Source organism: Rubrivivax albus, assembly GCF_004016515.1.
GTDB classification, from domain to species: domain Bacteria; phylum Pseudomonadota; class Gammaproteobacteria; order Burkholderiales; family Burkholderiaceae_C; genus Rubrivivax; species Rubrivivax albus.
This window is the reverse complement of sequence record NZ_SACT01000009.1, coordinates 1-53974: the sequence shown is the minus strand read 5'-3', so window position 1 is coordinate 53974 and position 53974 is coordinate 1. Positions and strand designations below refer to the sequence as shown.

The following is a 53974-nucleotide window of genomic DNA, read 5'->3' as shown; positions in this document are numbered from 1 at the left end:
GCCAGCGCCGCCGGCGTGCGCAGCGTGATCTCCAGCACCCGCACGCCGCCGGCCAGCAGGGCCTCGGCCATCGGCACCGCATCGGCTTCACGGTGCAGCACGATCACCGGGATCACCGGGCCGTGCACGATCAGGTCGGTCGTCTTCATCGGGGTGTCCTTCACAGCCACGTCACCGCGCCCTCTTCGGCGCTGCGCACGGTGCGGCGCATGCCGCCGAACAGGTCACGGCCCAGGTCATGGGCGTTCGTCAGCGCCGCCTCGGGCGACAGCGGCGCCGGCGTGCGCGCGGCCCATTCGGCCTCGGGCACCAGCGCATCCAGCGTGCCCATCACCGCGTCCAGGCGGATGATGTCACCGTCGCGCAACCGCGCGATCGGCCCGCCGGCCAGGGCCTCGGGGCTGGCGTGGATGGCCACCGGCACCTTGCCCGACGCGCCGCTCATGCGGCCGTCGGTGAGCAGCGCCACGCGGAAACCCTGGTTCTGCAGCACCGCCAGCGGCGGCGTGAGCTTGTGCAACTCGGGCATGCCGTTGGCCGCCGGACCCTGGAAGCGCACCACGGCCACGAAGTCCCGCTGCAGCTGCCCGGCCTCGAAGGCGCGCAGCAGCTCCAGCTGGTCGTCGAAGACGATGGCCGGCGCCTCGACCACGTGCCGGTCCTCCGGCACCGCCGAGACCTTGATCACCGCGCGACCCAGGTTGCCCTGCAGCAGCTTCAGGCCGCCGGTGGCGGAGAACGGCGCGGCCGCGGTGCGCACGATGCCCTCGTCGCCCGGCGCCGCCGGCAGCGCCTGCCAGCGCAGCGCACCACCAGCGTCCAGCGACGGCAGCTGTGTGTAGGCCGCCAGGCCCTCGCGGGCCACCGTCATCACGTCGCCATGCAGCCAGCCGCCCGACAGCAGCTCACGCAGCACGAAGCCGGGGCCGCCGGCGGCCTGGAACTGGTTCACGTCGGCACTGCCGTTGGGGTAGACGCGGGCCAGCAGCGGGACCACCGCGGACAGGTCGGCGAAGTCGGTCCAGTCGATCAGGATGCCCGCGGCACGCGCCACGGCCACCCAGTGGATCAGGTGATTGGTGGAGCCGCCGGTGGCCAGCAGCGCCACCATCGCGTTGACGATGCAGCGCTCGTCCACCAAGCGCCCGATCGGCGTGAACCGCCCGCCATCGCGCCGGATGTCGAGCACGGTGCCCACCGCCGCCTGGGTCAGCGCCGTGCGCAGCCCGTCGTGCGGGTGCACGAAGGCGCTGCCGGGCACGTGCAGGCCCATGGCCTCCAGCAGCATCTGGTTGCTGTTGGCCGTGCCGTAGAAGGTGCAAGTGCCCGGGCCGTGATAGGCGGCACTCTCGGCGGCCAGCAGTTCGTCGCGCCCCACCTGCTTGCTGGCGTACGCTTCGCGCACCTTGGCCTTCTCGCCGTTGGACAGCCCGGTGCTCATCGGCCCGGCCGGCACGAAGACACAGGGCAGATGACCGAAATGCAGCGCACCGATCAACAGCCCGGGGACGATCTTGTCGCACACGCCCAGCAGCAGTGCGCCGTCGAAGACATCGTGCGTCAGCGCCACCGCCGTCGCCATGGCGATGGTGTCGCGCGAGAACAGGCTCAGCTCCATGCCCGGCAGGCCCTGGGTGACGCCGTCGCACATCGCCGGCACGCCCCCGGCCACCTGCACCGTGGCCCCTGCAGCGCGCGCGGCCTCGCGGATCTGCGCCGGATAGCCCTCGTAGGGCTGGTGAGCCGAAAGCATGTCGTTGTAGGCGGTCACGATGCCCAGATGCGGTGCACGTTCAGCCACGATGCGCAGCTTGTCGGTGCCTGGCAGGGCCGCGAAGGCGTGCGCCACGTTGGCACAGCCCATGCGATCGGACCCGCGCGGACGCGCCGCCAGCCGGTCCAGACGTTCGAGGTACGCCTGGCGAAGGCCGGCACTGCGGCTGCGGATCCTGTCGGTGACCGCCTGCACGGCTGGGTGGCGGGCGGGCGTCGGCGCTTGGCTCACGTGTTCGGCTCCGGATGTAACCTGTGAATTCATTATCGAGTAACTCGGTTACATGGTCAACCGGGCCGCTGCATCACCCGCCGGACATCGAGGCGCTCCTCCGCGACCTCCGGCAACGATTCGGACCGCGCCGGGCGCTCTGGGTCTTCGGCTATGCGTCCCTGATCTGGCGGCCGGAGTTCGACGCCGAGGAATGCCGCCCAGCGCGGGTCCAGGGCTGGCACCGCGCCCTGCGGATGCGCTCGCACATCAACCGCGGCACGCCCGAGCGTCCCGGGCTCGTCTTCGCCCTGCTCTCCGGCGGTGCCTGCCGCGGCGAGGTGCACCGGCTGCCCACGGGCAATGCCGAGGCCGAACTTCACCGCCTCTGGTCCCGCGAGATGCCCACCGGGGTCTACACGCCCCGGTGGCTGCCTTGCCATACACCGACGGGCATGGTGCCGGCGCTGGCCTTCACGCTTAGCCGGCGCCACCAGGCCTGCCTGGCACCGCTGGACGATGTGGCGATGCTGGACGTGCTGCGCCACGCCCGCGGGCGCTACGGCACGACGCTGGACTACCTGCTGCAGACGGCCGAGGCCCTGCGCACGCGGGGCATCCGTGACCGCGAGATCGAGCGGCTGGTGGCGCTGGCGGGGCGGCATCGGCTGCTGCCGCCGACCGAGGCATCCTGAGCCGGCGTGCTCAGTGCGCGGCGCTGGAGCCTTCCTGGGCCATCGCGGCCCGCAGCGCGGCGAGGTCGGCCTCGGTGTCGACATCGACCAGCACGCCAGGGTCGTCGAGGTCGACCGCCGCTGCCGGGTAGCGCGCCATCAGCCGGCGCGCCCCCGCCTCGCCTTCGAGGGCGACGAGTTCGGAGAACAGTTCGGCCGCGAAGGCCTGCGGGTAGCCTGCCCGACCCTGGTGCTGCGCGTAGGCCACCGGGTGCTCGGCCAGCGCGCGGCCGACGGCGATGATCGACGCAGCCTGCACCAGCGGCATGTCGCCAGGCAGCGTCACCCAGCCCGGGGCTGCGCCGTGCGCAGCCACACCGGCAGCGATGGAATGACCCAGGCCACGCGCCGCTTCGTCCACGTCGAGCACGACCAGGTCGCGCGTGGCCACCCAGGGACTCACCAGCGGCACCAGCGCGGGCGTCAGCACCACGCACAGCGGCCAGCCGGTGGCCATGGCCTGGTGGATGGTGTGGCCCAGCACGCTGCGGGCACCGAGCATCTGGGTCAGCTTCTGCCCGGCGGCACCGAAGCGTCGACTGGGACCGGCTGCCAGGATGACGATGCTGGGTGAGGCTGTCATGACCATGCCGCTTGTGAAGGCGAGCATCGTCTCGCTTGGCACCACGGCACAGTCGGAGCTTCACTTACGTTCTTGCCCCTAAGGGATGCACCGGGCTTCCTATACTGCCGTGATGGACATCGCCGACCTGCGAAAGAGCTACGAGCGCGACGCGCTCGACGAACACGCGGCCCACGCCGACCCGCTGCGCCAGTTCGAGCACTGGCTGCAGCAGGCGTTGAACGCGCAGTTGCCCGAGCCCAACGCGATGACGCTGGCCACGGTAGGTGCCGACGGCCGGCCGTCGACGAGGGTGGTGCTGATCAAGGGCTGTGATGCGCGCGGCATCGTCTGGTACACCAATTACCACAGCCGCAAGGGCCGCGAACTGGCAGCCCATCCCTTCGCCGCGCTGCAGTTCCACTGGGTCGAACTCGAGCGCGTGGTGCGCATCGAGGGCGCCGTGGAGCGTACCAGCGAGGCCGAGTCCGACGCCTACTACGCCAGCCGCCCGCTGGACTCGCGCATCGGCGCCTGGGCCTCGCCGCAGAGCGAGGTGATCCCGTCGCGCGCCACCCTGGTGGCCAACGCGGCCCAGGTCTCCGCGCGCCACCTGCTGAACCCGCCCCGTCCGCCGCACTGGGGCGGTTTCCGGCTGGTGCCCGACCGCTGGGAGTTCTGGCAGGGCCGCAAGAGCCGTCTGCACGACCGGCTGCGCTACCGGAAGGAAGGCAGCGACGGCGCCTGGATCATGGAGCGCCTGGCGCCGTGACGCGCTGCGCGGCCAGCCGGTCCAGGCCGGCCAGGAAGCGGTCGAAGTCGATGGGCTTGGTCCAGTAGTCGTCGAAGCCCTGGTCCTGCGCGGCGCGGATGTCCTCCGGCAAGGCGCCAGCCGACAGCGCGACGATCCTGCAGGCGGCGGTGCGCGGCTCGGCGCGCAGGCGCGCGGCCACGGCGCTGCCATGCATGTCGGGCAGGTGCAGGTCCAGCAGCACCACGTCCGGTGGGTCGGCGGCCGCGGCGGCCAGGCCGCTCTGCCCGTCGGTCGCGCAGGCCAGGCGCATGCCTGGCCGCAGGGCCACCAGTTCCTGCACCAGCAGCATGTTGACGGGGTTGTCCTCGATGCACAGCAGTGACAGCGTTCCGCTCGCCTCGGGAGGAGACGATGGTGTCGAGGCTGCCAACGGAATCTCGACCAGCAGCGCGCTGTCGGTGGGGTCGCTGTTCAGCCAGCCGACCTTGGCCCCGAGTCGTGTCAACGCCTGGCGGACGAGGTCCAGGCCGACCAGCGGATCGCCGTCGCTGCCGTCGCGAGGCCCCTGCACGGGGGCGTCGAAGAGCAGCTCGCGCTGCTGCGCATCGAGCTGCGGGCCCGCGTCGCTGAACACGAGCTGCGCCCAAGGCGGTGCAAGCGCCACGGTCAAGGCCACGTGACCGCCTCGCTCGTTGCGCCGCACCGCATGCGCGGCCAGGTGGCGCAGGGCCTGACCGAGCCGGCGACGGTCCGTCGCCACCTGAACGGGTGGCAGCACCGCCGGCAGCTGCAAGGCCACGCCACGCAGACGGGCCAGCGGCTCCACCGCCTCGCGCAGCGCCGCCACGACCGCGTCCAGCGCAACCGGTGCCGTCACCGGCGGCTCGACATCGGCGTCCAGTGCAGCCAGCTCGAACACGTCGTCGATCATCGACAGCAGTTCGGCACCCGCGGCATCGATGCGCGCCAGCCGCTCGCGCTGTCGCGGGCTCAGCGGGTCCAGCGCATCCTGCGCCATCAACTGCGCAAAGCCGAGCACCGCGTTCAAGGGCGTGCGCAGGCGGTGGCTCATCATGGCCATGAAGGCCGACTTCTCGCGGCTGTCGCGTGCGACGCGCGCCGCCTCCTGGCGCAGCGCCTCCTGGCGGACCTGCTCGGTCACGTCCAGGTGCATGCCCATCGCCACGCGCTGCCCGCCCAGGTCGAGGCGGCGAGTCCACGCGCGGACCCAGCGTTCGACACCGTCGTCCCCGCGCGTGAGCACCGTCATCAGCGTCTCCGGCGCCCAGGCGGCCACGTCGGCGTCGAGCGTGCGCCTGGCCTCGTCACGGCTGGCCGGCTGCACGTAGGTGTCGAGCCATTCGTCCATCGTCGGCGGCAGCAGCGCCGGGTCGCGGCCGTACAGGCGGTACATCTGCGCGTCCCACACCACCGCGTCGCCACCGGCGTTGCGCTGCCAAAAGCCCACGCCCATGGCCTGGGCCACCAGGCGCGTCTGGGCCGCCAGCGCTTCGGCGCGTGCACGTTCCGCGTCTTCGCCGGTCAGGTCGAGCGAGACCCCCATCAATGCCGTGACCCGCCCTTCCCCGTCACGCAGGGCGACCCGCCGGGTGAGCAAAGTCTTCCAGCCACCGTCTGCGGTGCGATAACGCGCGACCGCGTCGACGATGCGCCGACTCGCCATCGCGGCTTCGGCAGCCTGCACGATGGCCGGGCGGTCCTGCGGATGGATGCTGTCGCGGATGTCGGCCAGTGCAATGCCCGCCGGGTCCGGCGTCATGCCGACCACCTGGAAGCCCACCGCATTGAAAAACACGCGTTGCGCCGCCAGGTCAATGGTCCACACCGACACCCCGGCCATCGAGAGTGCGCGCTGCAGGAACTGGCGGGACTGTTCGCCCTGCTGCAGCCGACGGCCCACACCCGTGTCGTCGATCATCACGCCCACCAGCCGCACGGCCTGCCCCGTGGGGGAGCTTTGGACAGCAAAGATCGAGTGCATCAGGCGGACGTCGCCATCGGGGCGGACGAACCTGAAGTACACCTCCCCGGGCGCCTGCTGCGACGACAACGCGCGGAAGTGCGCATCCAGCGCCTCGCGGTCGTCCGAGTGCACATGGGCCAGGAAGCGTGGCCAAGCGGGTGCGCCGGCGGCGGCGTCGAACCCTGTCATCGCGAACAAGCCGTCGTCCCAGTGCGCGCCATCGCCTTCCAGGTCGCGCGAGAACAGGCCGATGCGGCCGCTGCCCTGCAGCAGCTGCAGCGGATCCTGCCCGGCTTCGGTGCGCTCGCCCGCCAACGCCTCAGCCCGCCTTCAGCCGGTGGCGGAAGCTGCGCTCGAACTTCTGCACCTTCGGCGCGACGACGAAGGCACAGTAGCCCTGCCCCGGGTGGTTGGCGAAGTAGCGCTGGTGATAGGCCTCGGCGGGCCAGTAGTTGCGCTCCGGCGCCACCTCGGTGACGACACGCCCGCCGTGCGCGGCGTTGGCCTCGGCGAGCACGTCCTCGATCACCGGGCGCTGGGTCTCGTCGTGCCAGTAGATGCCCGAGCGGTATTGCGGCCCCACGTCGTTGCCCTGCCGGTCCTTGGTCGTCGGGTCGTGCACCACGAAGAAGATCTCCAGGATCTCGCGCAGACCGATGCGCTCGGGGTCGAAGTCCACCCGGACGACCTCGGCGTGGCCGGTGTCGCCTTCGCAGACCTGCTGGTAGCTCGGGCGGTCGACATGACCGTTGCAGTAGCCCGATTCCACCGCCGTGACGCCGTCCACCCGCTCGTAGACCGCCTCGACGCACCAGAAGCAGCCGCCTGCCAGCGTGATCCGTTCGCTCGCCATCTTGCCTCCTTACACTAGCCGACCATTATCGACACCGACCCGGGCCGGCAGCGTGAACGACCTCATCGTGACATTCGGACTGGAAGGCTGGAAACCGCTGGTGTCCGCCCTGCTGCTCCCGCCGCTGCCGCTGCTGCTGCTCGTCCTGGTGGGCGCGCGGCTGATGTTCCGCCGTCGCCTGCTGGCCTGGAGCCTGGTGCTCGTGGGCTGCAGCGCCCTGCTCCTGCTGTCGATGCCCGCCTTCGGCAAGTGGATGCGCGCCACCGTGCACCCGGTGCCACCGGCACTGAGCGACGAGCGCCTGGCCGACCTGCTGCGCGAGCCCATGCCCACGGCCATCGTCGTGCTGGGCGGCGGCAAGCGCGAGCTGTCGCCGGAGTACGGTGTCTCCAACCTCAGCCTGCTGGGCCTGGAGCGCCTGCGCTACGGCGTGTGGCTGGCGCGTCGCACCAAGTGGCCGATGCTGTATTCCGGCGGTCTGGGCCATGGCGGCCGGCCCGGCGCCACCGAAGCCGAGATCGCGGCGCGGATCGCCGAGCGCGAATTCGGCCTGCCCTTCCGCTGGCTGGAGGACCGCTCCCGCGACACCACCGAAAACGCGCTGCTGTCGGTGCCCATCCTGCGCGAGCAGGGCATCCAGCGCATCGTGCTCGTCACCCACGACTTCCACATGCGCCGAGCCCTGCGGGGCTTCGAACGTGCCGCCGCCCGCGAAGGGGTTGCGCTGACCGTGGTGCCCGGGCCGGTGGGCATGACGCCGGTCTACGAATGGGAAGCCAGCGACTTCCTGCCGGGCCGCCAGGGTTGGTTCGACAGCCACCTGCTGCTGCACGAGATGCTGGGCTACGCGCTCGGGGCCTGAGCTACGGCAGTCGCCGCCACGTGCTGCGAGCCAGATGGCCGGCGCCGGGTGCACACTAGCCCGCGGTCAGCGCACCGGCAGCACCAGCGGCTGACGGCGTGCTTCCTCCTGCGCGCGCCGCTCGGCCGCCTCGGCCGCGGCCGCCGCACGGGCCTGCGCCGCCCGCAGGTCGGCCACCCGCTGGGCGTGTTCCTTGGCGTTGGACAGCCTGAAGGCATCCATCTGCAGCGCGTCGACCTGCAGGCCCAGTTCGGCGAAGCGCTCGTTGAGACGCCACCCGGCGTTGACATCGCCGCCCATGGCCGCCACGACCTCGTTGGCAAAGAGGTCGGCACTGCCGACCACGCTGTCCACGGCGATCGCCCGTTCGGCCTGCTGTTCTGCGGCTGACAGCAGCATGCCGGCCCCAGGCACCGCCGCGGCCAGGATCTTGCCGACGACGAAGGCGGTGGCCACGTTGGCGGAGTCGCGTGCCTTGCCCAGGGCCTTCTCGCTGGCCTGGAAGTAGGTGCCGAATGCCGCCAGCCAGCGGAACTCGTCGCGGGCGCGCGCCTCGAGCATGGCGTTTGCCGGGATCTTCACGCGCACCGCGCCATTGCGTTCGAAACGGTCTGGCTCGTGGTCGAAGCCGGTGGCCGTGACACTGCCGGCGCAGCCGGTCTGGGTGTCCACCTCCAGCGTGCGGCCATCCTTCAGCGTCACCGTCATCGGCTTGCCGGCCTTGGCCTCCTCGCGGGCCTGCAGCATCACGTCCCAGAACGGTTGTTCGGAGTTCGACAGTGGCGAGGACCCGCGCAGGATGGCCCCGAAATCGAAGCGCGTGCCGCCCTGCGGCAGCTGGCGGCCGTTCACGGCGACCACCACGTCGCCTACGTGCAGGTCGTCCGGTGCACCTTCGTCGAGCCAGGCCACGCGCCACTGCTCGTCCATGCCGGTGACCTCGGTGTACAGCGAGAGATCATCACTGTCGAGCCGGCGACCCACTGTGCCTAGGGACCAGAGCACGAAAGGCTCGATCTCGGTGGTGGCGTCGCACAGCACCTCGGCGCTCCAGGCCACCTGGATGGCCGCGGCACGGAACTGCACCTCGCGCTCGTAGCGGGTCTTGAACACCACGCGCTTGAAGTCCTTGGGGTCGTAGCTGGCGGTCTGCTGCGCCTGCGCCGGCAACAGCCACGCCGCCAGGATCACCGCCGCCAGCGCCCGCATCAGAACACCAGCGCCACGATGAACAGCCCCACCATCATGAACGCCAGCACCACCTTGGCGATCATGCCCAGCATCATGCCCAGCCAGGTGGCCGTGCCCACCTTCAGCGCCTGCCCGTGGTCGCGGCGTGCGATGTACTCGCCGACGGCCGCCCCCACCAGCGGCATGAACAGCACGCCCACCAGGCCCATGAAAAGCCCGACGACCGTGCCCAAGGCGGCGCCGATCAGCGCTTCGGTGCTGGCCCCGACCCGCCTGGCGCCCATCAGCCCGGCCACGTAGTCCAGAACCCAGGCCAGGGCCGCCAGCACGGCCACGAGGGTCAGCGTGACGCCACCCACGCGCGTGAAGTCGTCGATCCACGCGCCCAGCGCGATGCCGGCGAGCACGAGTGCGGTGCCCGGCAGCGCGGGCAGGATGGTGCCGGCGAGGCCGGCGAGGATGAGCGCTGCGCTGAGCAGCCAGAGCCAGACCGAAGGGTCCACGGGTCTCCGAACGGCGGTGACGGGTCAGTACCGAGGATACGGCCAGAATCGCGTGTTTCAAGATGACACGCCCCGACGAACCGCCACGGACTGCACTGCGCGCGCACGTGGGCTACATGCGCCTGTGGTGGTCGCGCCTGGCCGGCGTGGGCGCCGGCCAGATGCTGATGGTGGCCGTGGGCTGGCAGATCTACGACCTCAACGGCTCCGCCTGGGACCTGGGCCTGGTGGGTCTGCTGCAGTTCCTGCCAGCGCTGCTGCTGGCCCTGCCCGCCGGGCAGCTGATCGACCGTTGGCACCGGGGCCGCATCCTGGCCGCCTGCATGGCGGTGCTGGGGGCGGCGGCCGTGCTGCTGGCCGTGGCCAGCCACGGTGGCTGGGTCACGCGCGACGGTCTGCTGGCACTGTCGGTGCTGCTGGGCGCGGTGCGGGCCTTCCAGCTGCCGGCCACGCAGGCGCTGACGCCGCTCCTGGTGCCGTCTGCGCTGCTGTCGCGCGCGCTGGCCTTCAGCTCTGGCGGCCTGCAGGGCGCGGTCATCGCCGGGCCAGCGCTGGGCGGCCTGGTCTACGGCGCCGGGCCTGCGGTGGTGTACGCGCTGTGCGCCATGCTGTTCGCGCTGGCCACCGGCCTGACGCTGGCCATCCGGTACGGACACGCGCCGCCGCCGCACGAACCCGTCAGCGCGGCCACGCTGTTGGCCGGCGTGCGCTTCGTGGTCGCGCACAAGGTGGTGCTGGGTGCCATCTCGCTGGACCTGTTCGCGGTGCTGCTCGGCGGCGCCACCGCCCTGCTGCCGATGTTCGCGAAGGACGTGCTGCAGGTCGGCCCCACCGGTCTGGGCCTGCTGCGCGCCGCACCCGCGGTCGGTGCGCTGGCGATGTCGCTGTGGCTGGCGCGGCGGCCCATCGTGCGACGGGCCGGCGCGCAACTGCTGGGCGCCGTGGCCCTCTACGGTGCGGCGCAACTGGCCTTCGGCCTGTCGCCGTGGTTCTGGCTGTCGATGGCCGCACTGGCCGTCTCCGGCGCAGCGGACATGGTCAGCGTCATCGTGCGCCAGACGTTGGTGCAGCTCGAAACGCCGGATGCGATGCGCGGGCGCGTGAGCGCGGTCAATGCGCTGTTCATCGGCGCGTCGAACCAGCTCGGCGAGTTCCGCGCCGGCGCCACCGCGGCCCTCATCGGCGCGGTGGGCTCGGTGATCGTCGGCGGCCTTGGCACGCTGGCCGTGGCCGCGCTGTGGCGCCGGTGGTTCCCGGCGCTGGCGGCCCGCGACGCGCTGGACGCTGGCCGCCGCTGAACGCGGTTTACTTGGCCAGCCGCGCCGCGACCTCAGCGATGCGCTGGCCGAAGGCCTTGGCCGTGGCCAGATCGCCGGCCACCATCTCGTCAGGCGAGGCGTCCGACGGTGTGGCCGTCATCAGGCCGGAGTAGCTGGCCAAATAGTTGATGTCGTCGCGCGTGGCGGCCTTGCTGTTGCTGGGCATCAGGCCGGTGCCCACCCACAGCATGCTGTGCTGCTGGCTCAGCGTGAACAGGTAGTGCAGCGTGGAGAGCTTGTCGCCGTTCATCGACGCGGAATTGGTGAAGCCCGCCGCCAGCTTGTTCTTCCACTGCTGCGTGAACCAGGGCTTGCTGCTGGCGTCGGCGAACTTCTTGAACTGCCAGCTCACGGTGCCCATGTAGGTGGGCGAGCCGAAGACGATGGCGTCGGCCGCGGCCAGCTGCTCCCAGCCCCCCTCGGGCAGGTTGCCTTCGGCGTCGATGGCCAGCAGCGCACCGCCGCTGCCTTCGGCCACCGCCTGGGCGACCTTCGTGGTGTGGCCGTAGCCGCTGTGGTAGACGATGACGATTTTCCTAATGGTGTCCTTCTGGATTTGGTCGGGTTCAGGGGTGGAGATCGAAGACGAGCACGTCCGCGTCACGGCCGTGCTTCAGGGTCAGCGTGGTTTCGCCGTCCAGCGTCAGCGCATCGCCGGCTGTCAATGCGTGGCCATTGGCTTCGAGGCTGCCGCGCACGAGGTGCACGTAGACCGGCCTGCCGGGCTGCAGTGGCAGCGCCACGGATTCGTCACCGTCGAACAGGCCGGCGTACAGGCGGGCGTCGGCGTGGATCGTGACCGCACCCGTGGCTGCGGCCTGCGCCGGCGGCGCCGCCACCAGGGCCAGCTTGCCGCGCTTGGCCTCGGCACCGAAGGTCTTCTGTTCGTAACCGGGGGCGATGCCGGTGCGGTCGGGGATGATCCAGATTTGCAGGAAATGCGTGGTCTGGCCAGCGTGGTTGAACTCACTGTGGCGCACGCCGGTGCCGGCGCTCATGCGCTGCACCTCACCAGGCAGGATGGCGCCGTCGTTGCCCATGCTGTCGCGGTGCGCCAGCGCGCCGTCGAGCACGTAGCTGACGATCTCCATGTCGCGGTGGCCGTGGGTGCCGAAGCCGGTGCCCGGGGCGATGCGGTCCTCGTTGATGACACGCAGGTTGCCCACGCCCATGTGGGCCGGGTCGAAGTAGTCCGCGAAGGAGAAGCTGTGGAAGCTTTTCAGCCAGCCGTGGTCGGCATAGCCGCGGTCGGAGGATTTGCGCAACGTGATCATGGGTGCAATGGTGCGGGCGTCGCCGTGCACCGCCATCGGCAAGGCCTTCACGACGCTGTTCAATCGATTTGAAGGCGACAATGACGTGGAGACAGACGCCATGCCCCATCGCCGCAACGCCCTGACCCCCGAAGCCCTGGCCATGGTCGACGCCATTGCCCGCACCGGCAGCTTTGCCGCGGCCGCGCGCGAGATGGGCAAGGTGCCCTCGGCGCTGACCTACAGCGTGCGCCAGCTGGAGGATGCGCTGGACGTGCTGCTGTTCGACCGCAGCTCGCGCCAGGCCCAGCTCACGCCCGCCGGCACCGAACTGCTGGTCGAGGGGCGGCGCCTGCTGCAGGAGATGGACGCGGTGGCCAACCGCGTGCGGCGTGTGGCCGGTGGCTGGGAGACCGAGCTGTCGATCAGCTTGGACGACATCGTCTCGCCAACCACGATGTTCGAGCTCATCGAGACCTTCAGCGGCCTGTGCACCGGCGACGGCGAGGCCGGTTCCGGCGGCGGCACACGGCTGCGCCTGCGCAACGACGTGCTGGCGGGCACCTGGGAGGCATTGGTGCACGGCCAGGCCGACCTGGCCATCGGCGTGGCCGGCGACTTCGCCAATCCCGGCGGCATCCAGCTCGAGCCGTTGGGGCACGTGGATTTCGTCTTCTGCGTCGCCCCCCACCATCCGCTGGCGGGTGCGCCCGACCCGCTGACGCCCGATTGCCTCCTGCAGCACCGTGCCGTTGCCGTGGCCGACACCGCCCAGCGCCTGACGCCAGTGACGGTGAACCTGCTGCCCGGCCAGGACGTGCTGACCGTGCCCAGCCTTCGCCTGAAGCTCGAGGCCCTGCTACGCGGTCTGGGCTGTGGCTACCTGCCCGAGCCGCTGGTGCGCCCGCACCTGGACGCCGGCCATCTGGTGGCAAAGCGCGGCCCGCGCGGCGACCGGCCGGTGGCGCTGCACTACGCCTGGCGCGGCGACCGCAGCGGCCTCGGCCTGGGCCGCGCGCTGCGGTGGTGGCTGGACCAGCTGGCCAAGCCAAAGACGCGCGAGGCGCTTCTGCATCGGCAGGCGGGCCGGCTGCCGGGCTGAAGGTCGCAGGCCGACCGTGCCGGTGATCGGCCGCTTTGCCCCGTCGCCCACCGGGCCGCTGCACGCCGGGTCGCTGGTGGCGGCGCTGGCCAGCTGGCTGGACGCGCGGACACAGGACGGCCGCTGGCTGGTGCGCATCGAGGACGTGGACCGGCCGCGCTGCCCGCCAGGCATGGACCAGGTCATCCTCGGACAGCTGGCCGCCTGCGGTCTGCACCCGGACGAGCCCGTGCTGTGGCAGTCCACGCGGGACAGCGCGTATGCGCAGGCGCTGCAGCAGCTGGCCGAGGCGGGCGCCGCCTACCCCTGTGCCTGCACCCGGGCCGACATCGACCGTGCGCTGGCCGCGCAGGGGGTGGTACATGAGCGCTTCGCCGAGCGTGTCTACCCCGGCACCTGCCGTCCCGAGCGTGGCGGGCTGCGGGGCCGCCCGGCGCGTGCCTGGCGGCTGCAGGTGCCACCGGGCACCGTGCACTGGCACGACCGCCGGCTCGGCGCGCAGGCGCAGGACGTGGCCAGCGAGGTCGGCGACTTCGTGCTGCGGCGCGCCGACGGCCTGTGGGCCTACCAGCTGGCGGTGGTGGTGGACGACGCACACCAGGGCATCACGCATGTGGTGCGCGGCGGGGATCTGGCCGACAACACGGCGCGCCAGATCGTGCTGCAGCGTGCGCTGGGTCTGCCCACACCGACCTACCTGCACACGCCGCTGGTGCTGGCTGCGGATGGGCACAAGCTCAGCAAGCAGAACGGCGCGGCGCCGCTCGACCTGGCAGCGCCGGTGCAGGCGTTGCAGGCTGCGGGCCGCGTGCTCGGGTTGCCGCCCCTGGACGCCGACAGCCCGGCCCGCTGGCTGGCCCAGGCCGTGCCCGCCTGGGCTGGCATCATCCGGGCTCTTTCAACACGGAGCGACAGCCCATGATCACCACCGCCAGCGGCCTGCAGTACGAAGACACCACGCCCGGCACCGGCGCCGAGGCCCAGGCCGGCCAGCGCGTGCGCGTGCACTACACCGGCTGGCTGCACGACCCGGCGGCCGACAACGGCCGCGGCCGCAAGTTCGATTCCAGCAAGGACCGCAACGACCCCTTCGTCTTCCCGCTCGGTGCCGGCCACGTGATCGGCGGCTGGGACGAGGGCGTGCAGGGCATGAAGGTGGGCGGCACGCGCACGCTGCTGATCCCGCCGCAGCTGGGCTACGGCGCCCGCGGCGCCGGCGGCGTGATCCCGCCGAACGCGACGCTGGTCTTCGAGGTGGAACTGCTGGCGGTCTGATCCGTCGGCGGAACGAGCCGCCATGCTCGAGGCCGTGGCCGCGCTGCTGGCCTTCCAACTGCTGGGGGAGGCGCTGGCCCACGTGACCGGCCTGCCGGTGCCCGGGCCGGTCATCGGCATGGCGCTGCTGTTCCTGGCCTGGCCCTGGCTTCAACGCCTGCACGAGCGGCTGGGTGCGGTGGCCGACACGCTGCTGGCCAACTTCGGCCTGCTCTTCGTGCCGGCAGGTGTGGGCGTGATGCTGCACATCGGCCTCATCGCGCTGTGGTGGGCCCCGCTGCTGGCAGGCATCGTGGTCAGCAGCGCGGTGACGATGGTCAGCGCCGCCTGGCTCTTCCAGTGGCTGCGCCGGAGGGGCGGCGCATGACCTCGTTGTGGGTCTACCTCGGCGCCAGCCCGCTGCTGTGGCTGCTGCTCACGGTGGGCGTGTACGTGCTCGCGCTGCGCCTGCAGCGTGCCGCCGGCGGCACGCCGTGGCTCAACCCGGTGCTGACCTCGGTGGCCGTGCTGGTGGGCGTGCTGACGCTCACCGACACGCCCTACTCCGTCTACTTCGACGGTGCCCAGTTCGTGCACTTCCTGCTCGGCACGGCCACCGTGGCGCTGGCGATTCCGCTGCGCCGCCAATGGGCCGAGGTCAAGGCCACGCTCACGCCGGCGGTGCTGACGCTGCTGGCCGGCAACCTGATGGGCGCGCTGCTGGCCATGGCCATCGTCAAGCTCTGGGGCGCGCCGGCCGCGCTGGTGGCCTCGATCGCGCCCAAGGGCGTCACCGCCCCGGTGGCGATGGCGGTGGCCGAGCGGGTGGGCGGCTTACCCTCGCTGACGGCGGTGCTGGTGATCGCGAGCGGCATCCTGGGGGCGACCATGGCCACGCCGCTGCTGAACGCCGCGCGCATCACCGACTGGGCCGCGCGTGGCCTGGCCGTGGGCATCACGGCGCACGGCATCGGCACCGCGCGGGCGTTCCAGGTGAACATGGTGGCCGGCACCTTCGCCGGGGTGGCGATGGCCGCCTCGACCGTCGTGACCTCGCTGCTCGTGCCACTGCTGGTGCCGCTGTTCGCCTGAGCGGGGGCCGCCAAACCCGGGGCGACCGCCCGGCCGCCCGCCTGGACGACCACCGGGCCGGCCCATGCGGGCCGCGAAACGCTCCGGCGCCGGGCGCTTGGGCTCCAGCCCCGCCACCACCGCAGGCGGTATGTCCTGCGTGGTGAACTGCTCGATGCGGCGCACCATGCCCACGTCGCGGCGCTCGGCCAGCGTCACCGCCAGCCCGCTGCGCCCGGCACGGCCGGTGCGGCCGATGCGGTGCACGTAGTCCTCGGCCTTCATCGGCAGGCCGTAGTTGATGACGTGGCTGATGGTGGGCACGTCGATGCCGCGCGCGGCGACGTCGGTGGCCACCAGCACGCGCAGGTCGCGGGTGCGCAGGCCGTGCAGCACGCGGTTGCGCCGGCCTTGCGGCATGCCGCCGTGCAGCGCTGCGACGCGGTGGCCGAACTGCGCCAGCCGGTCGGCCAGCCAGTCGGCGTCACGCTGGGTGCTGGTGAAGACCACGGCCTGGTCGATGGCGCTGTCGGCCAGCAGGTGCTCCAGCAGGGCGTCCTTGTGCGCGCCGTCGTCGGCCCAGTGCAGGCGCTGCTCGATGTCGGCGTGGGTGTCGGTGTGCGACGCGACGTCGACGCGCTGCGGCTCGCGCAGCAGGCTCTGCGCCAGACGGCCGACGTGGCCGCCGAAGGTGGCGCTGTACATCAGCGTCTGGCGCTGCGCCGGCAGGGCCTGGGCGATGTGCTGGATGTCCTCGATGAAGCCCATGTCCAGCATGCGGTCGGCCTCGTCGAGGACCAGGATCTCCACGTTGGCCAGCACGGCATTGCCGCTGGCCATGTGGTCCATCAGGCGGCCCGGTGTGGCGATCAGCAGGTCCAGCGGGCCGCGCAGCGCCTTGAGCTGCGCGCCGTAGGGCACACCGCCCACCACCGTGGCCACGCGCAGGCCCTGGATGTGACGGCCATAGGTGACTGCGGCGCGCGCCACCTGCTGCACCAGTTCACGCGTCGGGGCCAGCACCAGCACGCGCGGGCCATGGACCAGCTTGCGGTCGCGCTTGGTGCCGTGGCGGTCCTGCTCCAGGCGCGCGGCCAGCACGCGGGTCAGCGCCGGCAGCACGAAGCTGGCGGTCTTGCCACTGCCGGTGCTGGACGAGACCATCAGGTCCTGCCCGGCCAGCGCAGGCGGGATGGCCTGCTGCTGCACGGTGGTGGCGGTGTCGTAGCCGGCGTCGGCCAGCGCGCGCGCCAGGCGCGGGTCGAGGTTCAGGGATTCGAAGCTCATGGTTCTTTGCTCAAGGGTTCAGCGTCGGCATGCCTGCAGGCACGCACGGCCGCACATGGCACCAGCCCGATGCACAACATGGCATCTGGCCCGGCACCCAGGGGGTGGGGTCGCTGAACGCTCGAAGACGAGAACTCGCGGCGACGGCATCGCCGCCGACGGCCGCTGAAGAACTCGCGGCCGGCACGCCCGAAGCCGTCAAAGCGGCGAGCGTGGTCAGAGGGGATGAACGGAAGCGCAAGAGTGTATCAGGGTTGACCCGGATCTGCACACAGGCGCTACACTGGTCAGCGGTCGGCAGTTCACCCAGGCGTTGCCGCGCGGGTCCCCCGTGAGCTAAACCTGCCCCTGAGAACCGCGCTTTGCCCGATGGTCCCCATCGCGTGCACCGCGCCGGAAGTCGGCAACCCCCGGCAGACCGCCCGGTCCCAGGTGCATGCATTGATGGAGAGCCGTCCATGCCGTCCGAACCCCTGCCCCTCGCGATCCCCGACCTGTCGTCGTTCGCGCGCGCCCTCAGCCATGCGCTGCAGGCTCACCTGGCCACCAAGCCAGAGCCACCCAGCCACGTCGAGACCCTGAACCTCGTGGCCCGCGCATTGGGTCAGCGCAACCACCAGAGCCTGCGGGCATCGCTGCGCACGCCCGCAGCGTCACGCCAGACGGCGGAAGCGCCCGCGGCATTGAGCGACAACGCCCGCAAGACCCTGACCCAGTTCGACGCCGAGGGCCGGCTGGTGCGCTGGCCCACCAAGTACACGGTGCAGCGGCTGGCGATGTGGATCCTGTGGACACGCTTCGAGGCCAAGCGGCCCTACACCGAGCGCGAGGTCAACGCCATCCTGAAGGAGGCCAATGCCTTCGGCGACCACGTGACGCTCCGCCGGGAGCTCATCAACCACCGGCTGCTGGCGCGCAAGGCCGACTGCTCGGAATACCGAAAGCTGCCGGCCCGCGCCGACGACGAGGTGCGCGCGCTGCTGCACGCCTGGCGCCAGCAGCGCTGAAGCACCGCCGCCGGTCAGACCGCCAGCAGGTGCGTGCGGTAGTGGATCAGTTCGTCGATCGACTCGTGGATGTCGGCCAGCGCGGTGTGGGCCTGGGCCTTCTTGAAGCCTTCCAGCGCCGCCGGCTTCCAGCGCCGCGCCAGTTCCTTGAGCGTGCTGACGTCGAGGTTGCGGTAGTGGAAGAAGGCCTCGAGCGCGGGCATGTCCTTGGCCAGGAAGCGCCGATCCTGGCAGATCGAGTTGCCGCACATCGGGCTCTTGCCCTTGGGCACGTAGCGCTGCAGGAAGGCGATGGTGTCGTGCTCGGCCTGGGCTTCGTCCACGGTGGAGGCCTTCACGCGGTCGATCAGCCCGCTCCTGCCGTGCGTGCCCTTGTTCCAGGCGTCCATGCCGTCGAGCACCGCATCGCTCTGGTGGATGGCGAACACCGGCCCTTCGACGCGCACCGTGAGCTGCGGATCGGTGACGATAACGGCGACCTCGATGATGCGGTCGTTGACCGTGTCCAGCCCCGTCATCTCGAGGTCGATCCACACGAGGTTGTGTTCGCTGGGGGCGAGCGCGGTGTCGGTCATGGGCTTGGCTTGGCCTGCAGGCAAAGGCGGGATTCTCGCCCAAGCCTACACTGACGGTTTTGCCGCCCCCAGATGAACGCCAACGACCTGTCGCTCGCCTTTGCCGCCGCCGTGCTGGCCTCGCTGGCCGTGCGGCTGTGGCTGCTGACGCGCCAGATGCGGCACGTGGCGGCGCACCGGGCGCAGGTGCCCGCCGCCTTCGTGGGGCGCGTGAGCACCGAGGCGCACCACAAGGCCGCCGACTACACGCTGGCCAAAGGTCGCCTCGCGGTGCTGTCCACCGTGGTCGGTCACGCGGTGCTGCTGGGCTGGACACTGCTGGGCGGTCTGGATGCGCTCAATCACGGCCTGCTGCCGTTGCAGCCCCTGCTCGGCCCGCTGGGCGTGCAACTGGCGCTGCTGGTGGCCTTCACCGTCATCGGCGCGCTGATCGACCTGCCGCTGGAATGGGTGGCCACCTTCCGCGTCGAGCAGCGCTTCGGCTTCAACCGCCAGACCCCGGGCCTGTGGTGGAAGGACCGCCTCAAGGGCGCCGCCGTGGGCGCCGTCGTCGGCCTCCCGCTGGCCGCCCTGGTGCTGTGGCTGATGGCCGCCAGCGGTGGCCTGTGGTGGCTCTGGGCCTGGGTGGCCTGGGTCGCGTTCAACGGCCTGCTGCTGGTGCTGTGGCCCACCGTGATCGCACCGCTGTTCAACCGCTTCGAACCCTTGGCCGACGAAGGCCTGGCGCAACGCGTGCAGGCGCTGATGCAGCGCTGCGGTTTCGCCGCCCGTGGCCTCTTCGTGATGGACGGCAGCCGGCGCTCGGCCCATGCCAACGCGTATTTCACCGGCCTGGGCGCGGCCAAGCGCGTCGTGTTCTACGACACGCTGCTCGCCCGCCTGACGCCCGGTGAGGTGGAGGCTGTGCTCGCCCACGAACTCGGCCACTTCAAGCGCCGCCATGTGCTGCAGCGCATGGTCATGATCTTCGGCGCCAGCCTGGCCGGCCTCGCGTTGCTGGGCTGGCTGGCAGGCCAGGCCGGCTTCTACCTCGGCTTGGGCGTGCAGCCCAACGTCGGCACGCCCAACGACGCGCTGGCGCTGATACTGTTCATGCTGGCCCTGCCGCCCTTCACGTTCTTCCTCGCCCCGCTGGGGGCGGCCGTCTCGCGCCGCCACGAGTTCGAGGCCGACGCCTTCGCCTGCGCGCAGGCCGACGGGCGCGACCTGGCGCGTGCGCTGGTCAAGCTGCACGAGGACAATGCGGCCACGCTGACGCCCGACCCCTGGTACGTGCGCTTCCACTATTCCCACCCACCGGCGGCCGAGCGGCTGGCTGCGCTGCCCGCCCCATGAGCACCACCGCCCTGCCCGATGCCGAGGTCGACACCCGCCTGGCCGACCTGCCCGGCTGGCGGCGTGTGGACGGCGCGCTGCACAAGCGCTTCGACTTCCCCGACTACCACCGCACGATGGCGTTCGTGAATGCGGTGGCGTGGATCGCCCACCAGGACGACCACCATCCCGACCTGTCTGTGCACTACGGCCATTGCGTGGTGTGCTGGTCGACGCATTCGGCCGGCGGCATCACCGCGCGCGACTTCGCCAGCGCGGCGAAGGTCGACGCGCTGCTGGCCAACCGCGCGCCTTGACCGCAGCGCAGCAGACCGGGCTGGTGGTGGCGGCACACGGCCGCCACCTGATCGTCGAGAGCGCCGACGGCAGCCATCGCCTGTGCCATCTTCGTGGCAAGAAGACCGAAGCCGTGGTCGGCGACCGCGTGCGCTGGGCCATCAGTGGCGACGAGGGCGTGGTCGAGGCGCTGGAGCCGCGCCGCAACCTGCTGTGGCGCCAGGACGAGTGGCGCAGCAAGGCCTTTGCCGCCAACCTCGACCGCATCCTGGTGCTGGTGGCGGGCGAACCGATGTTCTCCGAGTCGCAGCTGACGCGTGCCCTGGTGGCCGCGGCGCACGCGGGCATCGACACCGTCATCGGCCTGAACAAGACCGACCTGCCGGCGGCGGACACGGCACGCGAGCGCCTGGCACCCTACCGCGCCATGGGCGTGCCGGTGGTCGAACTCGCGCTCAAGGCGCGCCCGGCGGAATCGCTGGCCGCGCTGCAGCCCTTGCTGGCGAGCAGGACCACCCTGGTGCTCGGTCCCAGCGGTGCAGGCAAGAGCACGCTGATCAACCGCGCCGTGCCCGGCGCCGACGCCCAGGTGGGCGAGATCTCCCAGGCCCTGGGCACCGGTCGGCACACCACCACCAGCACACGCTGGTACTGGCTGACCGGGCGCAACGGCGCGCTGATCGATTCACCCGGCTTCCAGGCCTTCGGCCTGCACCACGTGCCAGCCACCGATCTGGCGTCGCTGATGCCGGACCTGGCACCCCACCTGGGTGGCTGCCGCTTCTACAACTGCACGCATCGCCACGAGCCCGGCTGTGCCCTCAGGGCGGCGGCCGAGCGCGGCGTGATCGCGCCGTCGCGCTGGCGGCTGTATGGTGAACTGTTCGACGAACTCAGCGCGCCACAACGCTACTGAGCCTCGCGACGGTCAGGCCACCAGCGCTGCCACCGACAGCAGCGCCAGCAGCAGCAACCACAGCAGCACCGAGCGCCACACCAGGCCCACCACCGACTGCATGTGCCCCAGTTGCGGCGGCATGCCCGGCGTGGCGCCTTCGGCGCTGGCCAGATCGTCCTCGACGCCACTGGTGAAGGTCTTGGAACGGTCCGGCGTCACGCCGGGCGCCGCCGTGCCGCCCAGTTGCACACCCACGGCACCCGCCGCAGCCGCCAGGATGATGCCCTCGTTGGCGTGACGCCAGAGCACCGCATCGCGCCGCCAGCCGGCCACCGCCTCCTCGAAATTGCCGACGATGGCGAAGCCGAAGGCCGTCATGCGGGCCGGCACGTGGTCGATGCGGCTGAAGGCGCGCTGCGCCACCGCGAGCAGGCCCTCGTTGGCGGGGGCGTCCATCGCGCGGTGCCGGTAGCCCCAGTAGCGGCTGGCGAACTCGGCCATGCGGTAGAAGACCGCGCCCGCCGGGCCGAGGCCCAGCGCGGCCAGCAGCACGAACCAGAAGAACACGCCGAAGACATGCCGGTGCGCCGCCAGCAGCGCGTGCTCGATCACGTGGCGCAGCAGATCGGTGCGCGGCAGCTCGCTGGCGTCCAGGTGCCGCCACTCGGCCAGCAGCCGGCGCGCCTCGACCTCGTCACCCCGCGTGAGCGCCTCGCGGATGTCGGTGAAGAAGTGGCTGAACTGGCGGAACCCCAGCGTGAGGTACAGCAGCGCGGCCATCAGCAGCAGCCCGGCCACGGCCGACCAGTGGTTGACCCACCACCAGCCCACGGCCACAGCCACGGTCGGCGTGAACACGCCGATCGTCCACACCACCCAGGCGTGGTGCGGCTTGCCGGCATCGAAGGTGCGGCCCGTCCAGCCCACCCAGGCCACCAGGGCGTGGTGGATCGGGTTGTCGCGCGGCAGCGGCTTGACCTGCTCGATCAGGAGCGCGAACAGGACCGCAAAGAAGCTCATTGGTGCAAATGATAGCGAGCGGGCCGGCGGGCCTGGTGCCCCACCCCGGCGCCGCCGTTCAACGCACCAGGAAGGCGTAGAGGTTGCGCAACATGGCAGCCGTGGCGCCCCAGATGAAGTACTCGCCGCCAGGGCCCTGCCAGGGCATCGACAGGAAGCGGCGGCGGATGCCTTCCATCTCCCACTCGTGCCGTCGGTGGTGGGCCGGGTTCATCAGGAAGGACAGCGGCACCTCGAAGGCCTCGTCGACCTCGAACGGATCGGGCTGCAGGTCGAAGGGCGGCCGCACCAGGGCCACCACCGGCGTCACGACATAGCTCGTCACCGTCGTGTAGGTCGGCAGGTGCCCGAGGACCTCGACCTGGGCAGGCACCAGGCCCACCTCCTCCTGCGCTTCGCGCAACGCGGTGGCGGCAGGGTCGGCATCCTCCGGCTCGGCGCGCCCGCCCGGGAAGCTGATCTGGCCTGCGTGGTCGCGCAGGTGCGCGGTGCGTCGCGTCAGCAGCACGTGCAGCCCGTCGTCGCGAGCCACCAGCGGCATGAGCACCGACGCCGCCATCGGATCCCTGGCGCCGAGGCGCCCGCCATCGCCAGGCCATTCCGGCGTCCACAGCGGCGCGTCGGGCAGACGCGCCCGCAGGAACTCGGTGGCCAGGCGTTCGGCTGGCACTGGCGGCAGATGGGCATCGGTGCCCGCCACCGGGACGGCCTTCGGATCGACGATGCGCGGCACCGTGCTCATGGGCAACTCGATCGACCATGCAAAAGGCCGCCCTGCCGGGCGGCCTTCATATGCGACATGGGCGCCAGGCCCACCGTCAGGCCAGCTTCTCCTTGATGCGGGCCGACTTGCCGCTGCGCTCGCGCAGGTAGTACAGCTTGGCGCGGCGCACGTCGCCGCGGCGCTTGACCTCGATCTTGGCGATCAGCGGGCTGTAGAGCTGGAAGGTGCGCTCCACGCCTTCGCCGCTGGAGATCTTGCGCACGATGAAGCTGCTGTTCAGGCCGCGGTTGCGCTTGGCGATGACGACGCCTTCGTAGGCCTGCACGCGCTTGCGGGTGCCTTCGACGACGTTGACGCTGACGATCACGGTGTCGCCGGGGGCGAAGGCTGGGATGGTCTTGTTCAGGCGAGCAATCTCTTCCTGCTCGAGGGTGGCGATCAGATCCAAGGGGTTCTCCATCACGATCATGGCCACCCGGGTTGAATCGGTTTTGGTGGGTGCCAGAGGATCGAAAAGCCTTCCATTATAGCCCGAGAGTGGTCAGGAAGCGCTCATCCTCCCGGCTCAGCCGTCCTGCGGCGCGTGCAGCCTCGATCAGGTCGGGCCGGCGGCGGGCTGTCAGCGCCAGCGACTGCTCGCGCCGCCAGCGTGCGATGCGCGCGTGGTGGCCGGACAGCAGAACCTCCGGCACACCATCGCTTGCCCCGTCGGCGCGCGGCAATTGCACCGGCCGACTGTAGGCCGGGCCTTCGAGCAGGCCATCGGAAAAGCTGTCCTGCTCGTGCGAGGGGGCCGACAGCACGCCGGGCTGCAGCCGAGCCACCGCGTCCAGCAGCACCAGCGCCGCCAGTTCGCCGCCGGAGATCACGTAGTCGCCGAGGCTGATCTGGTGCGTGACGTGCCGGTCCAGCACGCGCTGGTCGATGCCCTCGTATCGGCCGCACAGCAAAACGGCGCCGTCGCCCGCGGCGAACTGGTGCACCTGTGCCTGGTCCAGGCGCTGGCCGGCTGGCGTGAAGTGCACCACCGCGGGTGGCGCACCCCGCTCCGCCCGGACAGCCGCCAGCGCCGCTTCCAGCGGCTCGGCCAGCATCACCATGCCCGGGCCGCCGCCGAAGGGGCGGTCGTCGACACGACGGTAGGCATCGACGGCGAAGTCCCGCAGCGGCCACAGCCGGACGTCGACCTGCCGTGTCTCGAACGCGCGCCGCGTGACCCCCTGCGTCAGGTGCGGGGCGAACAGTTCCGGGAAGATCGTGACGATGTCGAAGCGCATGCGGCCGTCAGAAGCGTCGGGCGCGGCGAACGGGCTTGGTTCAGACCGGCTCGCGGTCCCAGCCCGGGTCCCAGTCGACGTCGATGCGGCGTGCCGCGGTGTCGACGGCATCGACATAGGCCTCGACGAAAGGCACCATGCATTCGCCCTGACCGTCGTGGGCCGGCCGGATCACCAGCACGCAGTGCGGGCCTGTCTCGAGCAGGTGATCGACGCTGCCGAGTTCAGCGCCGGCGCGGTTGACCACGCGGCAGCCGATCAGGTCCACCCAATAGAACTCGCCGTCCTCCGGCGTTGGGAAGCTGGCTCGGGAGACCAGGACGCGTGCACCCTTCAGGGCTTCGGCGGCATCACGGTCGTCCAATTCCTGGGCGGTGGCGACGACGTGGTCCCCCTGCTCGCGCGCCGAGACGATGCGCAGCAACGTCGGCAGCACCGTGGGTGCGCCGGGCTTGCGGGTCGCCGGAGGCTCGATGAACCAGCGTTTGGTGGAGAACAGCGCCTGCGGGTCGGCGGCGAAAGGCAACACCTTGATCGCCCCCTTGATGCCCCAGGCGCCAGCGACGCGGCCGACTTCGACCGCGTCGTCGGGACGCTCCGGTGGCGGCGCCGACACACTCGACGCGACGGTCACCGCAGCGCCCGGGTGCAGTTAGCGGTCAGGCCGCGGCCGGTGCGGCCGCCTTCTGGGCCTCGCCGACCAGGCGGGCCACGGTGGGCGACAGTTGGGCGCCCACGCTGGCCCAATGGCTGACGCGGTCCTGCGCCACACGCAGCTTCTCGGCCGCGCCCGAGGCCACGGGGTTGTAGAAACCCACGCGCTCGATGAAACGGCCGTCGCGACGCTCGCGCGAGTCGGCGACGACGATGTTGTAGAACGGGCGCTTCTTGGAACCGCCACGGGCCAGTCGGATCACGACCATGGATATCCTCGCTATTGCCTGAGGCCCGAGGCGCACCTTCCGGGGCGGCGCCAGGCCGGCTGGACTGCCAAGCGCAGGGACACGTGCTGCGCGGCAGGCCGGAACATTCGGCCACGTAGATACGCCCCGGTGTCCTCCGGGGCCGCTGCCGAAAACCGCGCATTATAGACTCCGCGGTCTCACGTTCGACAAGGCCTCCCGTGCGCATCCGCCCCAGCCAGCCGGCCGACCTGCCGGCCATCACCGCCATCTACGCCCACCACGTGCTGCATGGCACCGGCACCTTCGAGCTGGAACCACCGGACGAGGCGGAGATGGCGCGGCGCATTGCCGACGTCACCGGCAAGGGCCTGCCCTGGCTGGTGGCCGAGGCCCAGCCCGCTGGTGACGTGCTGGGCTACGCCTATGCCAACCACTTCCGCCCGCGCCGCGCCTACCGCTTCTGCGTGGAGGACTCGATCTACCTGGCCCCGCGTGCCCAGGGTCAGCGCATCGGCCGCCTGCTGCTGGCCGAACTGATGGCGCGCTGCGAGGCCCTGGGGGCCCGCCAGATGCTGGCCGTGATCGGCGATGCCGCCAATGCCGGCTCGATCGGCGTGCACCGTGCGCTGGGTTTCGAGCACACCGGCGTGCTGAAGGCCTCGGGCTGGAAGTTCGACCGCTGGCTGGACGTGATCCTGATGCAGAAGGCCCTGGGCCCTGGCGACAGCTGCGACCCGGTCGACACGGTGCTGGCCTGATGCGCTCGAAGACCATCGCCGTGTGGCTGGCGCTGCTGGGTGGCACGCTGGGCCTGCACCGGCTTTACCTGAAGGGGCTGGGCAACATCCCGGCCTGGCTGCACCTGCTGCCGACGAGCCTGGGCGTCTTCGGCCTGGAGCGCTTCATGGTCCTGGGCCAGGACGACCACCTGGCCTGGCTGCTGATGCCGCTGCTGGGCCTGATGATCGCCCAGGCCATGCTGCACGCCATCGTCTACGGGCTCACCCCGGACGAACGGTGGGCCGAGCGTTTCGCGCAACCCGTGCAGGCCAGCGGCTGGGGCGCCGTGCTGGGCGTGATCGCGGCGTTGCTGATCGGCGCCACCGTGCTGATGAGCAGCATCGCCTTCGGCGTGCAGAAGCTTTTCGAGTGGGAGCTCGAGCCAGCGCCGGCCACGGCGGCCGTTCAGGGCGCCAGTCGCGACACCGCCTGAGCCGCAGCGGTGGCGCGCCAGGGCGCCAGCGGACCCAGGCCGGGGATGACCAGCTCAGCCGCCAGTTCCGCCAGCGGTTCCAGCACGAAGGCGCGCAGGTGCAGGCGCGGATGCGGCAGGGTCAGTGCCGGCGTCTGCAGCACGGTATCGCCGTGCAGCAGCAGGTCCAGGTCCAGCGTGCGCGGCGCGTTGCGGTACGGCCGGGTGCGCCCGTGAGCGGCCTCGATGGCCTGCAACGCTGCCAGCAACGCGCCGGGTGACAGGCTGGTGTCCAGCGCGGCCACGGCGTTGACGTAGTCCGGCCCGCTCGACTCGATCGGGGCGCTTCGCCACAGCGAGGACCGCGCCACCAGCACCGATTGCGGCAGTGCCGCCAGAGCGTCGAAGGCCGCCGACAGCGTGGCCGGCGCGTCGCCCAGGTTGGCCCCCAGGCCCACCCAGGCACGCACCGGCAGGCTCAAGCGGCGCCCTCGGGGCCACCGCCGGTGGCCGGCGCACTGCCCTCCCCGGCGCCACCGCCAGGCTTGCGACGCCGGCGGCGGCGCTTGCGGGCCGGCGCGGCGGGCGCGTCGTTGTCTTCAGCTTCGGCCGAGTCGTCGCGCGGTGCCGGCGCGCCGCCCTCACCACGCACGGCCGACTTCGGCCCCTGCACGCGCCGCGGCCCGCGCTGGTGCGCCTCGCGGGCGGCGGCGATCATGGCCTCGCGGTCGTCGTCGCCGCCAAGTGCGAAGTCCTCCCACCACTCGGCCAGGTCGGTCCCGATCTCGCCGGCATCGCCCCGCAGCTTCAGGAAGTCGTAGCCGGCGCGGTAGCGTGGCGAGTCCACCAGCGAATAGGGCCCGTTGCCGAACCGGCGTTCGAAGCGCGGCTGCATCATCCAGATCTCGCGCATGTCCGCGGCCAGCTTGCCGCGGCCGGAGATGTCGCCGATGCGGGCGTCGAACACCGCGTCGATGGCCTGCTGCAGCGCCGGCATCGGCGGCTCGCCGCCGGCCTTCAGCGACGTCCAGCGCCCCTGCACCTCGTGCCACAGCAGGCAGGCGAGCAGGAAGCTCGGCGCCACCGGCTTGCCGGCGGCGACGCGGCGGTCGGTGTCGGCCAGTGCCAACTGCACGAAACGGTCGCCCTGCCCGCCCGCCTCGGCCTGGGCCAGCACCAGGTCCAGGATCGGGAACACGCCGTGCGGCAGGCGGTGTTCGCGCAGTTGCGTCAGGCTGGCCTGGGCGTGCCCGGTCTGCAGCAGCTTGACCATCTCGTCGAACAAACGCGAGATCGGGACGTTGGCCAGCAGCGCCGCATGCGGCGCGATCGCCTGGCGCGTGGCCGGGTCGAGCCCGAAACCCAGTTTGGCCGCGAAACGCACGGTGCGCACGATGCGCACGGGGTCCTCGCGGAACCGCGTGGGCGGGTCGCCGATCAGGCGCAGCACCTTGGCGCGCACGTCGGCCAGGCCGCCGTGGTAGTCGACCACGGTCTGCGTCAGCGGGTCGTAGTACATCGCATTGATCGTGAAGTCGCGGCGCGCCGCGTCCTCGATCTGCGGGCCCCAGACGTTGTCGCGGAGCACGCGGCCGGTGGCGTCCACGGCATGGCTCTTGCCGCTGAGCTCGGCCTTGGAGGTCTTCTCGTTGCCGGCGACGGCGTCGGCGGCGGCGGGGTCCAGCAGCGCCCGGAAGGTCGACACCTCGATCACCTCGTGCTCCCGGCCACGGCCGAAGATCACGTGCACCAGGCGGAAGCGCCGGCCAATGATGAAGGCGCGGCGGAACAGCGCCTTGACCTGCTCCGGCGTGGCGTCGGTGGCGACGTCGAAGTCCTTCGGCCGCAGGCCCACCAGCAGGTCGCGCACGGCGCCGCCGACGATGTAGGCTTCGTGCCCGGCCTCCTTGAGGGTGCGCACCACGCGCACGGCGTTGTCGTCCAGCAGCTTGGGGTCGATGCCGTGTTCGGCCGCCGGGATGTCCCGGCGCTGGCCCAGGGGCGGACCCGCGGGCACGGGGGGCGGTGCCGGGGACTTGCCCAGCAGCTTGCCGATGAGTTTCTTGATCATGTCTTGAAGAGGTGCAGGACCGGCCAGCCGCGCTCTGCGGCAATCGCCGCCAGGGCCGGCACCGGGTTGGTGGCCACGGGATGGCTGACGTGCTCGAGCAGCGGCAGGTCGTTGGTCGAATCGCTGTAGAACGTGCAGCGCTCGAAATCGGACAGCTGTTGGCCCAACGCGGCCAGCCATGCGTCCACACGCGCGATCTTGCCATCCCGGAACGCCGGCGTGCCGCGGATCGCGCCGGTCACCTGGCCTGCGCCGTCGCGCGCGAGTTCGGTGGCGATCAGGTGCTCGATGCCGAACAGGCCGGCGATTGGCCGCGTCACGAACTCGTTGGTGGCGGTGACGATGGCGATCAGGTCACCGGCATCCCTGTGCCGCTGCACCAGGGCCAGGGCCGCCGGATGCAGCGCCGGCCGTGCCACGTCGGCCAGGAAGCGTTCGGTGACATCGGCCAGTTCGGCCGTGCCGCGCCGGCGCCAGGGCGCGGTGGCGAAGTCCACGTAGGCGTCCATGTCCAACCGGCCGGCCAGGTAGTCGGCGTAGAAGCGGTCGTTGGCGCGGCGATGGGCCTCGCCGTCGGCCCAGCCGATGCGCACCAGGTATTCGCCGAAGGCATGGTCGGAGTCGGTGGGCAGCAGGGTGCCGTCGAGGTCGAACAGGGTCAGGTGGCGGGGCATCGGGTGGCGGTTCTGGGATGCTGGCACGTCACAGCGGCAGGTTCTCGTCGAGCATCTGGCGCACCAGCGGCACGGTGACGTGGCGCGAACGCGCCAGCGCGAATCGGTCCAGGTGGTCGAGCAGCTGCATCAGGTGGCGCAGGTCGCGGGTGAAGCGGGCCATCACGTAGTCCATGACCTCGTCGGCCAGGAAGATGCCGCGCCGGTCGGCCTCGCGGCGCAGCACCGCGCGCACCTGGGCCTCGCCCAAGGGCTGCACGGCGAAGGTGGGGCCCCAGCCCAGGCGGGTGCGCAGGTCCTCGCGCAGCGGCAGGTCCACCGGCGGCAGGCGGCCGGCAGCCGCGATCTGCACGCCGGCCGTGGCCGCGTCGACGAACCAGCGGAAGGCATCCGCCTGCGCCGCGTCGTCCAGTGTCTCGGCGTCGTCGATCAGCGCCAGCGTGGCATCGGCCGGCAGAACACGGCCAGGCTCGAAGTCACAGGCCAGCTGGCCGGCTCGCCGCACGCCGCCGGCCAGCGCCTGCAGCAGATGGCTCTTGCCGCATCCCGGTGGCCCCCAGAGATAGACCGGCGCACCGGGCATCTGCAGGCCACGCAGGTGGGCCAACACCGCGACATTGTCGCCGACCAGGAAGTCGTCGAAGGTCGGTGCGGCACGGCCACCGAGCGGCAGGGGCAGCTGGATCGGGGAGGCGGCCATCGTCAGTGCAGGGCGGCCGGTGGCGACTGCCGCCACCGGGCCAGCTGCCGGCGCAGCGCAGGCGCGTCATCGGCATCCGGGTGGGCGTGCAGGTACACGGCCAGGTCATCGCATGCACGATCCAGCCGGCCGAACTGGCCGTCGATGAGGGCACGGTCTCGGCGCTCCAGCGGGTCGTCGGGCAGCAGGGCCACCAGGCGCTCCTGCACGGACAGCAGCTGCGGCAGGTCGTGCGCCGCCTGGTGGATGGCCTTGAGGTTGCGCAGCATGCGCGCCAGGATGTCGCGTGGCGTGGCTGCCTGCAGGAACAGGCCCAGCGGCGGCTCGTCCTCGGCAGGCAGCGCCATGCGCCGACGCCAGGGCTGCAGGCGTTCCTCGAGTTCGTCGCGGGACAGTGACCGGCCGCTGAACGGGTCCATCACCACCTCGCCCTGTGGCAGGTGCAGCTTGACCAGGAAGTGCCCGGGAAAGGACACGCCGCCGGCCGCCAGGCCGGCGTGCGCGGCCAGTTCCATGTAGAGCACCGCCAGCGTGATCGGGATGCCGCGCCGTCGCGCCAGGACCTGCGAGAGGTCGGAGTTCGCCGGGTCCTCGTAGTGGTTCAGGTTGCCGGCGAACCCGAGCTCCTGGAAGAAGTAGCGGTTCAGCATCTGCAGCCGCTGCAGCGCGCCGGCATCGGCCGGGAGGCGCCGGCGCAGCGCGTCACCCAGCGCGTCGACCTCGGCCAGCACGGCCTGGGTGTCCAGCGATGGCTGGGCGTGCTGGGCAATGGCCGCCGCAGCCTCCAGCAACGGCAGGCCATCGTCGTGCGCCACCAGCGCCGCGAAGTACTGCAGCGGTGTCGGTGGCGTGGTCAGGTCCAGCTTGACGGCCATGACTCACCCGCGGCGCAGGAAGGCTGCCAGGCGCAGGCCCGACAGGTGAAGCTGCACGAAGTACACCAGTGCCACCCCGCCCAGCACGGCGGCGATGACGCCCGCGCGTTGGCCGGCGTGGGCCTGCAGCGCGATCCAGTCGATCCGCTGCGCGGCCACGGCGAGCAGCCCGCCGAGCACGGCGCTGGCTGCCCCGACGCGCAGCGCGAAGCCGCCCCAGCCGGGCGCCGGCGTGTACAGCCCGCGACGGCGCAGCAGCACCAGCAGCGTGGCCGCGTTGAACAGCGCCGCGACACCGATAGACAAGGCCAGGCCCGCATGCCCCAGCCAGGGCACGAAGACGAGGTTCATGGCCTGCGTGAGCACCAAGGCCACCACCGCCACCTTCATCGGTGTCTTGACGTCCTCGCGCGCATAGAAGCCGGGCGCCAGGATCTTCAGGCCGATCAGGCCCAGCAGGCCGAAACCGTAGCCCTGCAACGCCATCACCGTCATCGCCACGTCGCGCGCCGAGAAGGCGCCATAGTGGAACAGCACCGCGATCAGCGCCTCGGGGAACACCAGCAGCGCGATCGCACAGGGCAGCGCCAGCACCAGCACCAGGCGCAGGCCCCAGTCGAGCAGGCCGGAATAGGCCTCGGCATCGCTGCCCGCTCGAGCGGCCGACAACTGCGGCAGCAGCACCACGCCCAGCGCCACGCCGAGCAGCGCGGTCGGGAACTCCATCAGGCGGTCGGCATAGGTCAGCCACGACACAGCGCCGACGCCGACATGGGAAGCGATCTGCGTGTTGATCACCAGCGACACCTGGGCCACCGACACGCCCAGCAGCGCCGGCGCCATCTGCCGCAGCACGCGTACCACGCCCGGGTGGCGCCACGCCGCCGCGATACGCCCCGGCAGCAGCGACACCCGCGGCAGCAGTCCCAGCCGGGCCAGTGCCGGCACCTGCACCGCCAGTTGCAGCAGACCACCGGCCATCACGCCCGCCGCCAGCGCCAGGATCGGGTCCCAGTCCCGGCGTTCGAAGGCCGGCGCGCCCCACCAGGCCGCCGCGATGAAGCACAGGTTCAGCAGCACCGGCGTCGCCGCGGGCACCGCAAAACGCTTCCAGGTGTTGAGGATGCCGGCGGCCAGCGCCACCAGGGACATGAAGCCGATGTACGGGAACATCAGCCGCGTCAGCAGTACGGCGGTGTCGAAGCGCTCCAGGCCCGAACCGATGAGCCAGACCAGCACCGGCGCGCCGGCAACACCCACCACGCACAGCCCCACCAGCGCCCAGGCCAGCAGGGTGGCCACGGCATCGACCAGGGCCTTGGTGGCCGCATCGCCCTCCTGGGTGCGCGTGGCGGCCAGCACCGGCACGAACGCCTGCGAGAATGCCCCTTCCGCGAAGAGCCGGCGGAACAGGTTGGGCAGGCGGAACGCCACATTGAAAGCATCGGTGGCGGCGCTGGCGCCGAAGGTGGCGGCCACCAGCTGTTCCCGCACCAGGCCCGTCACGCGCGAGGCAAGCGTCAGCAGCGAGACGATGGAGGCGGACTTCAGCAGGTTCATCGGAAGCGCGGCATTCTAGCGGGCCGCCCGGCCGTCATTGCACGGTCTGCTTCCGCATGCTATACTCGATGGTCTTTGCACCTAACGCACCTTACGAAGGTTCAACCCCTACAGCATGGCCACCTCGTCCAAAGCCAAGAAGAAGACTGTCCGCCTCGCCTCCGGCCGCAAGCGCGCGCGCCAGGACGTCAAGCTGAACGCGCACAACTCTTCCTTGCGCTCGCACTTCCGCACCGTCATCAAGAACGTGCAGAAGGCGGTGGCCGGCGGTGATGCCGACAAGGCGACCGACCTGTTCAAGCATGCGCAGAAGGTCATCGACTCGGTGGCCGACAAGGGCATCTTCCACAAGAACAAGGCCGCCCGCCACAAGAGCCGCCTGGCGGCCAAGGTGAAGGCGCTGGCGACCGCTGCCGCCTGACGCGGCTCGCCGCAGGCGCGCTGCCTGCACGCAAGAAGGGCCTGCACAGCAGGCCCTTTTGTCATTCGGGCATACGCCAGGGAGTCCGATCGTCGGCAGGCTCAATCGGCCGGCGCCGCGCCGTCGACGACGGTCAGGCCATTGTCACGGGCGAAGTTCATCACGAAGTCCCAGGCCATGGGTTCGATGCCGCGCAGGGCCTCGTCGACGATCACGCACTTCACGCCGCCCACCACGCGCGGAAAGCAGTACGGCGAATAGCCAATGTGCGCGCCGGGCCCTCCGGCCCCGCCGCCCGGCCTGAACGAGGACATGGCACCGGCCAGGCGTTCGGCCCAATCGCTGGGCCTGAACGGGCGACCGTCCTGCGTGACGCCTCGAATGGTGTATTGGCCGGTGCTGCTCATCGGAACCCGCGATTGTGCCCCGGTTCTGCTGCGTTGCAGCATCCACCCGGCTGCAGGCGCCTAGAATCATCGGCCTCCGACCCTGCGCAAGGACCTTGCCGATGACTGCACCGGACTCGACGACGCGGCCGATGCCCCACGTGCTCAACACCTATGGCCGGCTGCCGATCGCGCTCAGCCATGGCCAGGGCTGCCGCGTCTGGGACACCAACGGCAAGCGCTACCTGGACGGCCTGGGCGGCATCGCCGTCAACACGCTCGGCCACGCCCACCCCAAGCTGGTGCCGGCGCTGCAGGACCAGATCGGCAAGCTGATCCACTGCTCCAACTACTACGAGGTACCACTGCAGGAGCAGCTGGGCGCCAAGCTGTGCGCGCTGTCCGGGCTGTCGGGCGCCTTCTTCTGCAGCACCGGGCTGGAGGCGAACGAAGCCGCGCTGAAGCTGGCGCGCAAGTTCGGCCACGACAAGGGCATCGAGCGCCCGGAGATCATCGTCTACGAGGCAGCCTTCCACGGCCGTTCGATCGCCACGCTGTCGGCCACCGGCAACCCGAAGGTGCAGGCCGGCTTCGGCCCGCTGGTGGAAGGCTTCGTGCGTGTGCCGCTGAACGACCTGGCAGCGGTGGAGAAGGCCGCCCGCGACAACCCCAACGTGGTGGCCGTGTTCCTGGAGACCATCCAGGGCGAAGGCGGCATCCACCCGGCCCGCTGGGACTACCTGCAAGGCCTGCGCGCGCTGTGCGACCGCCAGGACTGGCTGCTGATGCTCGACGAGGTGCAGTGCGGCATCGGCCGCACCGGCAAGTGGTTCGCGCACCAGTGGGCCGGCGTGAAGCCCGACGTGATGCCGCTGGCCAAGGGCCTGGGCTCGGGCGTGCCGATCGGTGCCGTGGTCTGCGGTCCGAAGGCAGTGAACATCTTCGGGCCCGGCAACCACGGCACCACCTTTGGCGGCAACCCGCTGTCCATGCGTGCCGGCGTCGAGACACTGCGCATCATGGAGGAAGATGGCCTCCTGGAGAACGCAGCGGTCATCGGCGCGCGGCTGTCCGACGGCTTGAAGCGCGGCCTGGAAGGCGTCTCCGGCGTGAAGGAAGTGCGCGGCGCCGGCCTGATGATCGGCATCGAGCTCGACCGCCCCTGCGGCGCGATCCTGCAGCGCGCCGCCGACGCTGGCCTGATGCTCAGCGTCACCGCCGACCGCGTCGTGCGCCTGGTGCCGCCGCTGATCCTCAGCGCCGACGAGGCCGATCAGATCGTGCAGATCCTGGTACCGGTGATCCGGGACTTCCTTTCAGAATGAGTACCCCCCAGCTCGCTCCGTTCGCAGCCCCCCACGGGGGCGCGTCGGCCCCTTCGGGCGGCCGTGCGGAGCCGACATGAAACCCGGCGACACGCTGATGAAGCACTACCTGCAGTTCAAGGACTTCCGCGCCGAGGAATACGCCTACCTGCTTGAGCGCACGCGCATCATCAAGACGCGCTTCAAGAACTACGAGAAGTACCAGCCGCTGGTGGACCGCACGCTGGCGATGATCTTCGAGAAGGCCAGCACGCGCACCCGCGTCAGCTTCGAGGCCGGCATGTACCAGATGGGCGGCTCGGTGGTGCACCTGACCACCGGCGACAGCCAGCTCGGCCGCGCCGAGCCCATCGAGGACAGCGCGCGCGTCATCAGCCGCATGGTCGACCTGGTGATGATCCGCACCTACGAGCAGGCCAAGCTCGAGGCCTTCGCGGCGCATTCACGCGTGCCGGTGATCAACGGCCTGACCAACGAATACCACCCCTGCCAGATTCTGGCCGACATCTTCACCTTCATCGAGCACCGGGGATCCATCCAGGGCAAGGTGGTGGCATGGGTCGGCGACGGCAACAACATGGCCAACACCTGGCTGCAGGCGGCCGACATCCTGGGCTTCACGCTGCACGTGAGCACGCCCGGCGGCTACGAGATCGACCCGGCGGTCGCCGGCGTCCAGAACCCCGGCTGCCTGAAGCTTTTCAAGAGCCCGGCCGCCGCCTGCGCCGGCGCGCACCTGGTGACCACGGACGTCTGGACCAGCATGGGCTACGAGGCCGAGAACGAAGCCCGCCGCGCCGCCTTTGCCGACTGGTGCGTCGACGTGCAGATGATGCAGCTGGCGCAGCCCGACGCGCTGTTCATGCACTGCCTTCCCGCCCACCGTGGCGAGGAAGTGGCCGCCGAGGTCATCGACGGCCCGCAGAGCGTGGTCTGGGACGAGGCGGAGAACCGCATGCACGTGCAGAAGGCCCTGATGGAATACCTGCTGATCGGCCGCGTGGGCTGAGCCCGGACGCAGAACAGTCCCTGCGGACTGTTCTGCGCCTGGCGAAGCGACCGAGCTCTGCGAGGTCGTGGGAGCCCCCTCCAGAACAGTCCCTGCCGACTGCTCCGCGCCGGGCGAAGCGACCGAGCTCATCGCGGTCGTGGGAAGCCACGACGCCCCGCCGAGTGGGGCCTACCGAGCCCCCAAGCTGCGGTCCAGTTCGAACACCGACGGTGCCTCTGGCCCCAGGCGCTGTACAAGCTCGTCGCGCAGCCGGGTCGCCAGGTCGGTGGCCTCCGGCGACGCGGTCGCCACGAAGGGCGGCAGGCCCAGCAGGGCCTCGGCCACCTGGCGCCGGTGGTGCCCGATGCGGCGCATGGCCGCCCCTTCCGCCGTCAGCGCGCGCCCCTCCTCACGCCGGCCCTGCATCGCCACGGCACGACCCAGCACGATCAGCACGTCCTCGGTCGGTGCCCGGTGCAGGTTCTCGCCGACCCGGGCCACCCGCAGTGCCTCGCGCAGGTGGCGCTCCGCCGATGCCGGCTGCCCATCCGCCAGCGCGATGCGGCCGAGCATCAGGTGCGAGCGCACGAGGTCGCCATGGTCGGCCGGCAGCACCTCGCGCCGGATCGACAGCGAAAGCTCGGTCATCTGCCGGGCTTCCGTCAACCGCCCCTGGTGCATCAGCGCCAGACCGTGCCAGTCCAGGGAACCCGCCGTCCAGCGGTGTCGTTCACCGGCGTGCCTGCGGTCGGTGGCCAGCGATTCCGCCGTGAGCCGGGCCGCCTCGTCGATCTGTCCACGCTCGATCAGCAGGCCCGCCAGCAGCCGCTGCGCACCGGCCAGCAAGGGATGCCCCCGATCGCCATAGGCGGCCAGCAGACGCTGCAGCGCCTCGCGGGCCGCCGCCTCCGCGGCTTCGATGGCACCCCGTTCGTAGTGCACCAGGGCCACGTGCCGCAGCAGCTCGCCAAGCCGGACATCGGGCGCCTTCATGCGCCGCCGCATGGCCACGGTCTCTTCGTACAGGGTCAGGGCCTCGTCGAGTTGACCGGTCGAGTACAGGTTGTAGGCCAGGTAGAAAATGGCGTTGGCCAGGCCCTCGCTGTCGCGGCCGCCGTCGAGCCCGCGCAGCGTGGCCAGCGCGCGGCGGAACACCGGCTCGGCGTCGGCGTGTCGGCGCAGCGCGTTGTACGAGGCACCCAGCAGCACCTGCGCGTCGGCCTGCTCGGCCGGTGTGCCGACCTCCCGCCACATGGTCTCGGCCTGCAGCGCCCAGTCCAGCGAGGCATCGAGCTCGCCTTGGTCGTGCGTGATGTCCGACAGCGACGACAGCACGCGGGCCACCTCACGGTGCGGGCCGGTGTGCTGCGACCGCAGCAGCTGCAGCGCCGACTGGTGCATCTGCAGCGCCTGCTCGTAAGCGCTCCAGCTGTGGTACGCCCGCCCCAGCGCACTGCGCAGCCGGCCGGCCACCTCGGGATCGGCCTGCAGTTCGGCCTCGATGCGCCCGGCTGCCTTGTCCAGCAGGTCGCGCACGGTGACGTCCCGCGCGGCGCCCTCTTCCGCCTGCGTGCTCTCCAGCAGCGTGGCCGTGAAGTCGGCCGTGCGCTGGGCGCTGCGCTCGGCGGCCAGGGCACGGTTGCGCTCGTCGGCCAGCCGCCAGGTGAAAGCCGCCGTCCCGCCCACGGCCAGCACGATGGCGACCGCGGACACCGGCACGCTCACCGGGTGCCGGCGCAGGAACTTGCTGCCGCGGTACATCAGCGTGTCGCGCCGCGCCTGCACGGGCCGGTGCGCCAGGAAGCGCTCGATGTCCTGCGCCAGCGCCTGCGCGCTCTCGTAGCGTCGCTCCGGCTCCTTGCGCAGCGCCATCAGCACGATGTTGTCCAGGTCGCCCTGCAACTCGCGCGCCAGGCGCTCGGGCGACAGCCGCCCGCCGCGCTCACCCTGTGCCTGCAGGCGGCGGCTGCTGCCGTCGGAGACAGCATCGCTGGGCCGCGGCGGCTCGGTCTCCACGATGGCACGGGCCAGCGCCGCCGGGTTGCCCGGCGTGTCGGCATGCGGCAGGCGCCCGGTCAGCAGGTCGTAGAGCAGCACGCCCAGGGCATAGACGTCGGTGGCCGTCGTCACCGGCCCGCCGGTCACCTGCTCCGGGGCCGCGTGGCTGGGCGTCAGCAGGCGCTCGCCGCTGCGCGTGACGCCCTCGGCGTCGAGCAGCCGCGCAATGCCGAAGTCCAGCAGCTTGGGGACGCCGCTGCCATCGACGAGGATGTTGCTCGGCTTCAGGTCGCGGTGCACGACGAGGTTGCGGTGCGCGTGGTCCACGGCACGACAAACCTGCGCGAACAGGCGCAGGCGTGCCGCGGTGCCCAGGCCCTGGTGCTGGCACCAGGCGTCGATGGGTTCGCCGTCGACGAACTCCATCACCAGGTAGGGCGCGCCGTCGGCGGTGGTGCCACCGTCGAGCAGGCGCGCGATATGCGGGTGCGTCAGCCGGGCCAGGATCTGACGCTCTGCCGCCAGGCGGGCCCGCGAGTCGTCGCCGACCAGCGCGGGGTTCAGCAACTTGACCGCCGCCACCTGTTCGTACTGGTCGTCGGCACGCTCGGCAAGGTAGACCGCGCCCATGCCACCGTCGGCCAGATGCGCGGTGATGCGCCACGGGCCCAGGCGCTCCCCGACGAGGCCGCGCCGACCCTCGGCCACCCACTGTGCCGCGGCTTGCGCCACGGCGGCGGGCACGGGGTCCTGACCCTTGGATGCATCCGTGGCGGCGTCCGCCTGGAGCAGGCTGCGCAGGGCATCGGCCAGCGCCGCGTCCGTGCCGCAGGCCTTCGCGATGTATTCGGCGCGCGCCGGCTCCGCCAGGTCCACGGCCTCGGCGAACAACGCCTGCAGCCGGCGCCAGCGGGTTTCGTCCATCGTCACGGTGGTGGGTTGGTGCGGCAGCCGGGCAGCCGGCCTTCACCCCGGACCATAGACCATGGCGCCGAGGCTCCACCCGCTCGGGCGCGGTTCAGGCCCAACCCGCGCGGACCTGGCGCGGGCCAGTGCCACGGGAGACCCGCAGGACGGCGCGGCGGCGTGCTCAGTACGTCGCGCGCCCGCCGGTGATGTCGAACACGGCGCCGGTGCTGAAGCTGCAGTCGTCACTGCACAGCCAGGCCACCATGGCGGCGATCTCCTCGGGCATCAGGAAGCGGCCCATCGGGATCTTGCCCAGCATGTAGTCGATGTGCTGCTGGGTCATCTGCTCGAACATCGCGGTCTTGGCCACCGCCGGCGTGATGGCGTTGACCAGCACGCCCGACGTGGCCAGTTCCTTGGCCAGCGACTTGGTCAGCGCGATCAGGCCCGCCTTGCTGGCGCTGTAGTGGCTGGCGTTGGGGTTGCCTTCCTTGCCGGCGACGGACGCAATGTTGACGATGCGCCCACGGCCCGCGGCCTTCATGCGCGGGGCCACATGGCGGCAGGTCAGGTACGGCGCGATCAGGTTCACCTCGATCACGCGCCGCCACACCACCGGGTCGAGCTCCCAGGTGGTGGCGTTGCCGCCGGTGATGCCGGCGTTGTTGACCAGGATGTCGATGGCCGGCAGCGCCGCGGTGGCCGCGGCCACGGCCGCATCGTCGGTCAACTCCACGACACGCCCGCTGACGGTGCCCGACTTGCCGAGCTCGGCACACGCGGCGTCCAGCTTCGCCGCATCGATGTCCCAGATCACCACCTGCGCGCCGCTGGCCAGCAGGCGTTCGCAGGTGGCGTAGCCGATGCCCTGGGCACCGCCGGTGATCACGGCCACGCGGCCGGTCAGGTCGTAGGTGTTCACTGCAACCCCCTCAGCGCCGTCGGGTGCGCGGCGTGGTCGTCGATGTACTGGCGGATGATGGTGGCAAAGTCCGGCTCGGGCCGCAGGCCCAGGGCCGCCGCACGCTCGGCGGTGGCGCCGCGGGACCAGCCGGCCACGATGCCGGCGATGCGCTCGTCGCGCTCGAAACGCACGCGGGCGCGCACGGCCGGGCCGGCCACCGCCTCCAGCGCGTCGAGCATCTGGCGCACGGTGACGTTCACCGCCGGCAGGTTCAGCGCCAGGCGGCCGCCGAAGGCCTCGCGGGACGCCTCGTAGACGGTGATCAGGCCATCCACCGTGGCGCGCACCGAGGTCAGCGGATGCGACACCGTGTCGTCCACCGGGCAGATGGCTTCTTCCCCTGCCAGCGGCTCGCGGATGATGCCGCTGAAGAACGAACTGGCGGCGCCGTTGGGCCGCCCCGGGCGCACCGCCACCGTCATCAGCCGCGCGCTGCGGCCATCGACGAAGCCCTTGCGCGTCCAGTCGGCGATCAGGTGCTCGCACACCAGCTTGTGTGTGCCATAGCTGGTCTGCGGGGCCGGCAACGTGGTGTCGGTCACCAGCGCCGGCAAGGGCACCGACGCGTCGGGCCCGAAGACCGCCACCGAGCTGCTGAACACCAGCCGCGCCGGCGCATGCCCGGCCTCGACACGGGCGCGCAGCGCGTCCAGCAGCGCCCGCGTGGTGTCGAGGTTGCTGCGCAGGCCGAGGTCGAAATCCGCCTCGCATTCGCCGGACACGGCCGAGGCCAGGTGGAACACGCCGTCGAAGGCCTCGTCCTTCAGCGCGCCGACCTGAGACAACAGCGGCCCCGTGCGCACCTCGACGCGTACATCGGCGGCCAGATCCGCCGGCGGGGCTGCCTGGTCGGCGATCACGATGCGTTCGATCGCCCGACCCTGAAGCTCGCCGCGTGCCAGCAGCGCGCGCACCAGGCGCGCACCGACGAATCCGGCACCGCCGGTGACCATCAGCTTCATCTCATCACCTTCATGCCTTGACGCGCCTGCCCGCCTTGACTGGTGCCGGCGCACGCAGGCTGACCGGCGGCGCCGCCAGCGATGGCAGCCTGCGACGCGATGCCAGCACGAGGTCGATGTCCTCGGCCGCACCGTCGATCAGCACCAGGATCGCCTTCTCCGCCTTAGCCGGCTGGCGCGCGATCACCGCATCGAGCACGGCGCGGTGCAGCGGCAGCGATTCGCGCGTGCCGTCGGGCTTGCTGGTGGAGATCTCGAAGCTGGTTCGCAGCAGCGCCCCGATGGCCTTGCTCATCTGCACCATCATGCGGTTGCGGCAGGCGCGCAGCAGGCCCTGGTGGAAGCGCAGGTCGTGCGTGACGTAGTCGCCGCCTTCCTCGATGGCCTGCTTCATGCCGGCATAGGCGTCCTCGATGGCAGCGATGTCGGCGGCCGTGGCACGCTCGGCTGCCAGGCGCACCGCCGCGGGTTCCACCACGCGGCGCAGTTCCTGCAGGTCGCGCAGGAACTCCTTGGACAGGCCGGCCTTGCTCTGCCAGGCCACGAGGTCCGGGTCGAACCAGTTCCACTGCTCGGCCGGCAGCACGCGTGTGCCCACCTTGGGCCCGGTGCTGAGCATGCCCTTGGCCACCAGCGACTTGATGGCCTCACGCACCACGGTGCGGCTGACGCCGAAGGCCTCGCACAGCTGCGGCTCCGGCGGGATGCTGCTGCCCACGGGGTGGCGGCCGGCGACGATGGCCTCGCCCAGCGCGTGCAGCGTGTGGCCATGGACGTTGCGCACCGGGGGCTTCACGGCGCCCCCCGCACGAAGGCCGTGACCAGCGGATCGGGCCCCACCTGGCGGCTCCAGTGGCCATGCAACGCGGCGTCGAATGTCGCGCCCTCGGGCAGCGTGTCGGCGGAAAAGAAGTGCTCGCCGGGCCCGAAGACGCGGCTGCTGCCGTCCTGCAGGCCGATCTCCATCCGACCGCGCAGGATGAACACCCACTGCGGCGTGCCGGTGCAGTGGAAGCTGCTGCGGAAACCCACGGGGCTCTCGCGCAGCTGCAGGCCGCCGCCGGGCATCAGGGCCGACAGCCGCGCCTGCGGCGTGCCCTCGTCCAGCGGCACGTCCTGCTCGCGGAAGCGTGCCCGACCGTCGGTGTCGGTGAAGAGGATGACCTGGGTGAATGTCGCCATGGTCGCCATCATGCCCGGTGCATCGGGCTCACAGCGTGGCCGTCACGCCGCCGTCCACGTACAGGATGTGCCCGTTCACGAAACGACTGGCGTCGCTGGCCAGGAAGACCACGGCCGGGGCCAGGTCCTCCACCTCGCCCCAGCGGCGGCTGGGCGTGCGGCCGATGAGCCAGCGGTTGAAGGCCTCGTCGGCCGCCAGGGGCGCGGTCAGCTCGGTGCGGAAGTAGCCCGGGCCGATGCCGTTGACGTTGATGCCCAGCGGCCCGAGGTCGATGGCCATGCCCTTGGTCAGCATCTTCACCGCACCCTTGCTGGCGGTGTAGGCCGCCGTGCCCGGCCGCCCCAGCTCGCTCATCACCGAGCAGGTGTTGATGATGCGCCCGGCCCCGCGCGCCACCATGCGGCGGGCCACGATCTGGCCGACAACGAACAGGCTGTCCACGTTCAGGCGCAGGATGGCCTGCCAGTCGGCCGCGGGCTGCTCGTGGAAGGCCCCGCGGCGCGTCATGCCGGCGTTGTTGACCAGCACGTGGATGGGGCCTATCCGGGCCTCGATGTCGGCCACGGCCGCTTCCACCGCCGCGGCATCGGTGACGTCGAAGGCGCGCGCGTGCGCCTGCAGCCCTTCGGCCGCCAGCGTCGCACGCGCTGTTTCGAGCCGCGCGGCGTCGCGTGCGTTGAGCACCACGGTGGCGCCCGCCTGGGCCAGGCCGCGCGCCAGCGCCAGGCCGATGCCGGTGGACGAGCCGGTGACCAGGGCCACGCGGCCGTCGAGGCGGAAGGTGTCGGCGTTGATCATGAAGGGTTCTCCAGGGCCTGCAGTGCCTGCAGTGCCTGCTCGACCAGCCGGGGTGGCGCCAGGGCGATGTCCAGCCGGATCGGGGCTTCGTCGTCGCCCGGCGGCTCCAGCGTGTCAAGCTGGCTCTCCAGCAGCGACGGCGGCATGTAGTGCCCGCTGCGGCTGCCCAGCCGCTGCGCCAGCAACGCGCGGTCGCCATGCAGGAACACAAAGCGCAGGTCCGGCGCGCCGGCACGCAGCAGGTCGCGGTAGATGCGCTTGAGCGCCGAGCAAGAGGCCACCACGCCACTGGCCTCGGCGGTCGGGTTGTTGAGTTGTTCGGCCACGGCCTGCAGCCAGCCGTGGCGGTCGGCGTCGGTCAGCGGAACGCCAGCGGCCATCTTGGCCACGTTGCGGTCGGAATGCAGCGCGTCGCCTTCGACGAAGTTCACGCCCAGCCGCTCCGCGAGCAGCCGGCCCACCGTGCTCTTGCCGCAGCCGCTGACCCCCATCACCACCACCCGTGGCGCGCCGCGCACGGCATCACCCCAGGCGCGCGCCACCGGCGCGGTCGAAGACGTGGGCCTTGGCGCCGTCCAGTGCCAGGTGCACGGTGTCGCCGGCGCGTGCCTCGGTGCGCCCGTGCATCACCACGGTCATGTCCTGCCCGCCCACGCGCAGCAGCAGTTCGGTCTCCGCACCCGTGGGCTCCACCACCACCACCTCCGCAGCAATGCCGTCCGTGGCCAGCGCCAGGTCGGTCGGCCGGATGCCGTAGTGCACGTCCTGCCCTTCCCGGCCCACACCAGCCGGCAGCGGCCAGCGGGCGCCCAGTGCCTCCACCATGCCGCTGCGCACCGTGCCGTCGAACACGTTCATCGCCGGGCTGCCGATGAACTGGGCGACGAAGAGGTTGCCCGGGCGGTCGAAGAGTTCCAGCGGGGTGCCGATCTGCTCGACGATGCCGTCGTGCATGACGACGATGCGGTCGGCCATCGTCATCGCCTCGATCTGGTCGTGGGTGACATAGACCGTGGTCGTCTTCAGCCGCTGGTGCAGGGCCTTGATCTCGGCGCGCATGGCCACGCGCAGCTTGGCGTCGAGGTTGCTCAGCGGCTCGTCGAACAGGAAGACCTTGGGCTTGCGCACGATGGCACGCCCCATGGCCACGCGCTGGCGCTGCCCCCCGGAGAGCTCGCGCGGGTAGCGGTCGAGCAGCTTGTCCAGGTTGAGGATGCGCGCCGCGTCGTCCACGCGCCGCGCGATGTCGGCCGGGTCGGCCTTGCGCAGGCGCAGGCTGAAGCCCATGTTCTCGCGTACCGTCATGTGCGGGTACAGCGCATAGCTCTGGAAGACCATCGCGATGTCGCGGTCCTTGGACTCCAGGTCGTTGACCACGGTGTCGTCGATCAGGATCTCGCCGCCGGAGATCTCCTCCAGGCCCGCGAGCATGCGCAGCAGCGTGCTCTTGCCGCAGCCCGACGGCCCCACGAGCACGACGAACTCGCCATCGGTGATCTGGAACTCGATGCCGTGGATGACCTTGACCCGGCCGTAGCTCTTCTGGATGTCGCGGAAAGTGACGCTTGCCATCAGCTTTTCACGGCGCCTGCGGTGAGGCCCGAGACCATGTAGCGCTTGAACGCGTAGTAGATCGCCGCCGGTGGCAGCGCGTAGACGAAGCCGGTGGCCATCAGCAACTCCCACGGCGAGTCGTCGGCCGCCAGGAAGTTGCCGAGCGCCACGGCCAGCGTGAGATCCGTTTCCTTGCTCAACAGCAGGAAGCCGTAGAGGTATTCGTTCCAGGCCAGCAGCAGCGCATAGGTGCCCACCGCCACCAGGGACGGCACCATCAGCGGCACGTAGACCAGGCGGAACAGCTGCAGCGGCGACGCGCCGTCGATGCGCGCCGCCTCGTCCAGTTCCCAGGGCAGCTTGTCGCTGGCCTGCTTGAGCACCCAGATGCAGTACGGCGAGGCGATGGTCACCATCGCCAGCACCATGGACCACTTGCTGTTGAGCAGGCCGTAGTTGGCCATGGTCTTGTACATGGGCACGGCCAGGAAGGCCGCCGGGATGAAGTAGGTGAACAGCGCCAGGTTCATCACCGTACGCCCGCCGGGCACGCGCAGCCGGCTGATGGCGAAGGCGGCGCAGGTGGCGATGATCAGCGTGAGCACACCGACCCCCACGGCGATCAGCAGCGAGTTGCCCAGCTGAAGCCAGAAGTGGTTCAGGTAGAAGTGCTGCTGCTGGAACACCGTGGTGAAGTTCTGCATCGTCGGGTGATCGGGCCACAGCCTGCCGCTGGTGGCGGTGTCACGCGGCGAGATCGCGAACAGGAACAGGTGGTAGACCGGGATCAGCGTCCACAGCAGCACCGGGATGCCCACCAGCAGCAGCTGGGCTTCCCGGCTCGCCTTGCGCCAGCTGAACTTCATGGCGTTCTCCGCGCGGCCGCGCTCACTTGCTCAGCCGTTTCATCATCACGTAGACCAGCGGCAGCACCAGCGGCAGCGCCACCACGATGGACGCCATGGCCAGTTCCACCTGGTCCAGCCGCAGGTAGCGAATGCCTAGCGTCGCAAGCACGTGCGTCAGGTCGGCCGGGCCACCGCCGGTGAGCAGGTAGACGCTGTTGAAGTCGCCCAGCGTCCAGATCATCGACAGGATGGTGGAGGTGAGGTAGAGCCCCTTCATCGCCGGCCAGGTGATGAAGCGGAACTTCTGCCAGCGCGAGGCGCCGTCGACGCTGGCCGCCTCGTACTGTTCGGTCGGGATCGCCAACCGGCCGGCCACCAGGATCAGCGTCCAGAAGGGCAGCGACTTCCAGATGTGCATCAGCATCGACAGGCTGAAGGCCAGCGTTGGGTCGTTCAGCCAGTTCGGACCATCCAGCGCCGTCAGCTTGAAATAGAGCGTGTTGATCACGCCCCACTCCGGGTTCAGCATGAACCGCACCGACAGGATGGTCGGGATCGAAGGCGCGGCCCAGGGCAGGATGAAGACCAGCGCGACGATCTTGATCCACCACCGGGACTGCACGAAGAAGCCGGACAGGCCCAGCGCGATCATCATCTTCAGGTTGACCGCCACGACGAGAAATACCACCGTGTTGACCACGGTGCGAAAGAACACCGGGTCACCCGCCAGTTGCACGTAGTTCTGCGGGTCTCGCGCCAGCCACAGGCCGTAGCCCACGGGGTAGAGCACGAAGACCAGGAAGATCAGCACGTACGGCGTCACCAGGATGCGGCCCCAGCGATGCCAGGTGTTCGCGGCACGCGGCTTCTTGGGCAGCGGGGCGACAGCGGAGGTGCTCATGCGCAGTTCAGGAGGAGGCCAAGCATGCGGCGGCTCGCCCACCCTGCCAGCCACCAGGGCCGGCAGGGCGGCGCAAGCACCGCTCAGCGCGCCTTGGTCAGTTGCCGGCCACCGTCTTGATGCGGGCGATCATCTCGTCCACGGCACGTTCGGTGGGCCACTTCTCGCTGACCACCCGGTTGACCGCCTTGGCCCAGACGTTCTCGTTGTTCAGCGTCGTGAACTTGTAGTTCTTCGTGAACTCGAACGGCGTCGTGCCCGCCATGAACTGGTTGTAGACCGCCAGCCGCTGCGGGTCGGCCTTCCAGAACGGGCTTTGCTGGCTGGTCTTGAGCACCGGGAACCAGCGGCCCTTCGCGCCTTCGACATAAGGCGTCAGGTTCTTCTCGTCGAGCAGGAAGCTGACGAACTTGCGCGCGCCGTCCTTGTTCTTGGCCGCCTTGAAGATGACACCCGTCTTGACCGCGGCGCGGTAGATCATCTTGCTGCCGTCGGGCTTGCTGGGGAAGCCGGCGGTGGCGATGCGGTTCTCGTAGTTGTCCTTGGCCGTGGCGCGCTGTTCCGGCGTCAGGTTGGGGTTCGTCGAGTCGTCGAGCCACTTGGTCGCGATCGAGATCGTCGCGTTGTGCGTCAGCACGATGGTCTTGTTGTGGAAGGCGACGTTGTTGTCCGGGTCCTTCCAGGCCGTGGACGACGGCGGCGTGCAGCCCCGGGTGTAGGCACCGGCGTAGTCGTTGACGGTGTTGATCAGGCCCTGGCGCACCGCCGGGTCATCGACCAGCAGCTTGCCGGAATCACTGACCAGCGTCACGTTGTGCGCGTCCATGAAGGTCAGGAACGAGTAGAACGAATCGCTCGAGTCCACGCCCATCGGAAAGCCGGTGCCGAAGACGCGCTTGCCGGTCTTCTGGCGGTACGCGGTCTGCACCTTGTCGCACCAGAAGTCCCAGTAGCCCTTCCAGTCCTTGGGGATGTCGCTGTCCTTGAAGCCCGCCTCGGCCAGCATGTCCTTCCAGTACTGGATGTGCATGGTCTGCTGCTTGATCGGGTAGGCGTAGTACGACCGCTTGCCCGTGGTGGCGTCGAGCAGGAAGGTGGTGGACAGGGCACGCGGCTCGAAGCGGTCCCGGATCGGGTCGATGATCCCGGCGATGTCCTCGAGTTTGCCCTCGGAGGCCCACTTGGCCGTGACCTGGAAGTCGAACACGTCGCTATACGCCACGTCCGGCGGGTTGCCCGCGTCCAGCGCGGCCACCGACTTCGGGATGCCTTCCTGCGGCGCGTAGAGCGACAGGTCGACCTTGATGGTCGGGTACCTGGCCTCGAACTTCTTCACCGCCTCGAGGAAGGCGTCGTCCTCGCCCTTGTAAAAGCCCTTTGCCCACCAGACGGTGAGCTTCTCCTGGGCGGCCGCCTGGCCGCTGGCGATCAATCCGGCGCCGGCGAGCGCGGCGAGCAGCAACTTGGTCTTCATGCGGTTCGTCTCCTTGCGTGACAGGGCCTCGGATGGGCCTGTGGTCTTATCGTATGATGATTGAACCAATGCAGTTCCCGGGGTTTCCCTGATCGTCGGCGCACCGGCCGCTGTCGATGCTCAGCGGCACTCCGGCACGGGCGTGCGCACGGCCTGGCCGGCGAAGTGCAGCCGCAGGTTGTCGGCCGCCAGGTCCGCCATGGCCTGGCGCGTGGCGTTCGTGGCGCTGCCGATGTGCGGTGCCAGCACCACGTGCGGCATCGCCCGCAGGCGTTCGGGCACGTTCGGTTCGTCGGCGAAGACGTCCAGCGCCGCACCGGCGATCACGCCACCCTCCAGCGCCTCGATCAACGCCACCTCGTCGACCACCGAGCCGCGGGCCACGTTGACGAGGATGCCCTCACCGCGACCCTTGCCCAGCGCGCGCAGCACCTCGGCGTTCACCAGGTGGCGCGTCCCTGCGCCTCCAGGGGTGATCAGCACCAGGAAATCGCTGCACGCGGCGAGCGCCGTCACATCGGGCACGAAGGCCCAGGGCAGCGCCGGCTTGGCGGACCGCGCGGTGTAGGCGATGTCCATGCCGAACGCCACCGCCCGCTGGGCGATGGCCTGGCCGATGCGCCCCATGCCGACGATGCCCAGGCGCGCACCGGACATCTTGCGCGCCAGGGGCATGGCGCCTCGGGCAGCCCAGTCTCCGCTACGCACCCAGCGGTCGGCTGCGGGCAACTGCCGTGATGCGCACAGCATCAGGCCGAGCGCCAGGTCGGCCACGTCGTCGTTGAGCACGTCGGGCGTGTGCGTCACCATCACGCCGCGCGCCTTGGCCGCCGCCACGTCCACGCCGTCGTAGCCCACGCCCATCACCGAGATCGTCTCCAGCGCCGGCAGGCGGGCGATCAGGTCGCCCGGGACGCGCGAATCGCCACTGGCCGCGATGGCACGGATCTGCGGCGCCACGGCGGCAAAGGCCGCCGGGTCGGCCTCGTGCAGGCGGTCGAGCACGACGAAGGCCGCCTCGATCTGGGGCATCAACATCGGCGACAACTTGGCAGCGGTGAGCAGGTGCGGGCGCGAGGGGTCGGACATCGGGGATTCCACGGTGAGGTCTTCAATCGTCATACCATAGTATTGAAGACGCCCCGGTCACACCCGGGAAAGCCAGCACCCGAGAGAACCCCCGATGAGCGAACCCACCCGCCGCAGGAAGCGTGCCGAAGAACTCCGCAGCTACCACTGGTTCGGCCGCCAGGACCGCGATGGCTTCGCCTACCGCAGCTGGCTCAAGGGCAAGGGCATCCCGCACGACCAGTTCGAGGGCCGGCCGGTCATCGGCATCTGCAACACCTTCAGCGAACTCACGCCCTGCAACAGCCACTTTCGGACCATCGCCGAGCAGGTGAAGATCGGCGTGCACGAGGCCGGCGGCTTCCCGTTGGAGTTCCCGGTGATGTCGCTGGGCGAGGTGCTGCTGCGCCCTACGGCCATGCTCTACCGGAACCTGGCCAGCATGGACACCGAGGAGAGCATCCGTGGCAACCCGCTGGACGGCGTGGTGCTGCTCTTCGGCTGCGACAAGACCACGCCGGCGCTGTTGATGGGCGCGGCCAGTGTCGACCTGCCCACCATCGGCGTCAGCGGCGGGCCCATGCTCAACGGCAAGTGGCGCGGGCAGGAACTGGGCTCGGGCACCGGTGTGTGGAGCATGAGCGAGCAGGTGCGCGCGGGCACGCTGAAGCTGGCCGACTTCTTCGAGGCCGAGAGCTGCATGCACCGCAGCCACGGCCACTGCATGACCATGGGCACGGCCAGCACCATGGCCAGCATGGTGGAAGCGCTGGGCGTGGGCCTGACCGGCAACGCCGCCTACCCAGCGGTGGACGGCCGTCGCAACGTGCTGGCACGCATGGCCGGCCGGCGCATCGTGGACATGGTGCACGAGGACATGAACCTGTCCAAGGTGCTCACGCGCGAGGCCTTCGAGAACGCCATCCGCACGCTGGCGGCCATCGGCGGCAGCACCAATGCGGTCATCCACCTGATCGCCATCGCAGGCCGCCTGGGCGTGCCGCTGACGGTGGACGACTTCGAGCGTCTGGGCAGCGAACTGCCCTGCCTGGTGAATCTGCAGCCCAGCGGCGAGCACCTGATGGAGGACTTCTGCTACGCCGGCGGCCTGCCCGCGGTGATGAAGCAGATCGAGCACCTGCTGCACCGCGACGTCATCACCGTCACCGGCCAGACCATGGGCGAGAACATCGCCAGCGCCGAGGTCTACGACCCGCGCGTGATCAAGCCCTTCGACCAGCCGTTCAAGGACAAGGCCGGCATCGCCGTGCTGCGCGGCAACCTGGCGCCGCGCGGCGCGGTGATCAAGCCCAGTGCCGCCACGCCCGAACTGATGGTGCACACCGGCCGCGCCGTGGTATTCGAAGACAGCGACGATTTCCACCAGCGCATCGACGACGACAACCTCGACGTCGACGAGACCTGCATCCTGGTCCTGAAGAACTGCGGCCCCAAGGGCTACCCCGGCATGGCCGAGGTGGGCAACATGCCGCTGCCGCCCAAGGTGCTGAAGAAGGGCATCACCGACATGGTGCGCATCAGCGACGCGCGCATGAGCGGCACCGCGTACGGCACCGTGGTGCTGCACACCGCCCCGGAGGCCGCCGCAGGCGGCCCGCTGGCCCTGGTGCACAACGGCGACCTGATCACGCTGGACGTCCCTGGCCGCCGCCTGCACCTGCATGTGGACGACGCCGAGCTCGACCGCCGGCGCGCCGCCTGGCAGCCGCCGGTGCCGCCGCTGCAGAGCGGCTACTGGAAGCTCTACATCGACCACGTGCTGCAGGCCGACGAAGGCGCCGACCTCGACTTCCTGCGCGGCAAGCGCGGGGCCTTCGTGCCGAAAGACAATCACTGAATGGCCAGCGCCCGGCAGTGCCGGGGCATGACCACACCACAGGAGACGAGCACCCATGAAGTACGCCGCCATCACCGGCGCAGGCTCCGGCATCGGCCGCGCCTGCGCGCTGGGCCTGCTGGCCGAGGGCTGGAGCGTGGCCCTGATCGGCCGGCGCATCGACGCGCTGAAGGAAACCGCGCAGAAGGCTGGTAAAGCCGCGTCGCGCTGTCTGCCCATCGCCTGCGACGTGGGCCAGGAGGACCAGGTGGCCGCCGCCTTCGCGCAGATCGAGCAGACCTTCGGCCGCCTGGACCTGCTGTTCAACAACGCCGGCATGGGCCTGCCGCCACAGACGCCCGATCTCGTCAGCGGCGCGGACTGGCGGCGCATCGTGGACGCCAACCTCAACGGCAGCTTCTACTGCCTGAGCCAAGCCTTCCGCATCATGAAGGCGCAGCAGCCGATGGGCGGCCGCATCGTCAACAACGGCAGCATCTCGGCCTATGCACCGCGCCCGGGCTCCATCGGCTACACGGCCACCAAGCACGCCATCAGCGGCCTGACGCGCACGGCCGCGCTGGACGGGCGACCCTACGACATCGCCGTCGGCCAGATCGACATCGGCAATGCCGCCAGCGAGATGACCGACCGCATGGTGGCCGGGGTGCCGCAGGCCGACGGCACGATGAAACCCGAGCCGCGCATGGACCTGCAGTGCGTGGTGGACGCCTTCCTGACGATGGCACGCCTGCCGCTGTCGGCCAACATGCTGTTCGTCAACGTGATGGCCACGAAGATGCCGTTCGTGGGTCGAGGCTGAGACGGATGTGGCCATGAACATCGGCTTCATCGGCGCCAGCGGCCTCATGGGCCACGGCATGGCGAAACACCTGCTGGCCAAGGGCCATGCGCTGGCGATCACCGTGCACCGCAACCGCGAGCGCGTGGCCGACCTGCTGGCCGCCGGCGCCACGGAATCGCCCTCCCCCGCCGACCTGGCCGCGCGCAGCGAGATCCTGTTCCTGTGTGTCACCGGTTCGCCGCAGGTGGAGGCCAACATGGACGCCATCCTGGCCGCGCCGAAGCCGGGACTGGTGATCGTCGACTGCTCCACCTCGGAACCCGACAGCACGGCACGCCTGCGCCAGCGCTGCACCGCCGCCGGCATGGCCTTCGTCGACGCGCCGCTGTCGCGCACGCCGGTGGAGGCCGAGGCCGGGCGGCTGAACGTGATGGTTGGCGCCGAGCCAGCGCTGTTCGCGCAGATCGAGCCGGTGCTCAAGTGCTTCGCCGAGAACGTGTTCCACGTCGGTGGCCCAGGCGCCGGCCACACCATCAAGCTGCTGAACAACTTCATCGCCCAAGCCATCTGCACCGCCACGGCGGAAGCCTTCGCGGTGGGTACCAAGGCCGGTGTGGACCTGAAGCAGCTGGTGGCGCTGATCGGCATGGGGCCGGTGAACTGCGGCCTGTTCCAGGCCATGGCCAAGACCCTGGATGGCCAGATGGACGGCCTGAAGTTCGAGCTCGACAACGCGCGCAAGGACGTGCGCTACTACACGCACCTGGCCGAGAACCAGGGCACGCCCAGCGTGGTCGGCGAGGCCGTGCACCAGGCCCTGGCGCTGGCCAGCGCGCTGGGGCATGGCCGCAAGTTCGTGCCGGCGCTGGTGGAGGCACAGGAACAGCTGGCCGGCACGAGGATCCGCCCGACATGACCCTCACCTGCCGCATCCACGCCGCGCATGACCTGCGCCTGGAACAGCTGGACACGCCCGCGCTCGGCCCGCACGACGTGCGCCTGCGCCTGGGCGCGGCCGGCATCTGCGGGTCGGACCTGCACTACTGGCAGCACGGCCGGGTCGGCGCCTTCCAGGTGCGCGAGCCGCTGATCCCGGGCCACGAGGCCTCGGGCGTGGTGGAGGCCATCGGCAGCGCCGTCACGCGCGTGCAGCCGGGCGACCGGGTGGCGATCAATCCTTCGCACCCCTGCGGCCACTGCGACTACTGCCGCAGCGGGCGTGGCAACCTGTGCCGGACGATGTTCTTCCTGGGCAGCGCCAGCGTGTTCCCGCACGCCCAGGGCCTGTTCCGCGACGCCTTCGTGATGGGCGAAACCCAGCTCACGCCGATCACCGAAGCCGACATCGGCCTCGGCGAGATCGCGTGCGCCGAACCGCTGTCCATCGGCCTGCACGCCTTGCACCGCGCCGGCCCGGTGCTGGGCGAGACGGTGCTCATCACCGGCGGCGGCACCATCGGCTGCATGACGGTGCTGGCCGCGCGCCTGGCGGGGGCCGCGCGCGTGATCGTCGGCGACGTGATGGATCGCCCGCTGGCCATGGCGCGCACGGTCGGCGCCGACGAGGTCGTGCGCACCGACCAGATCGATCCGAAAGCGCTGGCGGACACGGCCGACGTGGCCATCGAGTGTGCCGGCCACCCGGCCGCGCTGGCCACCTGCCTGGCCGCGGTGAAGCGCGGCGGCCGCGTGATGCAGGTGGGCACACTGCCGGCGGAGATCGCGTTCCCGGCCAACAGCGTCATGGCGCGCGAACTCGACTACCGCGGCGTCTTCCGCGCCCACCTGGCCTTCGACTGGGCGGTGCAGGCCATCCGCAGCCGGCGCGTCGATGTGCGGCCGCTGATCAGCGCGCAACTGCCGCTGACCCAGGCCGCCGACGCGTTTGCGCTGGCCGCCGACAAGACCCGCAGCACCAAGGTGCAGCTGATTCCCTCCTGACCTCCCGAGACCAACCCATGAGACTGCAGGGCAAGACCGCCTTCCTCACCGCAGCCGGCCAGGGCATCGGCCGCGCCGTGGCCGAGGCCTTCGTGCGCGAAGGCGCACGCGTGATCGCTACCGACCTGAACGAATCGCTGCTCGCCACGCTGCAGGGCGCCACCACGTTGAAGCTCGACGCGCTGGATCCGCAGGCCATCCAGGCCGCCGCCACGGCCCACGGTCCGGTGGACATCCTCTTCAACGGTGCCGGCTTCGTGCACGCCGGCACGGTGCTCGACTGCAGCGAGGCCGACTGGGACTTCGCGTTCAACCTCAACGTGCGCTCACAGTTCCGCACCATCCAGGCCTTCCTGCCCGGCATGCTCGCGAAGGGTTCCGGGTCCATCATCAACATCGCCTCTGTGGCCGGCAGCATCAAAGGAGCGCCCAACCGCTTCGTCTACGGCGCCACCAAGGCCGCGGTCATTGGTCTGACCAAGTCCGTCGCGGCCGACTTCATCACCAAGGGCATCCGCTGCAACGCCATCTGCCCCGGCACGGTGGAAAGCCCCAGCCTGCGCGACCGCATCGCCGCGCAGGCCGCTGCCAGCGGCCAGACCACCGAACAGGTGGAGGCCGCCTTCATCGCCCGCCAGCCCATGGGCCGGCTGGGCACACCCGAGGAGATCGCGCTGCTGGCCGTGTACCTGGCCAGCGACGAATCCCGCTTCACCACCGGCACCGCGCAGATCATCGACGGCGGCTGGAGCAACTGAAACCCACGACACGACATCCATGAAACTCCTGCGACACGGCCCCAAGGGCCAGGAAAAGCCCGCCCTGCTCGACGCCGACGGCCAGGTGCGCGATCTCTCTGGCGTGGTCGCCGACATCACCGCGCAGACGCTGTCGCCCACGGGCCTGGCCAAGCTGCGTGCCCTGGATCCGACCAAGCTGCCGGTGGTGCCGATGGGTCGCGCCGGTGTGCCCTGGACCGGACTGGGCAAGTTCATCGCCATCGGCCTGAATTACGCCGACCACGCGGCCGAGTCCAACATGCCGATTCCGAAGGAACCGATCGTCTTCATGAAGACGCCGGACTGCGCGGTGGGCGCCAACGACCCGGTGGTGCTGCCCCAGGGCTCGGTGAAGAGCGACTGGGAGGTGGAGCTTGGCGTCGTCATCGGCAGCACGGCCCGCTACGTGTCGGAGGCCGATGCCTTGCAGCACGTGGCCGGCTACTGCGTGATCAACGACGTCTCGGAGCGCGAGTACCAGCTCGAGCGCGGCGGCCAGTGGGACAAGGGCAAGGGCTGCGAGACCTTCGGTCCCATCGGCCCCTGGCTGGTGACGGCCGACGAGGTGCCCGACCCGCAGGCCCTGGGCATGTGGCTGGACGTCAACGGCCACCGCTACCAGAACGGCAGCACGAAGACGATGATCTTCGGCGTGGCCACGCTGGTCAGCTACCTCAGCCGCTTCATGACGCTGCGGCCGGGTGACGTCATCACCACCGGCACGCCGCCCGGCGTGGGCATGGGCGTGAAGCCAAGCCCGGTGTACCTGAAGGCCGGGGACGTGATGCGACTGGGCATCGAGGGGCTGGGGGAGCAGCAGCAGACGGTGCATGCCTGGGATGCGAGCCTGCTGGACTGAACGCCAACGCACCACCTCGGCACAGGCGGGCATGCAATGACCGCACTCGACCCGGAGCGGACGTTGGATACCGCGCTCGACGGCCGAGGCGGCAAGGCGGCGGCGGGTTGGCCTGTGGCGCTTAGGTCGAGCGGTCTCCGCTGCGCTCCGACTCCCCTGCGCTTCTCGG

General features: G+C 70.6%; 59 protein-coding genes and 1 pseudogene (1 of these 60 cut by a window edge). 24 read left to right on the top strand and 36 right to left on the bottom strand.

The window, feature by feature from the left end; all coding sequences use genetic code 11:
* Positions 1–149, bottom strand: the 5' portion of a protein-coding gene (locus ENE75_RS20990) for a bifunctional 4-hydroxy-2-oxoglutarate aldolase/2-dehydro-3-deoxy-phosphogluconate aldolase (protein ID WP_128200359.1). Its footprint begins 478 nt before the window's first position; 149 of the gene's 627 nt are visible here — the first part of the coding sequence; it begins with the start codon at positions 147–149; the stop codon falls past the left edge of the window.
* A gap of 11 nt (positions 150–160) precedes the next feature.
* Positions 161–2005, bottom strand: a complete 1845-nt coding sequence (gene edd / locus ENE75_RS20985; RefSeq protein WP_233259194.1) for a phosphogluconate dehydratase — start codon at positions 2003–2005, stop codon at positions 161–163.
* Positions 2006–2028: 23 nt separating this feature from the next.
* Between edd and ENE75_RS20980 the strand changes: the two genes are divergently transcribed.
* Positions 2029–2679 carry a gamma-glutamylcyclotransferase gene (locus ENE75_RS20980; RefSeq protein ID WP_310733646.1) on the top strand — a complete coding sequence of 217 codons (651 nt, stop codon included), beginning with the start codon at positions 2029–2031 and terminating at the stop codon, positions 2677–2679.
* Between the two features lie 10 nt (positions 2680–2689).
* Here the strand turns inward: ENE75_RS20980 and ENE75_RS20975 are convergent, their stop codons facing one another.
* Positions 2690–3301: a nucleotidyltransferase family protein gene (locus ENE75_RS20975; RefSeq protein ID WP_128200355.1), complete on the bottom strand. Its 612-nt coding sequence runs from the start codon at positions 3299–3301 to the stop codon at positions 2690–2692.
* Positions 3302–3413: 112 nt separating this feature from the next.
* Here ENE75_RS20975 and pdxH point away from each other — a divergent pair, with 112 nt between their 5' ends.
* The gene (pdxH, locus tag ENE75_RS20970; protein WP_128200353.1) at positions 3414–4052 is read left to right on the top strand and encodes a pyridoxamine 5'-phosphate oxidase; all 639 of its coding nucleotides are present in this window, start codon (positions 3414–3416) and stop codon (positions 4050–4052) included.
* Here pdxH and ENE75_RS20965 read toward each other — a convergent pair.
* Together ENE75_RS20965 and msrA are read right to left on the bottom strand one after the other, a co-directional pair.
* On the bottom strand, positions 4030–6333 hold the full coding sequence (locus tag ENE75_RS20965; protein WP_128200351.1) for a hybrid sensor histidine kinase/response regulator: 2304 nt from the start codon (positions 6331–6333) through the stop codon (positions 4030–4032). The two genes, pdxH and ENE75_RS20965, sit on opposite strands and share 23 nt — an antisense overlap.
* 4 nt (positions 6334–6337) lie before the next feature.
* Positions 6338–6871: a peptide-methionine (S)-S-oxide reductase MsrA gene (gene msrA, locus ENE75_RS20960; RefSeq protein ID WP_128200349.1), complete on the bottom strand. Its 534-nt coding sequence runs from the start codon at positions 6869–6871 to the stop codon at positions 6338–6340.
* A gap of 67 nt (positions 6872–6938) precedes the next feature.
* On the opposite strand from msrA, the gene ENE75_RS20955 reads away from it, so the two are divergent.
* A complete protein-coding gene (locus tag ENE75_RS20955; RefSeq protein ID WP_233259193.1) occupies positions 6939–7733 on the top strand; it encodes a YdcF family protein in 795 nt (264 codons plus the stop codon).
* Between the two features lie 66 nt (positions 7734–7799).
* On the opposite strand, the gene ENE75_RS20950 is transcribed toward ENE75_RS20955, so the two are convergent.
* Both ENE75_RS20950 and ENE75_RS20945 read right to left on the bottom strand, forming a co-directional pair.
* Complete coding sequence (locus ENE75_RS20950) at positions 7800–8942, bottom strand: hypothetical protein (RefSeq protein WP_128200345.1); 1143 nt, start codon at positions 8940–8942, stop codon at positions 7800–7802.
* A complete protein-coding gene (locus tag ENE75_RS20945) occupies positions 8942–9427 on the bottom strand; it encodes a DUF456 domain-containing protein (protein ID WP_128200343.1) in 486 nt (161 codons plus the stop codon). Before ENE75_RS20945 ends, ENE75_RS20950 begins: the two co-directional genes overlap by 1 nt.
* A gap of 62 nt (positions 9428–9489) precedes the next feature.
* Between ENE75_RS20945 and ENE75_RS20940 the strand changes: the two genes are divergently transcribed.
* A complete protein-coding gene (locus ENE75_RS20940; RefSeq protein ID WP_233259192.1) occupies positions 9490–10725 on the top strand; it encodes an MFS transporter in 1236 nt (411 codons plus the stop codon).
* A 7-nt stretch (positions 10726–10732) separates the two neighbouring features.
* Here the strand turns inward: ENE75_RS20940 and ENE75_RS20935 are convergent, their stop codons facing one another.
* Positions 10733–11287, bottom strand: a complete 555-nt coding sequence (locus ENE75_RS20935) for a flavodoxin family protein (RefSeq protein WP_128200682.1) — start codon at positions 11285–11287, stop codon at positions 10733–10735.
* Positions 11288–11312: 25 nt separating this feature from the next.
* Positions 11313–12020 (bottom strand): pirin family protein, encoded by a 708-nt coding sequence (locus ENE75_RS20930; protein WP_128200341.1) that lies wholly within the window; start codon positions 12018–12020, stop codon positions 11313–11315.
* Between the two features lie 100 nt (positions 12021–12120).
* On the opposite strand from ENE75_RS20930, the gene ENE75_RS20925 reads away from it, so the two are divergent.
* The 5 genes from ENE75_RS20925 to ENE75_RS20905 are packed head-to-tail and all read left to right on the top strand — an operon-like array spanning position 12121 to position 15447.
* Positions 12121–13101 carry a LysR substrate-binding domain-containing protein gene (locus ENE75_RS20925; RefSeq protein ID WP_128200339.1) on the top strand — a complete coding sequence of 327 codons (981 nt, stop codon included), beginning with the start codon at positions 12121–12123 and terminating at the stop codon, positions 13099–13101.
* 16 nt (positions 13102–13117) lie between these two features.
* On the top strand, positions 13118–14023 hold the full coding sequence (gene gluQRS / locus ENE75_RS20920) for a tRNA glutamyl-Q(34) synthetase GluQRS (protein ID WP_128200337.1): 906 nt from the start codon (positions 13118–13120) through the stop codon (positions 14021–14023).
* Positions 14020–14376, top strand: coding sequence for an FKBP-type peptidyl-prolyl cis-trans isomerase (locus ENE75_RS20915; protein WP_128200335.1), 357 nt, complete (start codon positions 14020–14022; stop codon positions 14374–14376). Before gluQRS ends, ENE75_RS20915 begins: the two co-directional genes overlap by 4 nt.
* Before the next feature lie 22 nt (positions 14377–14398).
* On the top strand, positions 14399–14743 hold the full coding sequence (locus ENE75_RS20910) for a CidA/LrgA family protein (RefSeq protein ID WP_128200333.1): 345 nt from the start codon (positions 14399–14401) through the stop codon (positions 14741–14743).
* Positions 14740–15447, top strand: a complete 708-nt coding sequence (locus tag ENE75_RS20905; protein ID WP_128200331.1) for an LrgB family protein — start codon at positions 14740–14742, stop codon at positions 15445–15447. The genes ENE75_RS20910 and ENE75_RS20905 overlap by 4 nt, the downstream gene beginning before the upstream one ends.
* A 225-nt stretch (positions 15448–15672) precedes the next feature.
* Here ENE75_RS20905 and ENE75_RS20900 read toward each other — a convergent pair.
* Positions 15673–16713 (bottom strand): annotated as a pseudogene (locus tag ENE75_RS20900) (DEAD/DEAH box helicase); the annotation flags it as partial.
* 458 nt (positions 16714–17171) lie between these two features.
* Here ENE75_RS20900 and ENE75_RS20895 point away from each other — a divergent pair.
* Complete coding sequence (locus ENE75_RS20895; protein ID WP_128200329.1) at positions 17172–17720, top strand: DUF2087 domain-containing protein; 549 nt, start codon at positions 17172–17174, stop codon at positions 17718–17720.
* A gap of 14 nt (positions 17721–17734) precedes the next feature.
* On the opposite strand, the gene orn is transcribed toward ENE75_RS20895, so the two are convergent.
* Positions 17735–18295 (bottom strand): oligoribonuclease, encoded by a 561-nt coding sequence (gene orn / locus ENE75_RS20890; protein ID WP_128200327.1) that lies wholly within the window; start codon positions 18293–18295, stop codon positions 17735–17737.
* Between the two features lie 72 nt (positions 18296–18367).
* On the opposite strand from orn, the gene ENE75_RS20885 reads away from it, so the two are divergent.
* The 3 genes from ENE75_RS20885 to rsgA are packed head-to-tail and all read left to right on the top strand — an operon-like array spanning position 18368 to position 20822.
* On the top strand, positions 18368–19630 hold the full coding sequence (locus ENE75_RS20885) for a M48 family metallopeptidase (RefSeq protein WP_128200325.1): 1263 nt from the start codon (positions 18368–18370) through the stop codon (positions 19628–19630).
* Positions 19627–19926 (top strand): 4a-hydroxytetrahydrobiopterin dehydratase, encoded by a 300-nt coding sequence (locus ENE75_RS20880; protein WP_128200323.1) that lies wholly within the window; start codon positions 19627–19629, stop codon positions 19924–19926. Before ENE75_RS20885 ends, ENE75_RS20880 begins: the two co-directional genes overlap by 4 nt.
* Positions 19923–20822: a ribosome small subunit-dependent GTPase A gene (rsgA, locus tag ENE75_RS20875; RefSeq protein WP_128200321.1), complete on the top strand. Its 900-nt coding sequence runs from the start codon at positions 19923–19925 to the stop codon at positions 20820–20822. The genes ENE75_RS20880 and rsgA overlap by 4 nt, the downstream gene beginning before the upstream one ends.
* A 12-nt stretch (positions 20823–20834) precedes the next feature.
* Here rsgA and ENE75_RS20870 read toward each other — a convergent pair whose 3' ends face one another.
* The 6 genes from ENE75_RS20870 to rpsP form a co-directional block, all read right to left on the bottom strand.
* Complete coding sequence (locus tag ENE75_RS20870; RefSeq protein ID WP_128200319.1) at positions 20835–21824, bottom strand: CobD/CbiB family protein; 990 nt, start codon at positions 21822–21824, stop codon at positions 20835–20837.
* Positions 21825–21882: 58 nt separating this feature from the next.
* Positions 21883–22566: a CoA pyrophosphatase gene (locus ENE75_RS20865; RefSeq protein ID WP_128200317.1), complete on the bottom strand. Its 684-nt coding sequence runs from the start codon at positions 22564–22566 to the stop codon at positions 21883–21885.
* 76 nt (positions 22567–22642) lie between these two features.
* A complete protein-coding gene (gene rplS / locus ENE75_RS20860) occupies positions 22643–22996 on the bottom strand; it encodes a 50S ribosomal protein L19 (protein ID WP_128200315.1) in 354 nt (117 codons plus the stop codon).
* Positions 22997–23072: 76 nt separating this feature from the next.
* Positions 23073–23825 carry a tRNA (guanosine(37)-N1)-methyltransferase TrmD gene (gene trmD / locus ENE75_RS20855; protein WP_128200313.1) on the bottom strand — a complete coding sequence of 251 codons (753 nt, stop codon included), beginning with the start codon at positions 23823–23825 and terminating at the stop codon, positions 23073–23075.
* Positions 23826–23865: 40 nt separating this feature from the next.
* Positions 23866–24459: a ribosome maturation factor RimM gene (rimM, locus tag ENE75_RS20850; RefSeq protein WP_128200312.1), complete on the bottom strand. Its 594-nt coding sequence runs from the start codon at positions 24457–24459 to the stop codon at positions 23866–23868.
* 25 nt (positions 24460–24484) lie between these two features.
* Positions 24485–24748: a 30S ribosomal protein S16 gene (gene rpsP, locus ENE75_RS20845; RefSeq protein ID WP_128200310.1), complete on the bottom strand. Its 264-nt coding sequence runs from the start codon at positions 24746–24748 to the stop codon at positions 24485–24487.
* A 200-nt stretch (positions 24749–24948) separates the two neighbouring features.
* Here rpsP and ENE75_RS20840 point away from each other — a divergent pair, with 200 nt between their 5' ends.
* Together ENE75_RS20840 and ENE75_RS20835 are read left to right on the top strand one after the other, a co-directional pair.
* Positions 24949–25488, top strand: coding sequence for a GNAT family N-acetyltransferase (locus ENE75_RS20840; protein ID WP_128200309.1), 540 nt, complete (start codon positions 24949–24951; stop codon positions 25486–25488).
* On the top strand, positions 25488–25943 hold the full coding sequence (locus ENE75_RS20835; protein WP_128200307.1) for a hypothetical protein: 456 nt from the start codon (positions 25488–25490) through the stop codon (positions 25941–25943). Before ENE75_RS20840 ends, ENE75_RS20835 begins: the two co-directional genes overlap by 1 nt.
* Here the strand turns inward: ENE75_RS20835 and folK are convergent.
* The 6 genes from folK to murJ are packed head-to-tail and all read right to left on the bottom strand — an operon-like array spanning position 25916 to position 31802.
* Entirely contained in the window at positions 25916–26404 is a 489-nt protein-coding gene (folK, locus tag ENE75_RS20830; RefSeq protein WP_128200305.1) for a 2-amino-4-hydroxy-6-hydroxymethyldihydropteridine diphosphokinase, read from the bottom strand. The genes ENE75_RS20835 and folK overlap by 28 nt on opposite strands.
* A complete protein-coding gene (pcnB, locus tag ENE75_RS20825) occupies positions 26401–27993 on the bottom strand; it encodes a polynucleotide adenylyltransferase PcnB (protein ID WP_128200303.1) in 1593 nt (530 codons plus the stop codon). Before pcnB ends, folK begins: the two co-directional genes overlap by 4 nt.
* A complete protein-coding gene (locus tag ENE75_RS20820) occupies positions 27990–28667 on the bottom strand; it encodes a histidinol-phosphatase (protein WP_128200301.1) in 678 nt (225 codons plus the stop codon). Before ENE75_RS20820 ends, pcnB begins: the two co-directional genes overlap by 4 nt.
* A gap of 28 nt (positions 28668–28695) precedes the next feature.
* Entirely contained in the window at positions 28696–29367 is a 672-nt protein-coding gene (locus ENE75_RS20815) for an HdaA/DnaA family protein (protein ID WP_128200299.1), read from the bottom strand.
* 2 nt (positions 29368–29369) lie between these two features.
* Positions 29370–30242 carry a SirB1 family protein gene (locus tag ENE75_RS20810; protein ID WP_128200297.1) on the bottom strand — a complete coding sequence of 291 codons (873 nt, stop codon included), beginning with the start codon at positions 30240–30242 and terminating at the stop codon, positions 29370–29372.
* A 3-nt stretch (positions 30243–30245) separates the two neighbouring features.
* On the bottom strand, positions 30246–31802 hold the full coding sequence (gene murJ, locus ENE75_RS20805) for a murein biosynthesis integral membrane protein MurJ (RefSeq protein ID WP_128200295.1): 1557 nt from the start codon (positions 31800–31802) through the stop codon (positions 30246–30248).
* Positions 31803–31917: 115 nt separating this feature from the next.
* Between murJ and rpsT the strand changes: the two genes are divergently transcribed.
* Positions 31918–32223, top strand: coding sequence for a 30S ribosomal protein S20 (gene rpsT, locus ENE75_RS20800; protein ID WP_128200293.1), 306 nt, complete (start codon positions 31918–31920; stop codon positions 32221–32223).
* A gap of 101 nt (positions 32224–32324) precedes the next feature.
* On the opposite strand, the gene ENE75_RS20795 is transcribed toward rpsT, so the two are convergent.
* Positions 32325–32630 (bottom strand): DUF3579 domain-containing protein, encoded by a 306-nt coding sequence (locus tag ENE75_RS20795; protein WP_199232386.1) that lies wholly within the window; start codon positions 32628–32630, stop codon positions 32325–32327.
* Positions 32631–32731: 101 nt separating this feature from the next.
* Here ENE75_RS20795 and ENE75_RS20790 point away from each other — a divergent pair, with 101 nt between their 5' ends.
* Both ENE75_RS20790 and argF read left to right on the top strand, forming a co-directional pair.
* Positions 32732–33934 (top strand): aspartate aminotransferase family protein, encoded by a 1203-nt coding sequence (locus ENE75_RS20790; RefSeq protein WP_128200290.1) that lies wholly within the window; start codon positions 32732–32734, stop codon positions 33932–33934.
* Positions 33935–34010: 76 nt separating this feature from the next.
* Positions 34011–34943 carry an ornithine carbamoyltransferase gene (gene argF / locus ENE75_RS20785; protein ID WP_128200288.1) on the top strand — a complete coding sequence of 311 codons (933 nt, stop codon included), beginning with the start codon at positions 34011–34013 and terminating at the stop codon, positions 34941–34943.
* A gap of 171 nt (positions 34944–35114) precedes the next feature.
* Here the strand turns inward: argF and ENE75_RS25755 are convergent, their stop codons facing one another.
* The 12 genes from ENE75_RS25755 to ENE75_RS20725 form a co-directional block, all read right to left on the bottom strand.
* Positions 35115–37847: a serine/threonine-protein kinase gene (locus ENE75_RS25755; protein ID WP_128200286.1), complete on the bottom strand. Its 2733-nt coding sequence runs from the start codon at positions 37845–37847 to the stop codon at positions 35115–35117.
* A 166-nt stretch (positions 37848–38013) separates the two neighbouring features.
* Positions 38014–38754, bottom strand: a complete 741-nt coding sequence (locus tag ENE75_RS20775; protein ID WP_128200284.1) for an SDR family NAD(P)-dependent oxidoreductase — start codon at positions 38752–38754, stop codon at positions 38014–38016.
* Positions 38751–39758 carry a D-erythronate dehydrogenase gene (denD, locus tag ENE75_RS20770; RefSeq protein ID WP_128200282.1) on the bottom strand — a complete coding sequence of 336 codons (1008 nt, stop codon included), beginning with the start codon at positions 39756–39758 and terminating at the stop codon, positions 38751–38753. The genes ENE75_RS20775 and denD overlap by 4 nt, the downstream gene beginning before the upstream one ends.
* A gap of 10 nt (positions 39759–39768) precedes the next feature.
* Positions 39769–40542 (bottom strand): FadR/GntR family transcriptional regulator, encoded by a 774-nt coding sequence (locus ENE75_RS20765; RefSeq protein ID WP_128200680.1) that lies wholly within the window; start codon positions 40540–40542, stop codon positions 39769–39771.
* 8 nt (positions 40543–40550) lie between these two features.
* Positions 40551–40940 carry a cupin domain-containing protein gene (locus ENE75_RS20760; protein ID WP_128200280.1) on the bottom strand — a complete coding sequence of 130 codons (390 nt, stop codon included), beginning with the start codon at positions 40938–40940 and terminating at the stop codon, positions 40551–40553.
* Positions 40941–40968: 28 nt separating this feature from the next.
* On the bottom strand, positions 40969–41739 hold the full coding sequence (locus tag ENE75_RS20755) for a glucose 1-dehydrogenase (RefSeq protein ID WP_128200279.1): 771 nt from the start codon (positions 41737–41739) through the stop codon (positions 40969–40971).
* Positions 41736–42281, bottom strand: a complete 546-nt coding sequence (locus tag ENE75_RS20750) for a gluconokinase (RefSeq protein ID WP_375138501.1) — start codon at positions 42279–42281, stop codon at positions 41736–41738. Before ENE75_RS20750 ends, ENE75_RS20755 begins: the two co-directional genes overlap by 4 nt.
* Positions 42262–43311 (bottom strand): ABC transporter ATP-binding protein, encoded by a 1050-nt coding sequence (locus ENE75_RS20745; RefSeq protein WP_128200277.1) that lies wholly within the window; start codon positions 43309–43311, stop codon positions 42262–42264. Before ENE75_RS20745 ends, ENE75_RS20750 begins: the two co-directional genes overlap by 20 nt.
* Positions 43311–44159, bottom strand: coding sequence for a carbohydrate ABC transporter permease (locus tag ENE75_RS20740; protein ID WP_128200275.1), 849 nt, complete (start codon positions 44157–44159; stop codon positions 43311–43313). Before ENE75_RS20740 ends, ENE75_RS20745 begins: the two co-directional genes overlap by 1 nt.
* Before the next feature lie 22 nt (positions 44160–44181).
* The gene (locus ENE75_RS20735; protein WP_128200273.1) at positions 44182–45042 is read right to left on the bottom strand and encodes a carbohydrate ABC transporter permease; all 861 of its coding nucleotides are present in this window, start codon (positions 45040–45042) and stop codon (positions 44182–44184) included.
* A 97-nt stretch (positions 45043–45139) separates the two neighbouring features.
* The gene (locus tag ENE75_RS20730; RefSeq protein WP_128200271.1) at positions 45140–46516 is read right to left on the bottom strand and encodes an ABC transporter substrate-binding protein; all 1377 of its coding nucleotides are present in this window, start codon (positions 46514–46516) and stop codon (positions 45140–45142) included.
* A 120-nt stretch (positions 46517–46636) separates the two neighbouring features.
* Positions 46637–47605: a 2-hydroxyacid dehydrogenase gene (locus ENE75_RS20725; protein ID WP_128200676.1), complete on the bottom strand. Its 969-nt coding sequence runs from the start codon at positions 47603–47605 to the stop codon at positions 46637–46639.
* A gap of 94 nt (positions 47606–47699) precedes the next feature.
* Here ENE75_RS20725 and ENE75_RS20720 point away from each other — a divergent pair, with 94 nt between their 5' ends.
* Genes ENE75_RS20720 through ENE75_RS20695 form a run of 6 tightly spaced genes read left to right on the top strand, consistent with a single transcriptional unit; the run spans position 47700 to position 53805 of the window.
* Positions 47700–49442 (top strand): IlvD/Edd family dehydratase, encoded by a 1743-nt coding sequence (locus tag ENE75_RS20720; RefSeq protein WP_128200269.1) that lies wholly within the window; start codon positions 47700–47702, stop codon positions 49440–49442.
* Positions 49443–49497: 55 nt separating this feature from the next.
* A complete protein-coding gene (locus ENE75_RS20715; RefSeq protein WP_128200267.1) occupies positions 49498–50244 on the top strand; it encodes an SDR family oxidoreductase in 747 nt (248 codons plus the stop codon).
* 13 nt (positions 50245–50257) lie between these two features.
* Positions 50258–51142 carry an NAD(P)-dependent oxidoreductase gene (locus ENE75_RS20710; protein ID WP_128200266.1) on the top strand — a complete coding sequence of 295 codons (885 nt, stop codon included), beginning with the start codon at positions 50258–50260 and terminating at the stop codon, positions 51140–51142.
* Positions 51139–52167, top strand: coding sequence for an L-idonate 5-dehydrogenase (locus ENE75_RS20705; protein ID WP_128200264.1), 1029 nt, complete (start codon positions 51139–51141; stop codon positions 52165–52167). Before ENE75_RS20710 ends, ENE75_RS20705 begins: the two co-directional genes overlap by 4 nt.
* A gap of 17 nt (positions 52168–52184) precedes the next feature.
* Complete coding sequence (locus ENE75_RS20700; protein WP_128200262.1) at positions 52185–52925, top strand: SDR family oxidoreductase; 741 nt, start codon at positions 52185–52187, stop codon at positions 52923–52925.
* Positions 52926–52944: 19 nt separating this feature from the next.
* Positions 52945–53805, top strand: a complete 861-nt coding sequence (locus ENE75_RS20695) for a fumarylacetoacetate hydrolase family protein (RefSeq protein ID WP_128200260.1) — start codon at positions 52945–52947, stop codon at positions 53803–53805.
* Positions 53806–53974 lie beyond the last annotated feature (169 nt).

What these genes read in the sequence shown, in the direction of transcription:
- pdxH (WP_128200353.1), top strand. Translation starts at nt 3,414, where the DNA reads ATGGACATCGCCGACCTGCGAAAGAGCTACGAGCGCGACGCGCTCGAC.
- ENE75_RS20810 (WP_128200297.1), bottom strand. Translation starts at nt 30,242, where the DNA reads ATGGCCGTCAAGCTGGACCTGACCACGCCACCGACACCGCTGCAGTAC.
- ENE75_RS20790 (WP_128200290.1), top strand. Translation starts at nt 32,732, where the DNA reads ATGACTGCACCGGACTCGACGACGCGGCCGATGCCCCACGTGCTCAAC.
- argF (WP_128200288.1), top strand. Translation starts at nt 34,011, where the DNA reads ATGAAACCCGGCGACACGCTGATGAAGCACTACCTGCAGTTCAAGGAC.
- orn (WP_128200327.1), bottom strand. Translation starts at nt 18,295, where the DNA reads ATGACCGACACCGCGCTCGCCCCCAGCGAACACAACCTCGTGTGGATC.
- ENE75_RS20710 (WP_128200266.1), top strand. Translation starts at nt 50,258, where the DNA reads ATGAACATCGGCTTCATCGGCGCCAGCGGCCTCATGGGCCACGGCATG.
- ENE75_RS20930 (WP_128200341.1), bottom strand. Translation starts at nt 12,020, where the DNA reads ATGATCACGTTGCGCAAATCCTCCGACCGCGGCTATGCCGACCACGGC.
- ENE75_RS25755 (WP_128200286.1), bottom strand. Translation starts at nt 37,847, where the DNA reads ATGGACGAAACCCGCTGGCGCCGGCTGCAGGCGTTGTTCGCCGAGGCC.
- denD (WP_128200282.1), bottom strand. Translation starts at nt 39,758, where the DNA reads ATGAAGCTGATGGTCACCGGCGGTGCCGGATTCGTCGGTGCGCGCCTG.
- ENE75_RS20730 (WP_128200271.1), bottom strand. Translation starts at nt 46,516, where the DNA reads ATGAAGACCAAGTTGCTGCTCGCCGCGCTCGCCGGCGCCGGATTGATC.
- murJ (WP_128200295.1), bottom strand. Translation starts at nt 31,802, where the DNA reads ATGAACCTGCTGAAGTCCGCCTCCATCGTCTCGCTGCTGACGCTTGCC.
- ENE75_RS20735 (WP_128200273.1), bottom strand. Translation starts at nt 45,042, where the DNA reads ATGAGCACCTCCGCTGTCGCCCCGCTGCCCAAGAAGCCGCGTGCCGCG.
- ENE75_RS20695 (WP_128200260.1), top strand. Translation starts at nt 52,945, where the DNA reads ATGAAACTCCTGCGACACGGCCCCAAGGGCCAGGAAAAGCCCGCCCTG.
- ENE75_RS20870 (WP_128200319.1), bottom strand. Translation starts at nt 21,824, where the DNA reads ATGAGCTTCTTTGCGGTCCTGTTCGCGCTCCTGATCGAGCAGGTCAAG.
- rpsT (WP_128200293.1), top strand. Translation starts at nt 31,918, where the DNA reads ATGGCCACCTCGTCCAAAGCCAAGAAGAAGACTGTCCGCCTCGCCTCC.
- ENE75_RS20725 (WP_128200676.1), bottom strand. Translation starts at nt 47,605, where the DNA reads ATGTCCGACCCCTCGCGCCCGCACCTGCTCACCGCTGCCAAGTTGTCG.
- ENE75_RS20760 (WP_128200280.1), bottom strand. Translation starts at nt 40,940, where the DNA reads ATGGCGACATTCACCCAGGTCATCCTCTTCACCGACACCGACGGTCGG.
- ENE75_RS20915 (WP_128200335.1), top strand. Translation starts at nt 14,020, where the DNA reads ATGATCACCACCGCCAGCGGCCTGCAGTACGAAGACACCACGCCCGGC.
- ENE75_RS20895 (WP_128200329.1), top strand. Translation starts at nt 17,172, where the DNA reads ATGCCGTCCGAACCCCTGCCCCTCGCGATCCCCGACCTGTCGTCGTTC.
- ENE75_RS20950 (WP_128200345.1), bottom strand. Translation starts at nt 8,942, where the DNA reads ATGCGGGCGCTGGCGGCGGTGATCCTGGCGGCGTGGCTGTTGCCGGCG.
- ENE75_RS20820 (WP_128200301.1), bottom strand. Translation starts at nt 28,667, where the DNA reads ATGCCCCGCCACCTGACCCTGTTCGACCTCGACGGCACCCTGCTGCCC.
- ENE75_RS20715 (WP_128200267.1), top strand. Translation starts at nt 49,498, where the DNA reads ATGAAGTACGCCGCCATCACCGGCGCAGGCTCCGGCATCGGCCGCGCC.
- ENE75_RS20705 (WP_128200264.1), top strand. Translation starts at nt 51,139, where the DNA reads ATGACCCTCACCTGCCGCATCCACGCCGCGCATGACCTGCGCCTGGAA.
- ENE75_RS20885 (WP_128200325.1), top strand. Translation starts at nt 18,368, where the DNA reads ATGAACGCCAACGACCTGTCGCTCGCCTTTGCCGCCGCCGTGCTGGCC.
- ENE75_RS20865 (WP_128200317.1), bottom strand. Translation starts at nt 22,566, where the DNA reads ATGAGCACGGTGCCGCGCATCGTCGATCCGAAGGCCGTCCCGGTGGCG.
- trmD (WP_128200313.1), bottom strand. Translation starts at nt 23,825, where the DNA reads ATGCGCTTCGACATCGTCACGATCTTCCCGGAACTGTTCGCCCCGCAC.
- ENE75_RS20835 (WP_128200307.1), top strand. Translation starts at nt 25,488, where the DNA reads ATGCGCTCGAAGACCATCGCCGTGTGGCTGGCGCTGCTGGGTGGCACG.
- ENE75_RS20700 (WP_128200262.1), top strand. Translation starts at nt 52,185, where the DNA reads ATGAGACTGCAGGGCAAGACCGCCTTCCTCACCGCAGCCGGCCAGGGC.
- msrA (WP_128200349.1), bottom strand. Translation starts at nt 6,871, where the DNA reads ATGGCGAGCGAACGGATCACGCTGGCAGGCGGCTGCTTCTGGTGCGTC.
- ENE75_RS20975 (WP_128200355.1), bottom strand. Translation starts at nt 3,301, where the DNA reads ATGACAGCCTCACCCAGCATCGTCATCCTGGCAGCCGGTCCCAGTCGA.
- ENE75_RS20720 (WP_128200269.1), top strand. Translation starts at nt 47,700, where the DNA reads ATGAGCGAACCCACCCGCCGCAGGAAGCGTGCCGAAGAACTCCGCAGC.
- ENE75_RS20925 (WP_128200339.1), top strand. Translation starts at nt 12,121, where the DNA reads ATGCCCCATCGCCGCAACGCCCTGACCCCCGAAGCCCTGGCCATGGTC.
- pcnB (WP_128200303.1), bottom strand. Translation starts at nt 27,993, where the DNA reads ATGATCAAGAAACTCATCGGCAAGCTGCTGGGCAAGTCCCCGGCACCG.
- ENE75_RS20740 (WP_128200275.1), bottom strand. Translation starts at nt 44,159, where the DNA reads ATGAAGTTCAGCTGGCGCAAGGCGAGCCGGGAAGCCCAGCTGCTGCTG.
- ENE75_RS20795 (WP_199232386.1), bottom strand. Translation starts at nt 32,630, where the DNA reads ATGAGCAGCACCGGCCAATACACCATTCGAGGCGTCACGCAGGACGGT.
- rpsP (WP_128200310.1), bottom strand. Translation starts at nt 24,748, where the DNA reads ATGGTCGTGATCCGACTGGCCCGTGGCGGTTCCAAGAAGCGCCCGTTC.
- ENE75_RS20745 (WP_128200277.1), bottom strand. Translation starts at nt 43,311, where the DNA reads ATGGCAAGCGTCACTTTCCGCGACATCCAGAAGAGCTACGGCCGGGTC.
- ENE75_RS20755 (WP_128200279.1), bottom strand. Translation starts at nt 41,739, where the DNA reads ATGATCAACGCCGACACCTTCCGCCTCGACGGCCGCGTGGCCCTGGTC.
- ENE75_RS20815 (WP_128200299.1), bottom strand. Translation starts at nt 29,367, where the DNA reads ATGGCCGCCTCCCCGATCCAGCTGCCCCTGCCGCTCGGTGGCCGTGCC.
- ENE75_RS20910 (WP_128200333.1), top strand. Translation starts at nt 14,399, where the DNA reads ATGCTCGAGGCCGTGGCCGCGCTGCTGGCCTTCCAACTGCTGGGGGAG.
- ENE75_RS20905 (WP_128200331.1), top strand. Translation starts at nt 14,740, where the DNA reads ATGACCTCGTTGTGGGTCTACCTCGGCGCCAGCCCGCTGCTGTGGCTG.
- ENE75_RS20940 (WP_233259192.1), top strand. Translation starts at nt 9,490, where the DNA reads ATGACACGCCCCGACGAACCGCCACGGACTGCACTGCGCGCGCACGTG.
- ENE75_RS20880 (WP_128200323.1), top strand. Translation starts at nt 19,627, where the DNA reads ATGAGCACCACCGCCCTGCCCGATGCCGAGGTCGACACCCGCCTGGCC.